The sequence below is a fragment of the Kitasatospora sp. NPDC056651 genome (assembly GCF_042792155.1).
Taxonomy (GTDB): Bacteria; Actinomycetota; Actinomycetes; order Streptomycetales; family Streptomycetaceae; genus Kitasatospora.
Window position 1 is genome coordinate 1 of record NZ_JBHTWX010000046.1, and the last position, 57,005, is coordinate 57,005.

The following is a 57,005-nucleotide window of genomic DNA, read 5'->3' on the forward strand; positions in this document are numbered from 1 at the left end:
GGCCCCCCGCGGGGGTGTGGCGGGCGGGGCCCACGGCGGGTTCGTCAGGAGCGGCGCGTCACATGTTGATCATGTGACCGGCGAGGCCGTGGATGGCCTCCTTGACCGCCTCGCCGAGGGTCGGGTGGGCGTGCACGTTGCGGGCGACCTCGTGGACCGTCAGGTCCCACTGCTGGGCCAGCGTCAGCTCCGGCAGCAGCTCGGTGACCTCCGGGCCGATCAGGTGGGCGCCGAGCAGCTCGCCGTGCGCGTTGTCGCTGATGACCTTGACGAAACCGATCGGGTGGCCGAGGCCGTGTGCCTTGCCGTTCGCGGTGAACGGGAACTTGGCGACCTTGACGTCGTACCCCAGCTCGCGGGCCTGCGCCTCGGTGTAGCCGAAGGACGCGACCTGCGGCTGACAGTAGGTGGCGCGCGGGATCATGACGAAGTCGACCTCCATCGTCTCCGCCCCGCCGATGGTCTCGGCGGCGATCACGGCCATCGTCTCGGCGGCGTGCGCGAGCATCAGCTTGGCCGTCACGTCGCCGATCGCGAAGATGTGCTCGACGCTGGTGCGGCCGCGGCCGTCCACCGCGATGGCGTTGCGGTCGGTGAGCTTGACCCCGGTGTTCTCCAGGCCGTAGCCGTTGACGCGCGGCGCGAAGCCGATCGCCTGGAGCACCTTGTCGGCCTCCAGCACCTGCTGCTGCCCGTCCTTGGTGACGGTGACCCGGACCTTGGCGTTCGGGTCGCTGTCGTCGATCGACTCGACCCGGGTGGAGGTCAGCACCTCGATGCCCAGCTTGCGGTACTGCTTGGCCAGTTCGGTGGAGACCTCGACGTCCTCCAGCGGCACCACGCGGTCCAGGAACTCGACGATGGTGACCTTCACGCCGTAGTTGTGCAGCACGTACGCGAACTCGACGCCGATCGCGCCGGCGCCCGCGATGACGATGCTCTCCGGCAGCTGCTCGGTGAGGATCTGCTCCTCGTAGGTGACCACGCGCTCGCTCAGGCTGGTGCCGGGCAGCAGGCGGGTGGTGGCACCGGCGGCGATGACGCAGTGGTCGAAGGTCACGACGTCGAAGCCGCCGCCGCTGAGCGCGACCTGGAGGGTGTGGTCGTCGACGAAGGTGCCCCAGCCGTCGTACTCGGTGATGCCGTTCTTCTTCATCAGGTAGTGGACGCCCTTGACCCGGCCGTCGGCCACCGTGCGGCTGCGCCGGAACGCCTCGCCGAAGTCGAAGGTCACCTGGCCGTCGACCTTGATGCCGAAGGTCTTGGCCTCCTTGGTGAAGATGTGGGCGAGCTCGGCGTTGCGCAGCAGGGCCTTGGAGGGGATGCAGCCGACGTTGAGGCAGACGCCGCCCCAGTACTTGGCCTCGATGACCGCGACCTTCAGGCCCAGCTGTGCCGAGCGGACGGCGGCGGTGTAGCCGCCGGGGCCCGCGCCGAGGACGACGACGTCGTAGTGCGTGCTCATGTTGCTGACTCCTCCGAGGGTGTCACGGTGTCGTGATCTCGGTCCCATGGTGTCAGGACCGGGCTCGGCGCACCCGCCGGGTCTCGGCGGACGCGCTCGCGGCACCGTACCGGCCCCCGGGCCGGATTGTCAGTCCCCTCCGCTACGTTGGCGGCCACCCGCACCCACCAGGGGCGATGACGGAGGGAGGTCCCGGATGGAGGCTTCGCGTACGGCGGTCGGGTGGGCCCGCAACCCGGGAGCGGCGGGCCCACCCCGGTCTCAGGCCGCCACCCCGTGGGAGGGGCTGCCGTTGATACCCGCCGCGGCGCCGGTGGCCGCCTTCGCGGCCGGGCGCTGCGCGGGGACGGGCTTGTGCAGCGAGGAGAGGTCCCAGGCGTAGGTGCCGACGGCGTTCGCGATCACGTCGATGTTGACGTCGAAGGCGCGCATGTCGATGTTGCCCAGGTCGTCGCAGGCCTTGTGGTAGCAGGCGTCGTAGGCGGCGCCCGCCTTGCCGCCGTAACGGGCCGCCTGCTCCGGGGACTTGAACTTCTCGGCGCCGGTGTCGGTACCGCCGGCCGGGATGCCCGCGTCGATGAACGGACCGTAGTCGGAGCGGCCGTCGAAGGCGGTCGGGTCGTGCGGCAGGCGGCGGCCGTCCAGGTAGCCGTTGAGGTCCCGCTCGATCTGCGCCGAGCCCTCGGGGCCCGCGTCGCCGCCGGCGCTGCCCGAGCCGTTGTAGACGAACTGCGCGTAGTTGGGGGATGCGATCATGTCGAAGTTGAGGTACAGGCCGATCTTCTTCCGATCCGCCTCGGAGAGGGAGTTCACGTACGCCTCGGCGCCCTTGAGGCCGAACTCCTCGGCGGACCACCAGGCGAACCTGACCTTGTTCTTCACCGGGTGCACGCCGAGGTTCTTCGCGACCTCCAGGATGCCGGCCGAGCCGGAGCCGTTGTCGTTGATGCCCGGCCCCTCGGGGACGGAGTCCAGGTGCGCGCCGACCATCACGGTGTTCCTCGGGTCGCCGCCGCGGGTCTCGGCGATGACGTTCCAGGTCTTGCGCGGCTCCATGTAGGTGCGGATGTCCAGCGTCACCCGGACGGGACCGGCGGCGGCCTCGGCGGCCAGGGCCTCACCGGCCGCCTTGGTGATCCCGCCGGTCGGGATCCTCCCGGCCGTCGGGTCGGTGAGCGTCCCGTTGAGGCTGCCCTCGATGTTGTTGTAGACGATCGCCCCGGCCGCCCCCGCGGCCGCCGCGGCGGCCTGCTTCTCCGCGAACGGGCAGCCGCCGCGGCGGATCAGCGCGATCTTTCCGGTGAACGCGCCGGCCGGGTAGTCGGCGGGCGCGCAGCCGGTGGCGGCGCTGACCGGAACGACGGCCAGGTCCGCGGTCAGGCCCTCCGCCGGGCCGCTCACCGAGTACGTCATGGCGATCACCGGCACCGACTCGGCCTTCGGGGACACCACGTCGAGGTGCTCCGAGCGGGCCTCGAAGAAGGTGTACGTGAACTCCTGCCTGGACACCTGGAGTCCGGCCCGCCGCGCCTGCTCGTAGACGTACCGGGCGGACTGGTCGTGCCCCTTCGAGCCGGCCACCCGGGTGCCGCCGTTGCGGTCCGCGATCTTCTGGAGCGCGGCCAGGGTGGCCCGGGCGTCCCGGGCGTCGCTGGCCTCGACCAGCCGGGCGGCGAGCTTGGCACCCTTGCGCGCCGGGTCCGGGTCCGCCGAGGCGCTGCCCGCGCCGGCCAGCAGCAGCGGGGCGACCAGGGCGGCGACGGTCAGCGCGGCGCCCGCGCCGCGCCGGGCGAGGGCGGGTCGCGGGCGTCCCGGGGAGACGACGGGGTCGTACGGGGTGGAACGGTCGAGCGGGGAGGTGGAGCGACGGGTGCGCAGCATCAGGGCAACTCCTTCCGACGGGCCGTGAGGACATGATTTGACCTGACCGGAATCCCGTTGCCAAGCCTTTACGCACACCTTGCGAGATGCGGTCCGCGACGCACGCGGTGATATTGGAGGGGTGGGGGCGTCTCATCCGGGAGTGTGACCAGATGTCCGTGTTGGATAAGCTCAAGAGCCTGCTGAAGGGCCACGAGGACCAGGCCGAGAAGGCCGTCGACAAGGCCGGCGACACGTTCGACCAGCGCACTCAGGGCAAGTACAGCAGCCAGACCGACGTCGCCCAGGAGAAGCTGAAGGAACAGTTCCGCGACCAGCCCCCGCAGTAGCGGACCGCACGGGACTCCATCGGGGCTCCGGGCCGGCGTCGTCCGGTCGGCTCACCAGCCCCGGCCCGGCCGGACGGCCGGACCGGGGCTCAGTCCTGGTCCGCCGCCTCGGGCGGCCCGCCCCCGGGCTCGCCCTCGCCGACCGCGCCGCAGTTCTCGCAGGGCCCCGGTCCGGGTCGCTCGCGCAGCCTTCCGCACTCCGGGCACACCCGGTCCAGCCAGCAGGCCGGCTCGCCGCCTTCGTCCATTCCGTCGATTCTGCCCGCCGTGCCCTCGCGGGCGCGATTAGACACTGTCTACGACTCCCTGGTAGACAGTGTCTTCATGACCGAACAGGAACGGGACCTCCGGGCCCGACTGGTGACCGCGGGCGTCGAGTTGGTGGCCGAGGGCGGTGTCCAGGCGCTCGGCCTGCGCGAGATCGCCCGCCGCGCCGGGGTCTCGCACGGCGCGCCCCGCCGCTACTTCCCCACCCACCGCGAGCTGCTCGCCGCCATCGCCCAGCAGGGCTTCGGCCGGCTCACCGACACCCTCGCGGGCGCCGACGCCGTCGCCGCCACCACCGGCGCCGACGCGCGCATCCGCCTCGACGCCCTCGCCCGTGCCTACCTCGGCTTCGCGGTCGCCAACCCCGGCATGTTCGAGCTGATGTTCCGCCACGACCTGCTGGAAGACAGCGGTGTCGAACTGCGCCACACCACCCTGCCGTTGTTCCGGACCTTCGTCGGGCTGGTCTCCGAGGTGCACCCGGGCTCCGACGACCCGGCCGCCGTCACCGCCGCCCTCTGGTCCAACCTGCACGGTCTCGCCCAGCTGCGCACCTGGGGCAGCCTGCGGCTGATCACCGGCAGCGACTCCGTCGAGCCGCTGCTGCGCACCGTGCTGGACGCCCACCTCGGCCCGGCCCCCCGGTGACGCCGACGCACCGCCGGGGGCTCGGCGCTCTCTTCCGGATCCTGCCCGGCGTCGCGCGCCCGGCAGGATCCGGAGGAGGGGGCGCAGTCCTCGCCGCGAGCATCACCGGCGCCGTCCTGGTCGCCGTCGACGGCACCGCGCTGGCCGTCGCCCGTCCCGTCCTCCAGCACGACCTGCACGCCTCCGTCGCCGCCGTCCAGTGGGCCGGAACCGGCTACCTCGTCGCCGTCGCCTCCCTGCTGGTCTTCGCGGGCCGGCTGGGCGACCGGTACGGGCACCGGCGGCTCTTCGCGCTCGGTGTGGCGGGCTTCGGCGCCGCCTCGCTCGGGATCGCGCTCGCCCCCGGCATCGGCTGGGTCATCGCGCTGCGAGTGGTCCAGGGCGTGGCGGGCGCCCTACTGCAACCGGCCACCCTGGGCATGCTGCGGGCCGCCTTGCCCACCGACCGGCTGGCCGCCCCGATCGCGATCCGCACCGCCGCCATCGGACTCGCCGCGGCGGCCGGGCCGCTGGTCGGCGGGGCGCTGACCGCGCACTTCGGCTGGCGGTCGATCTTCCTGCTGGGATTGTTGCCCGCCGCGGCCGCCCTGCTGTCGGTGCGCGCGGTGCCCGCCGCCGCGGCCCCGGCCGGGAGCGGCGCGAGCGGCTCCCGCCCTTCGGGCGCCGGGCGCGGCGCCGGGCTCGACCTGCCCGGCGCGGCCCTGCTCGCACTCGCGCTGGCCTGCCTGGTGCAGGCCCTGGTCGCGCTGCCGGAGGCCGGCTGGTCCGTCGGCCCGGTGCTCGGACTCGCCGCGGCCGCGGTCCTCGCGCTGCTGCTGGTCCGGCACGAACGCCGCGCCGCCCACCCCCTGCTGCCGCCCGCGCTGCTCGGCTCGGCGCTGGTCGCCCCGCCGCTCGGCGTCCTGCTCGCGGCCTCGGCGGCGCTCCAGGGCGCGCTCTTCCCGGCCACCTACTTCCTCCAGGACGTGCTCGGGCTCGACCCCCTGCAGAGCGCCCTGCGGGCGGCGCCGCTCGCCGTGGCGATGATCCTCGCGGCGCCCGGTTCCGCCCGGTTGACGAAGCGCCACGGCGAACGGGCGGTGGTCCTCACCGGGATGGCGATGATCACCGCGGGGGCGTTGCTGACCGCGCGGCTCGGACCGGGCTCCGGGACGGTCGCGATCGGCGGCTGCTTCGCCCTGCTCGGCGCCGGCTTCGGCGCGGTGATGGCCACCGCCACCGTGCTGCTGGTCCGGGGCGCTTCCACCACCCGGGCCGGTGTCGCGGGCGGCCTGCAGCAGACCGTGCTGAACATCGGCCCGGCACTGGGCATCGCCCTCGCCGCCACCGCCTCCGGCCGCACCGACCCCGGCGCGGCGCTCACACCCGCCGCGCTGACCATGGCGGCGGTGGCCGGTGCGGGGACACCGCTCGCCGTGCGGCTGCCCGGCCGGGCGGCGGGACCGGAGTCCGGCCGGCTGCCCGGTCGGGCCGCACCCGGTCGGACCGCGCCCGCGCCACCCGGGTCGGCAGCGGAGTCGGATCCGGTCACCGGCCGCTGACCGCCTCCCGCGCCGTCACACGCCGTCACACGCCGGTGACGCCGTCGACGCACTCCCGGATCAGGTCGGCGTGGCCGTTGTGGCGGGCGTACTCCTCGATCAGGTGCACCAGGATCCAGCGCAGCGAGACGCTGTCCGCGCCGATCACGGCCGCGTGCCGCGGGTCGAGCGGGCCGGCCGCGTCGAGCGGCTTGTCCGCGGTCAGGACCCGGCCGAGTTCGACCTCCGCCGTCCAGTCCGCCAGTGCCTCGGGCATCCCTCGCGCCGGGTCCAGTCCGTAGCCGTCGGCGTTGTCCGCGCCGTACACCGGCGGAACATCCCGGCCGGCGAACACCCGCTGGTACCAGTTGCGTTCGACCTCGGCCAGGTGCTGGACCAGGCCGAGCAGGGTCATCGGGGACGGCGGGACGGACGCCAGCCGTACCTGCCGGTCGTCGAGCCCGTCGGCCTTCCGCGCGAGCGTGGCCCGCTGGAAGTCCAACCAGCTCTCCAGCATGAGGCGCTCATCGGCGCGCGGGGGCGGGATCGGCCGCCCGTCCGGTGTGGTTGCCATGGTCCCCACCCTGGCACACGCCCCCGCTCGGGCCGGCGGAACGCCGACGCCCGCAGGAAGCCGACGGATTGGGCGGCCACCGCCCGGTCCTCGGTGGAGAGCGCGGTCAGCGGGCCGGCCGGCGCCGCGGAGGGCGCCGCCGCCATGCCGCGGCAGACCCTGGAGCCGACGCTGGTCCGAACGCTAGGCCGAACAGGCGAATCGAGAGTGGAAACGAAGGCGCACGCCCCTGCCGAACGACAGAGCGAAGACTCGGAATTGGGTCCTTCCGCATCTGGTTCCACCCGGCCCCGGCGTCGCTATGATGATCCGCCTCACGTCCTCGACGTCCCCTCCAGGGCGTGATCCGCCACCGCGCCCCGCCGTCCCCCTGGAGGCCGCCGTGCCCACTTCCGAGACCGCGGTCGAGGCCGCCGTCCACTCCACTCCGCTGCGGCGGGACGACATCCCCGGCTGGTTCTTCAGCCTCGACCGGGCGGCCTTCAGTCACCTGCTGTCCGCCCAGACCACGGCCGGCGTCACCGGCGACATCCTGGAGCTCGGCAGCTACCTCGGCCGCAGCGCCGTCCTGCTCGGTGACCACCTCCAACCGGGCGAGCGGCTGACGGTCTGCGACCTGTTCGACTCCGAGGCCGGCGACGCCGAGAACGCCGCCGAGATGGACATGTCCTACCGCAAGACCCTCACCCGAAGCGCCTTCGAGGCCAACTACCTCGCCTTCCACGGCGAGCTGCCCGAGATAGTGCAGGCCCCCACCTCGGTGCTGGCCGACGGCCGCGTCCGGGCCGACAGCTGCCGCTTCGTCCACATCGACGCCTCCCACCTCTACGAACACGTCGCCGGGGACATCACCGTGGCCCGCGCCGCGCTCGCCGAGAACGGCCTGGTCGCCCTGGACGACTACCGCTCCGAGCACACTCCGGGCGTCTCCGCCGCGGTCTGGGAGGCGGTGTTCACGCGAGGGCTGCGACCGGTGCTGCTCACCCCGATGAAGTTCTACGGCACCTGGGGCGACGCCGCGGCCGCCCGGGCGGTGCTGCGGGAGCGCGACTGGCAGGCCGAGGGGTACACCGCCGACGAGGACACCATCGCCGGTGCCCGGGTGCTGCGCCTCAACTACCGGGTGAAGGCCCCGGCCCACCGCTCCACCCCGCGCCGGCTCGCGCTGGAGCTGCTGCCCCCGGTCGCCACCAAGGCCACCCGCCGGATGCTCCGGACCCTGCGCGAGCGCCGCGCCGTCCCCCCGGTGCCGAGCAGCTGACCCCCCGGAAGGGGCCCGCCCCGCCCCCTCACCGGGCAGGGCGGGCCCCTTCGCCGTTCCACGTGAGCGCGGATTCAATCCAGCATATGAACGCGTTTTTGGTATTTCATATTTTCGACAATTCCTCACTCTCGCGAGTGAATCTCACTTAAAGATTTGCCCACGGAACGTTAAAGGCCGCATAGTGATGACACCTCAGTTCGGTCTAGTGAGGACCAAGTCCAGGCAAAGTCATCCCCAGCGAGGAGAAGGCCTTGTTCCACGGAAACACGGCATCGGACAACCCCGGGCGGCGCCTGCGCGCGCAGATCGCGAGCCAGGGGACGACGCCGCTGATCGGCGTCCACGACATGTACTCGGCCTCCATCGCGGCCGAGCACTACGACGGCATGTTCGTCTCCGGCTTCGGCTTCGCGGCCTCGTACTACGGGCTGCCCGACATCGGCTTCATCGCCTGGCCCGACATGGTGGGCTTCGTCGAGCGGCTGCGCGGGGCGTTCCCCCGGCACCATCTGCTGGTCGACATCGACGACGGCTACGTCGATCCGGAGGTGGCCTGCCACGTCGTGCGCAGGCTCGAACGGATCGGAGCGTCGGGCGTGATCCTGGAGGACCAGAAGCGGCCGCGCCGCTGCGGGCACGCGGACGGCAAGCTGGTGCTGCCGCTGGCGGAGTACCTGGAGAAGCTGGAGCTCGTCCTCGCCAACCGGACGGACTTGGTGGTGGTCGCGCGCACCGACGCCACCGAGGAGGAGGAGATCCTGCGCCGGGCCCGGGCGCTCGCCGCCACGGACGCCGACGTGGTGCTGGTGGACGGCGTGCGCGACGAGGAGTGGATCCGCCGGATCCGCCGGGCGGTCGGCGACAAGCCGCTGCTGTTCAACCAGATCGCGGGCGGCAAGTCGCCCCGGTTGTCCCTCTCCGAGCTGTCCGCGCTGGGGGTCGACGTGGCCATCTACAGCACGCCGTGCCTGTTCGCGGCGCACCGGGCGATGGACGAGGCGATGACGGAGCTGAAGAGCTCCGACGGGCGATTGCCCGCCCCGGCCGCGGGTCGGGAGCAGGTCGGCGTGCGGGAGTCCACCGAGCTGCTGGAGCGGAACATCTCGCGCTCCCGTGGGTTGATGGCGGTGTCGGCGTGAGCGCCGGGCTGCGCGGGCCCGCCCCGCCCTCGCCGGCCGCCGGGCTGCGGGCCACCGTGCTCGGGCTGGCCGGCGCCTGCGCCCTGCTCGCGGGCGCCGCGGCGCCCGCGGCGGCCGGTGGCTCTCTGGTCACCGTCGTGGACAACTCGAACGCCGACTCCTGGCTGGAGATCGACCGGACGGCCAACCTCCAGAACGGCAGCGGCTCCGCGGGCAGTGACCATGACGGCTCCGGCTCGCTGGTGGGCGGTCTGCTGGGGCCTGATTCCTCGTCCGGGCCCTCGCTCCGCCCGGCATCGGGAGGCGGCCCGTGACCGATCGCCTGGCGCGCCCGGAGTCCCCGTCCGGGCTCCGGGCGCGTGGGAGCCTGGAACGCAAACGGCGGGCACACCGGGACCAAGCGGCGACGGGGCGCCATCTCGGGCCCCGCTGCCGCGGGCTGCTGCGCCGCCGACCGGACTGGTACCTGGTGGCGCTGGCCGGGACGGTCGGGCTGGCGGCACTCCTCCCGGCCTCGGGCCCCTCCGCGCGGATCGCCGAGGTCGCCTGCGACCTCGCGGTGGCACTGCTGTTCTTCCTGTACGGCGCCCGGCTCTCCACCCGCGAGACGCTGGCCGGGCTGCGCCACCTGCGGTTGCACGCGCTGGTGTCGGCCGCCACCTTCGTCCTCTTCCCACTGCTCGGGCTGGCCACCGCGCTGCTCACACCCGTCCCGCTGACCGGGCAGCTGCAGACCGGAGTGCTGTTCCTCTGCCTGGTGCCCTCGACCGTGCAGTCCTCGGTGGCACTCACCGGCGTCGCCGGGGGCGACGTCCCGGCGGCGATCTGCGCGGGCACCTACTCCAGCCTGGCGGGGCTGGTGCTGACCCCGCTGTTGTCCGCCTGGCTGCTGGGTTCGCACACCCGGCTGTCCGCCGACGGACTGGTGCGGATCGGGCTCCAGTTGCTCGCGCCCTTCCTGCTGGGGCAGTTGCTGCGGCCCTGGCTCGGCGGCCTGCTGTCCCGGCACAGACGGGTGCTGACCCCGGTGGATCGCGGGTCGATCCTGCTGGTCGTCTACACGGCGTTCAGCGCGGCGGTGTCCCAGGGCATCTGGCACCTGGTCACACCACCGGCGCTGCTCGGGCTGCTCGCGGTGCTGCTGGCCCTGCTCGCCGCCGCCCTGGCGGTGACCGGGCTCTGCGCACGGCTGCTGGGGCTCGACCGGCCGGCCACCATCGCGGCGGTGCTGTGCGGTTCGCAGAAGAGCCTGGCCAACGGCCTGCCGATGGCCACCGTCCTGTTCGGCCCGGCAGCGGGGCTGATGGTGCTTCCGCTGATGCTCTACCACCAGCTCCAGTTGGTGGTCGGCTCGCTGCTCGCCGGCCGCTGGTCGCGGGCACCGGCCGCGATCACCGGCCCGGACGCTCCGCCGGCGCCCGGGTGACCTTCAACGTGACCCGGGCGGGCACCTGGCACCTGGCACCTGGGCGTGAACGCCGCGCCAGCACGGATCGGCGTTCACGCCCGGCCTGGCCGTAACCCGGGTGCGCCGGTGCACCACGCTTCGACAGGATGTGCCGGGTCAACGACCCGAAGGGGAGAGTCCGATGTCGACGTACGACGTGCTCGTCGTGCTGCCGCCGATGCCACCCGAGCAGTACCGCGAGGCCTTGGTCGCCGCCCTCATGCCGTACCACAGCGAACTCGAAGTGGCCCCCTACCGGGAGTACGAACCGGCGGACCCGAACAGCGTGTACTGGGTGCGGATGAACAGGGAGAGCGGTCTCCTCCCGAACCGGGAGGGCATGGGCTGGGCCGAGATCGCCGACCTGAAGAACTCCGCGGCCGGGAGAGCCCCCGGTGACCCCGGCCACCTCTACGTCGACGAGGCCGGACGTTGGAGCGACCTGCGCGACGACGGCTGTCTGCGGGACGCCAACGCCTACGTGGACACCCTGGATCCGGAGGCCGTGGTCCTGGACGTGTGCTGCCACTGCTGACGGAACGACGGACCGACGGATCCGGCCAGGGACCGCGGGGAAGGCGACGGTGACGAGGAACGAACCGGGGGCGCGGCCCGGCCCTCATCCCCCTTCGGCGGGCGTGCTGAGGGCAGTGGCCGGAAGGACGGGCAGCGGTCCCTCGGGCGGCAGCCTCCAGGCGTCCGGCTCGGGGGCGAACGGACCGCTGCGGTCCCGGAGCTGGGCGAGGGCGAGGTCGCGGGCCCGGTCCACCTGCCGGTGGGTGGCCTCGTCGACGACACCGAGGCGCCGGGCCTGGGCGTACTCGTCCTCGTCCTTCCAGCTGTACGTCGACAGGTCGGGGTCGATCACCAGGTCCAGGAAGAGGTCGAAGGTGTCGACGCCGATGGCCGTCCGCCGGTACGGGCGCTCGAAGTTGACGTACCAGCGCAGTGGCCGCCCCTCCGGCGTCAGGAAGCGGTGCACGCTGAACGGCGCTCCGGCGGTGAACCGGCCGACCACGACGGTGTCTCGCCAGGTCCAGTGGTCGAGCTCCCACTGGCCGGCGGCGAGGTCGTCGATGCAGCCCGATCGGGTGCCCCCGGCCCGGGCGGCGGCGGCCCAACGGGCCGGAACCAGGCTGTCGGTCCCCGGGCGGGCGGCGATGGTCAGGGTGGCGCCGTCATCGGCGAGCACCGTGTAGGGCATGGCCGACCAGACCCGGCCGTGCACGACGTCCCGTCGGACGGCGGTAGCGCCCGGGGCGAACACCGGGGCCGTCACCGGACGTAGTAGGCGCGGTTGTGGGCGGCGACCGGCGGGGACTGGTAGGTCCAGACCCCGGCCGCCGGGGCGTCGGCGATGAGGTGGGCGAGGTCGCGGGCCGACTCCTCGGCGGGGTTTCCGAGGTCGAGCCGGACGCGCTCGGCGCTCCGGTCGTCCAGGGTGTAGTAGCGATAGGGCTGGTACACGCCGAGTGGTCCGGCCAGCAGCTTGCCCTCGTCGTCGGTGCCGTAGCCGGTGATCGGGGTGTTGTTGACGGACTCGGGGGTGAGGCCGATCAGGTTCACGTCCAGGGCGAGGAGTTCCTCGTCGTGGCGGCGCAGCCCGTCGGACCCGAGGGTGGCCCGGCGGCAGGACACGGACCAGCGTTCGCGCACGGCGGCCGCGTTGAGGGAGGGCAGGGTGGTGTCGAACCAGCCCGGGTGCTTGGGCTCGGCGTAGAGCCGGCGCCCGGCGTCGATGGCGAGCGGGTTGTCGCAGAGCACGTGCAACCGGGCGATGCCGAGCAGCTTGGTCTGGTCGTAACCCCGGGCGTACTGACCGTAGTTGACCACCGGGATCCGCTCCTCGGCGAAGAGCGGATGGGCGACCAGGTTGATCTCCAGCTCCTGGGTGATGCCGCCGCCGTTCGGATACTGGGCGAAGTAGAGCTGGTAGTTGAGCGAGACGCAGGCTCCGCCGTCGAACCTGGCGGCGTTCAGCCCCGGGTGGCGCTTGGCGAGCAGCTCCCGGGCCCGCCCAAGGTCGACCAGGTAGTCGACGCCGATGTTGTGCAGCGCGCCGTAGTGGAAGGGCAGGTGGTACGGCTCCGGTACGGGCGGCAGCGGCAAGCCGGTCATGAGGGCTCCGGGGGCGTGGGAGAGGGCGAGGAGGACGGAAGCGCGGGGGAAGCGGCCGGTGGCAGCACGGCCGCCGGGCGGTGCAGCTCCAGCAGGTCGCGGTGCATCCGTTCGACGCTGCGCAGGGCGAGGGCGGCCATGGTGAGCGACGGGTTGGAGGTGCCCAGGGACGGCATCGAGCCGCAGCCGACGGCGTACAGGTTGGGGTGGTCCCAGCAGCGCTGCCACTGGTCCACCACCGAGGTCGCGGGCGAGTCGCCCATGATGTGGGTCCCTCCGGCGTGGCCGGCGCCCCGGTAGCCGTGGACGGCCCCCCGGTGTTCGAGCCGCCCCGGCCACCCGGCCGCCGGGTAGGCGGTGTGGTCCTCGGCGCCGAGCAGCGCGAACAGCTGGTCGGAGACGGCCCGGGCCGAGGCCATGCCCTCGCGGACGTACTCCGAGAGGTCGTAGTGGAGGGCCGGGCTCGGCAGTCCGAGCGGGTCGCGCCGGTCCGGGTCCAGGGTGACCCGGTTGGCCGGGTCGGCCGGCTGCTCCAGCTCGAACTGGAGGGAGAACTGACGGCCCAGCCGGTCGCCGAGCCGCTCGCGCAGTTCCTTGCCGCGCAGGCCCGCCGCGGCCATCGCCGCCGCCTCGGTCTCCGGCGCGCCGCCCGCCCAGGACCAGCCCCAGTTGCCGATCTCGATCCGGAACGGCGCCCGGCGGCGGCGGCCCACGCCGAAGCGGAACGACTCCAGGCCACTGGTGGAACCGGGCCCGCGATGGGGACCGACGGGTCTGGGCATCAGCCCCCAGGTGAGCAGGGCCGGGTGGTCCATCAGGTTCCGGCCGACCTGGTCGCTGCGGTTGGCCAGGCCGGAGAGGAGCAGCAGCCGGGCGTTCTCGATCGCGTGCGCGGCGAGGACCACCAGGTCTGCGGGCACCCGGTGGACCCTGCCGCCCGCGAGGTACTCGACTCCGTCGGCCCGCCCGGTCTCCGGGTCGGCCAGCACCCGGCTGACGACGGCCTCCGTGCGCAGTTCGACGCCGGCCGCCCAGCGTGCCTGGGTGCGCAGCGGGGTGTACTTGGCTCCGCTCGGGCAGGCCGGGACGCAACTGGCACTGCCCGCGCAGAGCGGCCCGTCGGCGGAGCCGGGCCGGGTCGGCACGCCGTTGCGGGCGTGCGGGGTGGCGGTGACGGCGAGCCGGGCCGGGCCCGGCTCGGCGGGGTCGCGGACGGTCCGGCCGTCGAGGACACGGGCCAGCTGCCGGTCGAGGTAACTGGCCGGGATGGCGCGCATCGGGAAGTCGTAGCCGTCCGGGATGGGCAGTCCGACGGCGCGGCGCTGCTCCTCGGCGTCGGCGGCGACGCCGAGTTCCCGCTCGGCCTCGCGGTAGTGGGGCTCCAGGTCGTGGTAGCCGATCGGCCAGCTGCGGCCGTGGCCGAGGTCGCCGGTGTGGAAGTCCTCGGGGTGCATGCGCGGGGTGAGGCCGGTCCAGAGCAGACCGGTGCCGCCGTTGGCGCGCAGGTAGCCGCTGGCGTAGGGCAGCGGCCCGTACTGGCGGAGGTGGCCGGTGGCGGTGAAGCCCCCGTCCGGGCGGCCGGTGAGGTCACCGACGTCCGGTGACGGGGCGTCGGGGTTGTGCGGGTAGGGCGAGGTGGGCGGTCCGCCACCGGCCGCCCGGTGGGCGGTGGAGACCTCGGCTCCGGTGGGCGCGGCCGGCCCGGCCTCCAGCACGAGGACCCGCCAGCCCTGCGCCCCGAGCCGGTGGGCGACCAGCGTCCCGGCGAAGCCCGCGCCGACCACGACGGCGTCCCAGCGCGCGCTCATCGGCCCTCACCCCGGGGTGTCGCACTCCCCGGCGCCGGCTCGGCTCCGCTCGGAGGATCGGCCGCCGCCGAAGCCCCGTGCGGAGCCGCTGCCGACGCGCTCTCCGAAGCCCCTGCCGAGACCGCTGCCGACGTGCCCGCCGGGGCTCCTGTGGTGGGTCCTCCCGGCACCTCCGCTCCGCGCGGCGCCTCGGCCCAGCTGCCGTGGCCGGGGGCGGCGGCACCGGGCGGGCCGGCGTGGAAGGTCCGCCAGACCAGCCCCTGGTCGCGGGCGCGGGCGGAGGAGGGCGCCTCTCCGGGCCAGGTGCCGACGTACCAGAGGTGGACCAGGGCGTGCTCGTCGCGGACCCGGTGGGCCAGCGTGGTGCGGTGGTGCTCGTCCGCCATGCCGGTGGCGCGCAGCTCGGGGACGTCGAAGCCGGTCAGCTCGGCGCAGACGCGCAGGAACTCGTCGAGGTCGGCCAGGGCGTCGACGTACTGGTTCGCGACGGGGTCCCAGCACTCCACCAGGTCGTAGTCGGCCGGGCGGTCGTCGGACACGGACACGCGGGCACCCCCAGGATCGGCAACGGGTGGCCGAGGCATGACACGCCGTACGGCACGACCGTTCGGCGTGACAGGCCCCACAACACGGCAGGTCCGGAGCGCCGGGCCTCACCGCACGGCCGGGCCTGCCACCGCGATCCTGCCGCCCGTCCTCGCCGCCGGAAACGCGTTGCACGAATCTGCCCGGACTTCGTCGCCCCTTGCCCGATCAGCCGCCCCTCACGGCCGCTCGGTGCCCGCTTCCGGTCGGTCCGGCGAGCGCACCGCCGCCAGGACGTCGAGACCCAGCCCCGGGTCGGCGTCCTCGGGCAGGCTGACGGACAGCCGGGTGACCAGACCCGTGTACCGGCGCCGGATCTCCCGGGCGACCTCCTCGACCGGGCCGCAGACCGCGAAGGTGTCGAACACCTCGTCGTCGATCAGTGCGGCCATCTCCGCCCAGCGCCCGCGCACCGAGTGGATGTGCAACTCCTCCTGGAGGCCCTCCCAGCCGTGCTGTGCCAGGACCGGACGGTAGGCCGGCGTGGAGGCGTAGAAGGCGAGCCGCTCGCGGGTGGCCGCCCGGTTGGCCGCCAGTTCCTCCTCGGTGCGGCCGGTGGCGGTGAGCACGTTGCCGACGATCTCGAACGGCCGCTCCGTCCAGGCGGCGCCCTCCGCCTCGGCCCGGGCCCGCTCCTCGGTCAGGCCGGGCAGCACCTGTTCGGCCAGGTAGGCGGTGGAGGAGAACGGGTGGCTCAGGAAGCCGTCGGCCACCGCTCCGGCGGTCCGGGTCATCAGCGGCCCGACGCCCGCCAGCAGGATCCGGGGCACCCCGGACGGGACCGGGTCCGGCGAGAACACCGGCGTCATCACGGTGTGGGTGTAGAACTCGCCCCGGAAACGCAGCCGTTCACCGGTCTGCCAGCTGTGCCAGATCGCCCGCACCGCGTGGACGTACTCGCGCATCCGGGCGGCCGGGCGGTCCCAGGGCATCCCGAAGCGCTTCTCGATGTGCGGTTTGACCTGCGATCCCAGCCCGATGACGGCCCGTCCGCCCGAGGCCGCGTGCAGCCCCCAGGCCTGGTAGGCCAGCGTCATGGGGGTGCGGGCGAAGGCCACCGCGATGCCGGTGGCCAGTTCGATCGATTCGGTCCGGTCGGCGGCGCGGGCGAGCTGGAGGAACGGGTCGTACGCGGTCTCGGCGACCACCAGCCGGTCCATGCCCCGGCGTTCGGCCTGCTCGGCGGCGTCCAGGATGCCCGCCGGGTGTCCGGAGGCGGTGGCGTCGAGGCGGAAGGCGGCGGGTCGGTCCATGGCGGTGCTCCTGGTCGCGGGCGGCGGTCCTACCCGGGTAGCCTGCCACGCCCCGGCCGGCCCTCCGGACGGTCCGTCGCCGGCTCCCCCTCCGCTGCCTCGCCCTCCGCTGCCTCACCCGCCGGCCCCCGCATCCGCATCCGCATCCGCATCCGCGCCGAGGTTCCCGGTGGCGGCACCGGTCGCCGCGAACAGCCGGTCCAGGTGTCGGTCGACGGCCGTACGGGCGGCGGCGGGCCCGACCACGTCCAGCTCCAGCAGGGTGGCGAACCCGGTGAGCGCGAGCAGCAGGTCCGTCTCCACCGCCGGGTCCCGGTCGGCCGCGAGGTACCCGTCGGCGATCGCCCGCCGGACCACCTCCTCGACCAGCGCCCGCCCCTGGAGCAACGCGCCGCGCGCCCGCGCGTGGACCTCCTCGTCGTGCAGCGCCTCCAGCACGTAGGCGGCGCTCATCCGGCTGGTCGCCCGGGCGTCGGCGTGCAGGGGGAGCATCTCCAGCAGCATCGCCCGCAGCACGTCCCGCGGGTGCGGCCGTTCCCCGAGCGCTCCCAGCGCCCGGCCGACCCGCAGCCCGCTCTGCTCACCGGCGAAGTCCATCGCGAAGGAGAGCATCTGCGACCGGGAGCCGAAGTAGTGCTGGAGCTGCCCGAGCGAGATGCCGGCCTCCTGGGCGACCTCGCGCATCGTCAGGTGCGTGGCGCCGCGCCGCTCCACGACCCGCCACAGTGCCCGGGCGATCGTCTCGCGGCGCTCCTGGTGGTCGACCTGTTTGGGCATGGGCGGCGGCTCCTCGAACTCTGTCCGGACGAACCCCGTCCGTATGTGCCGGACTCTACGGGCTCCGCGGGTTCTTTTCCATACACTTGACATAATACAGCTGACCGATAACGTGGGAGGCCTTCCGAGGGAGGACACATGCCAGAACAGCCCGTTGTCCGCACCACCGAGGGACTCGTCCGCGGCCGCTGGGAGCAGCGGCGCGCACAGGAGCCGCAGGAGCCGCAGGAGGACCGGGGCCTCGCGGTCTTCCGCGGCCTCCACTACGCCCGGCCACCGGTCGGCGCCCTCCGCTTCGCCGCCCCCGTCGAGCCCGAGCCCTGGGACGGCGTCCGCGAGGCCGCCGTCTTCGGCCCCGTCGTCCCGCAGTCCGGTCCGATGCCCGCCGGCTCCACCGAGCCGTCCGAGGACACCGACTGGCTGACGCTCAACGTCTGCACGCCCGATCCGGGGTCGGCCGGGCTGCCGGTCCTGGTCTGGATCCACGGCGGCGGGTTCATCTCGGGGACCGCCGGCGACCCGCTGTACGACCCGACCGCCCTGGCCTCCGACGGGCTGGTCGTGGTGAGCGTCAACTACCGGGTCGGCGCCGAGGGCTTCCTGCTACTGGAGGGCGCCCCGGCCAACCGCGCCTTCCTCGACCAGTTAGCCGCCCTGCGCTGGGTACGGCGCAACATCGCCCGGTTCGGTGGCGACCCCGCCCGGGTGACCGTCGCCGGGCAGTCCGCGGGCGCCGGCTCGGTCGCCGCCCTGCTGACGATGGACGCGGCCCGCGGACTGTTCCGGCGGGCCGTCGCCCACACCGTCCCGGGCAACCACTGCACCCCCGCCCTGGCCGCCGAGGTCACCGCCGAGACGGCGAAGCTGCTCGGCACGGCCCCGACCGCCGCCGCCCTGGCCGAGGTGCCCCCCTGGCGGCTGGCCGCGGCGGTCACCGAACTCGGCGCCGCGCTGCCGCGGTACCTCGCGCGCTGGGGGCGGCTGGCCCAGACCGGCATCGCCACCGTGCCGGTGGTCGACGGCGTGGTCCTGCCCGACTCGCCGTGGTCGGCGGTCACCGACGGCGTCGACCTGCTGGTCGGCCACACCCGGGACGAGTTCCGGCTGTTCAGCGTCCTGAGCGGCCGGCACGGCGGCTTCACCGAGGAGGAGGCCCGGCTCGCCCTGGAGCTGCTCGCCCCGCCGCCCACCGGCCCGGACGCCTACCGGACCGCCCTCCCGGAGGCGACGCCCTCCGAACTCCTCGAAGCGGTCAGCTCGGACGCGCTGTTCCGGGTGCCGTCGCTGCGCCTGGCCGAGGTCAACGCGGCGGCCGGCGGCACCTCCCACCTCTTCGAACTCGCCCTGCCCGCGCCCGCCCTGGACGGCGCGCTCGGCGCCTGCCACGGTCTGGACGTGTCCCTCGCCTTCGGCACCCTGGGCAGCCCGATGGGCCGGTACTTCCTCGGCGACCCGCCCACCGCGGCGGCGGTGCGGGTCTCGGCGGAGCTGCGGCAGGCCTGGGTCCGGTTCGCCGCCACCGGAGACCCGGGGTGGCCCTCCTTCGAACCGGACGCCCAGCTCACCCGGGTCCTGGACGCCCGCTCGGAGACCGTCCGCTACCCGGAGCAGACCGCCCGCCGGATCTGGTCCGGGCACCCGCTCACCGCCTACGACCTGCGCTGACGTCCGGCCTCGCCCAGCCGGGTGAGAGGCGGGCCCGCACGGTGCGGTGCGGCGCGCCCGCACGGCCCCTCGCTCACCCGTCGTCCGGGTGACCCGCCGTTCGCCCACTACCCCCGCCGCCAGGCCGCCCCTATGCCACCGCCAGGCCGTCCCTGTGCCACCGCCAGGCCACTGCTACGCCGCCGGAACCCGCAGCAGCTTCAGCAGTTCGGCGGCCACCGGGCCCGAGGAGGCGGGGTTCTGGCCGGTCACCAGGTTGCGGTCGACCACCACGTGCGGCGCCCAGGGCTCGCCCTCCTCGAACTCCACGCCGAGCTCGACCAGCTGGTCCTGGAGCAACCACGGCGCCCGGTCGGCCAAGCCTGCCTGGGCCTCCTCCGCGTTGGTGAAGCCCGTCACCCGGTACCCGGCGAACGGCGAGCCGCTCTTCTCGCCCCGCGCGGCGAGCAGCGCGGCCGGGCCGTGGCAGACCACCCCGAGCGGGCGCCCGGAGGCGAGCGCCCGGGTCAGCAGCCGGCCGGAGTCGGGGTCCACCGCCAGGTCCTCCATCGGGCCGTGGCCGCCGGGGTAGTACACGACGTCGTAGTCCCCCGGGTCGACCTCGGCCAGCACCAACGGGTGCCGGAACTCGGTGATCTTCGGCAGTTCCTCGGCCATCGCCGGGTCGGTCAGGCTGGCGCCGTCCGCCACCGGGACCACCCCGGCCGGAGTGGCGACCGTGACCCGGTGGCCGGCCTCGGTGAAGGCCCGGTACGGGACGACCGCCTCCTCCGCCCAGAAACCGGTCGGGTGGGCGGTGCCGTCGTTCAGCGTCCAGACCTTCGAACCGGTCAGGACGAACAGGATGTCGGCCATCGGGTGCGCCTCCAGGGTGTGGTGCTCTCCGCCACGACGGCCCCGCCGCGGCACTCACTCCGTCAACGCTAGACGCGCCCGGCCCACCGTGCCGGATCTGCGGACGGCGCCCCGGCGGTCACCGCGCGGCCGGGCCGGAGTGCGCGGCCTGGCCGTGCCCGGCGCCGGCGGCCCGCGGCCGCCACCCGAACGGCCGATCGAGGCCCCGCGCCCGCGTCCGGACACCCGCACACCGACACGCCACGCACCGACGCACCGCCCACGCCCGGTCTCAGACCGCCAGATCCCGCCGTTCCAGCACCCGGAAGGCCGCCAGCAACCCGATCAGCCCCACCCCGAGCAGCACCCCGAACGCCGCCCACGGCACCCCGCCGTGGCCGAGCACGTCGCCCGGGGCGTAGTAGTGGAACGGGCTCAGGTAGCGCAGCGGGCGGGCCGGGGACCAGGCCAGCGCGACGAAGTTGAGCGCGAAGCCGACCGCGCCGAAGGCGACGGCCGCACCGATCACATGGGCCCGGCGCCGGCTGAACGCGGAGACCGCCAGCACCGGCCCGGTCAGGCAGAAGGCGAGGGCACAGCCGAGCAGTCCGGCGGTGAACACCGCGCTCTCCGGGACGGCCTCGCGCAGCTTCGCGGAGGACGCCACCCCGATCGCGAGGGTCAGTGTGGCGGCGGCGTTGAGCAGCACCGTGGCGGTGACCAGGGCGCCGGCCCGTTCGGCGAGCAGTCGGCGCCGGGAGACGGGCCTGGTCATCAGGAGCTCGATGGTGCCCGACTCGACGTCGGCCGCGACGGCGGCGGCACCGAGCGAACCGATCACGGTGAGCTGGAGGGCGATCCAGAACGGGTGGGTGAGCCCGGCGCCGAGCAGGCCGGGGTAGCTGGCGATGGAGATGTCGCCGTTGGAGCCGCTGAAGGCCTTGAACGCGCCGGGCGGGGTGCGGCGTTCGCCGAACAGGTCGCCGCTCGGGACGGTCACGGCGATCACCACGATCAGGGTCTCGAAGACGACCATGCCGAACAGCAGGAAGAACAGCATCCGGCGGCGCCGGTGCAGGGCGAGCCAGACCAGCGGAAGGCGGCGGTTGACGGTGCCCGGGTTCATGGCCGCTCCTCCGGTGCCGGTCGGCCGCCTTCCCGCGCGCCGTCCTCTTCGAAACCTTCCAAGCCTTCGAAACCTGCGGGGTCCGCGGGGTCCGCGGCGCCGACGGAGCGGTAGAGGTCGAGGAAGGCCTCGTCCAGGCCCGCCTCCTCCACCGTCAGGTCGGCCACCGGCAGTTCCGCCAGCAGGGCCCGCACTGCGCCCACCACCTCGTCCGGTGGCACCAGCAGCTCGACCCGTGGACCGTCCCAGCGCGGGGACCACCGCTCGGCGGCGCCGAGCGGCCTGACGCCCCGCCCCTCGGCGAGGAGCAGCCGGACCCTGCGGGCCCGGGCCTGGCGCAGCTCGGCCACCGAGCGGACGGTGACCAGCCGGCCGTGGCGGACGATGGCGACCCGGCGGCAGGTCCGCTGCACCTCGGGCAGCACGTGGCTGGAGAGCAGCACGGTGCGTCCGGCCGCGGTCTCCTCGGCGAGCAGTTCGTAGAAGGTCTCCTGGACCAGCGGGTCCAGCCCCTCGGTGGGTTCGTCCAGCACCACGACCGGGGGCCGGTGCTGGAGCGACTGGACGAGCCCGAGCTTCTGTTTCATCCCGCGCGAGTACTGCCCCACCGGCCGTGCCAGGTCGGCCGGGGAGAGCCTCAGCCGCTCGCACAGCTCGCCCTGGCGCGGCACCCCGGCGCCCTGGAGGGCGGCGAGCAGGTCGAGGGTCTGCTGCCCGGTGAGTTCGGGGTAGAGGCGCAGTTCGCCGGGCAGGTAGCCGATCGAGGGAGCGAGCCGGCGGTGGTCGGCCACCGGGTCCAGGCCGAGCACCCGGACCTGCCCCTCGCTGGGGCCGAGCAGCCCGACCAGGCAGCGCAGCGTGGTGGTCTTGCCGGCGCCGTTGGGGCCGAGCAGGCCGAACACCTCGCCGGCCTCGACGGAGACGTCCAGCTGTTCGATGCCGACCGTGCTGCCGTAGCGCTTGGTGAGCGAGCGCAGTTCGATCACCGGGCCGCGTCCGCTGCCACGGTGGTCCGCGGTTCGGTCCGGTCGGTCCTGGTTCCCCGGCATGACCACCTCCTGTGACGGATGCCTCCGGGTGGCGGATCCGCTCCGCCGTCGGCTCCGCTCCGGCGCCGCCCGCACTCTTCCGGTGACGGGCGCACCCCGGTGACGGACGCGTCCGACATCCAAGCGCGCCCGGCCGGGCCGGTCGAGGGACGCGCCCGGGCCGGGCCGGCGACTCACCCCTTGCACACGCCCAACGGCACCAGTCGGGCGACCTGCCGGGCGAGCCCGGCGGCCTCGGTGACGGCGGCGACCGCGTCGACGTCCTTGTACGCCTCGGGCGTCTCCTCGGCGAGCGCCCGCCAGGAGGCCGGCCGCACCGCGATGCCCTGCGCCTCCAGTTCGCTCTTCAGCTGTTCGCCGCGCACGGTGCGCTGCGCCTGGTGGCGGCTGAGCACCCGCCCGGCGCCGTGGCAGGCGGAGCGGAAGGCCTCGTTGCCGGGCAGGCCGACCATGACGTACGAGGCGGTGCCCATGGTGCCAGGCACCAGCACCGGCTGCCCGGCCTCCGCCAGGTCGGCGGGCAGGTCGGGGTCGCCGGGCGGCAGCGCCCGGGTGGCGCCCTTGCGGTGCACGCACAGGGTGCGGGGCTCGCCGTCCACCTCGTGGGTCTCCAGCTTGGCGAGGTTGTGCGAGACGTCGTAGACCAGTTCCAGCCCGACGCCGAGCGCGGTGGCGAAGGCCCGGCGGGCGGCTTCGGAGAGCAGCTGCCGGTTGGCCCGACCGTAGTTGGCGGCGGCGGTCATGGCGCCCAGGTAGGCGCGGCCGCGCGGGGAGCCGACCGGGGTGCAGGCGAGCTGGCGGTCGGGGACCTCGATCCGGTAGCGGTGCAGCTCTCGGTCCATGGCGCGGACGTGGTCGGTGCAGATCTGGTGGCCGAGGCCGCGCGAGCCGCAGTGGATCATGACGCAGACCTGGCCGGGCCGCAGTCCGAAGGCGGCGGCGGTCCGCTCGTCCGGCACCCGGTCGACGGCCTGCACCTCCAGGAAGTGGTTGGCCGAACCGAGGCTGCCGACCTGCTGCAGTCCGCGCTCGACGGCCCGGGTGCTCACCTCGCCGGGGGCGGCGCCGGCCAGCACCCCGCGGTCCTCGCAGCGTTCCAGGTCGCGCGGCACGCCGTGACCGTGCTCGACAGCGTAGCGGGCGCCGCCGAGCAGCAGCTCGTCCAGCTCCCCCGGTCCGGACAGCTGCCACAGGCCGCCCCGGCCCAGGCCGCGCGGCACGGTGCGGTCCAGCAGGTCCATCAGGCGGCGGATCCGCTCCGGGTCGAGTTCGTCCCGGCTGACGTCCGCCGCCAGCAGCCGGACCCCGCAGGAGATGTCGAAGCCCACCCCGCCGGGCGAGACCACCCCGCCCCGCTCGACGTCGGTGGCGGCGACCCCGCCGATCGGGAAGCCGTAGCCCCAGTGCACGTCGGGCATCGCGTAGGAGGCGCGGACGATCCCGGGCAGCGTCGCCACGTTCGCCACCTGCTCCAGTGCCTTGTCCCCGGCGGCCTGCGGCAGCAGCGCGGCGCTCGCGAACACCACGCCGGGCACCCTCATGGGTGGGCGCGGCTCGATCCGCCAGCGGTGCCGACCCGCCTCGGCCAGTGCGATCTCCACCTCGGCCACCTCGCTCCCACAGGTCCGCCGTGCCCGGCGCCCGGATCAGACGTCCACCGTGACCCGGCAGGTCCAGCCGTCCGGCCCGGCGCTCAGGTCCAGGTCGTGCAGTGCGACGGCCTTCGGCACGGCGCCGACCAGCGCGGCGGTGGCGGCTTCGGCCATCCGGAAGCGGACCGTCACCCGGCGGGCCCCGTCCAGGCCCCCGATCGGGCCGATCGCCACCGCGACCGGCAGTTCGCCGTCGGCGTCCATCCGGTAGATGACCTCCTCCAGGACGCCGGCGAGCAGGTCCGGGTCGCTCACCGCGAGGACGGTGCAGCCGCGCTCTCCGGTGATCCGCGCACCGGCGAGGTCGGCGAAGCTCCCGACGACGGCGTGCACCGCCTCGCCGATGCAGCCCTCGGCCGTCGGCGCCCAGGCTTCGACCCGCAGGTCGGCCGTGTGCGGCACGCTCCGGTGGCCACGGCCGGACCGGCCCGCGGGCTCGCGTCCGTCCACGTGCGACGCCTCCCGCGCCCGTTGCCGTCTTCCCTCCAGCGTCGTCCCGCGCACCGCCCGGGGGCAAGTGCGGGCGGGTACGGCCGGGCCCGGCTTCTCAGGCCCTCAAACGCCTCGGGCCCCTCAAACGCCTCGGGCCCCTCAAACACCTCGGGCCCCTCAAACACCTCGGGCTTCTCGGGCTCCGACCGAGGCCAGGTAGGCGGCGGCCAGTTCGGGGGTGGCCAGCCAGGCGGCGTGCTCGCTCGGCTCGGCGTAGGTGTTGGCGAGCCGGCGGCCGACCTCCGGGTATTCGGCGGCGGCCGCGAACACCCACTGGAGGTGGTCCGGGACGGTCAGCATCGAGGCCGTGAAGTCCACGCTGTGACGCGCTTGTTGCTGCCAGAACCGCTCGGCGGTACGGCACATCCAGTCGGCCGTGAACGGGGCTTCGCCGTGCTCGACGACGGCCCGGCGGTAGGCCTCGGCCGCCCGGGCGGCGTTGTTGGCACCCTGCCCGGTGATCGGGTCGGTCACCACCACCGCGTCGCCGATGCCCAGCACGTGGACGGCGTCCACGCCCGAACCGAGTTCCACCACCGGGCGCCGGACCACCGGGGTGACCGCGCCGAACAGCCCGGCCCCGGCGTCGGTCGGCTCGGCCTCCGTCCAGAGCTCCGCCTCCCAAGGCAGGTACTCGCCCAGCAGCTCGCGGATCCGGGCCAGTTGGACGTCCGGCGACGGGGCGTCGCCGAAGGCGTCCAGCGGGCCGCCGGGCAGCGCCTCCCAGAGCAGGATGTCGCACGGGCCGGACAGGGTGAGCGCCGGCTGCAGGTACAGCTCGCCGAGGCCCGGCAGGGCGTTCATCCGGGCCCTCGGCTCGCCCGCCGGGTCGGGCGAGCCGACGCCGTGCGCGTACAGGCAGGACAGCGCCCGCTGCGGCCGGTCGAAGGGCGAGCGGGCGGCGTCGCGCTCGAAGATGCCGGCCAGCGCGCCGCGCCCGGCGGCGACCACGGTCAGCTCGTGCCGCCGGGCCAGCTCGTGCAGCCCGTCCGGGTCCAGTGTGCGGTACTCGATCCGGCCGCCGCGCTCGGCCAGCAGCTCCAGCCAGCCGGCCAGTTTGAGTCGCTGGTCCACCGACTGGGCGGGCTCGTCCAGCGTCATGGTGTACTCGAGCGCCCGCACCCCCGGGGGCACCGCGAGGACCGCCGCCACCGCCGGGACGGCCGGTGCCTCCTCCGCCCAGAGGTCCAGCCCGGCGGCTGCCTCGATCCGCAGCGCGGGGCCGAACATCGCCTGGGTGGACAGCACCCGGCCGGCGCGCAGCTGCTCCGGGGTGCGTTCGGCGACCAGCGTCACCTCGTATCCATCCGCCACCAGCCCGAGGGCGAGCTGGAGGCCGGCCTGGCCCGCTCCGACGACGGCGATCCGGCGCACGACTGCCTCCCGATGGTCTGCTGACGGCACGTCAGGCAGGCACAGTATCCGAACGGGCGCGCTCCGGTCACCGGGCGCGGACGGATCGCCCCCGGGGCCGGTGCGCCGGCCCGCACGGGCGCCCGCCCGGGGCGGCCCGGCCGCGGCTCAGCCGCCCAGGTGCGCGGTGATCACCTCCGCCACGGCCTCGACCCGGTCGGCCAGGTAGAAGTGGCCGCCCGGGAAGACCCGCAGGTCGAAGGAGCCGGTGGTGTGCCGCTCCCACTGGCCGACCTGGTCGACGGTGGCGTGCGTGTCGCCCTCCCCCGCCAGGGCGGTGATCGGCAGCGACACGGTCGCGTCCGCCGCGCAGCGGTAGGTCTCGATGGCCGTGTAGTCGGCGCGCAGGCTCGGCAGGATCAGCTCGCGCAGGGCGGGGATGGTGAAGACCCGTTCGTCCGTGCCGCCGAGCGCGGCGATCTCGGCGAGCAGTTCGTCGTCCGGCAGTTGGTGGACCTTGGCATCACGGCCCAGGGAGGGGGCGCGGCCGGCCGAGACGAACAGCCGGTCGGGCCCGCGCAGGCCGTCGCGCTCGAAGCGCCGGGCGGTCTCGAAGGCGACGGCCGAGCCCATGCTGTGCCCGAAGAAGACGAGCGGCCGGTCCGCCCAGTCCCTGAGCTCCCGGTAGAGCTCGTCGGCGAGCCCGGTCACCGAGCTGATCGTCGGCTCCGCGATGCGGTTCTGCCGGCCCGGGTACTGGACGGCGAGCACGTCGGCGTGCGGCGCCAACGCGTTGGAGTGATCCAGGTAGTAGCTGGCCGAGCCTCCGGCGTGGGGGAAGATCACGACCCGGGCGGGCGCGGAGTCGGACGGGTTGAACCGGCGGAACCACGGATTGTCGACGGCGGCGCTGCTGGGCATGCGGGGTGTGACCTCTCTCCGTGACGGACTGTGCCGGACCAGTCTGGCAGTGCCGGGGGCGGCCGCGGGGGCCTTGTGGCGATCATGGACCTCGGTCGGCCGTTTCCCGCCCGTGCTCCTCCGGTCCTGGGCCCCGTCCGTGCGATCGGCCCGCCCGCGGGGTCAGCCCGCCGGCCCGAACCGCACCGACCGCGCGCGGGAGCGGGAGACGGCGTCGAGCAGCAGGACGGACGAGGCCTCCGGCACCGGCACCGGCCCGCCGGAGCGCGCGTGGCGGGTGAACGCGGCCGACAGTCGCTCCAGGCCGCGGCGGTGGCGGGCGAAGACCCGGCCGGAGGCGTGCCGGCCGCGGGCCCGCTGCCCGTCCAGCGCGGCCGCGGCGCCGACGTCCAGCAGCACCAGGTGCAGTTCACGGCCCCGGCGGCCCGCCTCCCGGGCCAGCCAGCGCCGCATCCAGGCGCGGCTGCCGCAGTCGTGCACCAGCAGCGGGCCGCCGCCGCGCACCGAGGACCGCAGCAGTCGGAAGTGTTCCAGCCGGGCCCACGGCCGGTAGATCGCGTACGGCAGCGCGGCGGGCATCACCGCCGCGCAGGCCTCGTGCACCGTCCGCGGGTCCACCGCCCGCAGCGTCACCGAGGACCAGCGCCGCAGCAGGGTGCTCTTCCCTGCCCCCGGCAGCCCCGAGACCACCACGACGGCGTCGGCCGGGTAGGCGGTGACGAACCCCGCCCCGGCCTCGCCCCGCAGATCCACCACGCCGCGCGGCGTCACCACCGCCTCCGACCCGCCGCCCACCAGCCCGACCCCCCGTTCACGTCCGACCGGGAACCCTAGCAACAGCCTCGGACAACGGCTCGCCCGCCGGTCCGCGCCCCGTGCCCGCCGGTGCCGGTGGGGCCCGGTCGACCGCGGTGCACCCGTGGGCCCGCCATCCACTAGGCTGACGCACCGTCAGACAGGAGGGCGGGCCATGGCCGAGGCGGCTCCGACGTACACCGCGCGGGTGCTGGACGGACTCGCGCGCGATCCCGCGCGGGTGGCGATCCGGTACGGGCACGACGCGTGGACCGGGCAGCGGTGCCTGGACCTGGTCCACCGCGCCGCCCGGGCGCTGGAGCGGGCCGGACTCGGGCGCGGGGACGGGGTGACGGTGCTGGCCGGGAACCGGCCGGAGGCGCTGCTGGTGCGGCTGGCCGCGAACCTGCTGGGCTGCCGGGTGGCGATGCCGTTCCCGGACGGGCCGGTCGCCGAACAGGTGGCGCTCGCGGAGTTCGCCGGAACCTCCGCGCTGGTCTTCGACCCGCTCCGGTGCCCGGCCGCCGCCGAGGGGATCGCCCGGACCGTGCCCTCGGCCCTCCTGTTCTCCCTGGGCCCGGCACCGCACGGGCTCGGCACCGACCTGCTGGACCTCGCCGCGGCCCGCTCCCCCGCCCCGTTCGAACCCCGGTACCGGCCCGAGGACGTGATGGCGGTGCGGTTCACCGGCGGCACCACCGGCCTCCCGAAGGGGGTGCTGCGCCGCTTCGCCCGTCCGCCGCGCCCACCGCTGCTGTCCGGCGCGGTCTTCCTGCTGTGCACCCCGCTCTGCCACGGCGGCGGCACCACGGCGGACCTGGCGCTGGCGGCCGGCGGCACGGTGGTGATGCAGGACGGTTTCGACGCCGGGGCCGTGCTGGCTGCGGTCGAGCGGTACCGGGTGTCCCGGATCTTCCTACCGCCGCACCTGCTGTACCGGCTGCTGGACCACCCGCTGCTGCCCGCCACCGACACCGGCAGCCTGCGCCGGGTCGGCTACACCGGCTGCGCGCCCTCGCCGAGGCGCCTCGCCGAGGCGACCCGGCGGCTGGGCCGGGTGCTGCACCAGACCTACAGCCTGACGGAGTGCGGGCCGGTCGCCCGGCTGGGCCCGGACGAGCATCTGGCGCCGCGGCTGCTGACCACCGCCGGCCGCCCGTACCCCGACACGGAGCTGCGCGTCCTGGACGAGGACGGCGCCGAGCTGCCGCCGGGCCGGACCGGGGAGATCTGCGTCCGCACCCCGACCGTGATGGCCGGCTACTGGCGCGATCCGGAGCTGACCGAACGGGTGCTCCGGGACGGCTGGCTGCACACCGGGGACCTGGGCAGCCTGGACCCGGCCGGTTATCTGACGGTGGCCGGGCGGCGGGACCCGATGGCGATAGTCGAGGGGCACAATGTGTTCCCCCGCGAGATCGAGGAGCCGCTGCGCACCCACCCGGAGGTCCGCGAGGCGGTGATGTTCACGACCACCGACCCGGACCGCCTGGAACGGGTGCACGCCGCGGTCGCCCTCGCCCCCGGCTCCCGGCTGACGGCCGAGCAGCTGCACCGCTGGGTCAGGGCGCACGGGCTCGGCCGGCGCGCCCCGGACACGCTCCTGCTGTTGCCCGCGATCCCGCTGAACGGCCTCGGCAAACCGGACCTCGACGCGCTGCGGGCCCGGGCGGGCGACGGGACGGGACGGGCCTCCGCCACCGCGGGGGCGCGCGACGGGGTGTGACACGCCCGACGAGTGCTTCGAGCGCCCACACGGGCGACCTCTCGCGCGCCGCCCGGCGGGAAGAACCGTCCGTGGGCACTCGACCGTGCGGCACGACCTGCCGATACATCCCGGCGGCGTCGTGCACGTCAGTGCGGGCCGCACCGTCCCCCAGGAGGCACCCCTTTGACCTGGCTACGCGTCCTGACCGCACTGGGCATCCTGACCGTCGCGGCCAGCGCCCTGATCGTCTTCGCCCTCTGCACCGCCACCTCCCGCGGCGAGCGCGCCGCACAGGAGGCGCCGCCCGACCCGCGGACGGACGCCGAGGGCAGCGGCCTCTTCCAGCGGACGGGCGGCGACGGCTGACCGCGGTGCGGTGCCCGGCGGCACCGCACCGCGGCCCACTGCCGCGAGGCCCCTCAGTGCCCGGCGAGGTCGTCCGGCCGGACCTCGATGTGATCGGCCGCGAGGTCGACCGCCACCCGGTGCTCCATCCCGAGCGATTCCAGGAACTTGACCGGCAGCTGCACCCGCCCGCTGCGGTCCAGCATCACGTACTCGCGCTCGTTCACCGACTCCTCGCCGTGCTCGTCCGTCACGGTGCGGCGCAGCACCTCGCTGGCGGTCCGCCCGTCCCGGATGGCGACCGTGCGGCGGACCTCGCCCGCGACCATCGGGTCGTGGGTGACGATCACGACGGTGGCGCCCAGTTCGCGGTTGACGGTGCGGAAGGCCTCGAAGATGCTCCCCGCCGTCTCCGAGTCCAGCTCACCGGTGGGCTCGTCGGCGAGCAGCACCGGCGGGTTGTTGGCCATCGCCACGGCGATCGCCACCCGCTGCTGCTGGCCGCCGGAGAGCTCGTTGGGCTTGCGGTGGGCGAGCTCGCCGATCTCCAGCGCCTCCAGCAGTTCGGTCACCCGGGCCGTCTGCCGCTTGGCCCCGCCGGCGCCCGAGCGGCGGCCGCGCAGCTGCATCGGCAGCGCGACGTTCTCGGCGGCGGTGAGGAAGGGCAGCAGGTTGCGGGCGGTCTGCTGCCAGATGAAGCCGACCACCTCGCGCCGGTAGCGCAGCCGCTCCTTGACGGACATCTCCAGCAGGTCGCAGCCGGCCACGGTGGCGGTTCCGGCGGTCGGCACGTCCAGCCCGGCCAGGATGGTGAGCAGGGTGGACTTGCCGCTGCCGGAGGCACCGACCAGGGCCACCAGGTCGCCCTGCCGGATGGTCAGCTCCAGGCCCTGGAGGGCCTGGACCTCGACCCCCTCCGCGCTGAAGATCCGGACCAGCCGGTCGCACACGATGGCCGCTCCCTCGCCGAACGCCTTGGGCGACGCGGCGGCGAGGGCCCGCTGCCGGAGCTCCTGGAGGCTGGGTGCCTCGGTGACCGTCCGCCCCTGGGGAGTGCTCATCACCGCTCGTCTCCTGTCTCGACTGTCTGCGTCATCGCACCGCTCTCCACTGTCCCGACGGCCCGTGCCGCGGTCCCGGCCGGGGCGCCGCCGCCGACCTCCGACCGCGGCCTTCCCACGGCCGCGCCACCCGCTGTACCCGGCCTCATTGCTGCTCCCCCGCTCGTAGTTCGGTCGCGATCTGGCGTCGGCCGGCGACCAGCGTCTCCACCACCACGCCCAGGCAGACCACCAGGGCCAGGCCTGCCGTGGGCAGCAGCACCGGCATCACGGCAGGCGCCAGGGCCTCGCCGACCGGGGCGCCGACCAGCGCCGAGAGGTCGATGGCACCCCCGAGCAGGACCACCGCCGTCACCGCGGCCAGGCCGCCGCCGACGGCCGCCGCCAGGGTCTGCGGCAGCGCCTCGAAGATGACCAGCACCAGCCCCTGGCGGGGCCGCAGGCCCATGGTGCGCAGCCGGGCGAGCACGGCCGTGCGGTCGGGCGCGGCCCGCAGCAGTGTCAGCAGCACGGCGAGCAGGGCGAATCCGGCGGCGGCGAAGCCCGCGTACCAGAACAGCCGCCCGGCAGCGCGCTGCACCGGGTCGCCGGCGAGTTCGGCGAGCTTCTCCCGGCTGCTGTGCACCACGTAGCCGGGGGGCAGTCCGGAGCTGGCCTTGCCCGCCGCCGCGGCCTCGTCGTTGACCAGCTTGACGATGCCCGACAGCTGGCGGCCGCCGAGGCCGCGCTCCATCAGCAGGGCGCGCACCCGGTCCGGGTCGACGTCGCCGACCGCGAACCACTTGTTCACCTTGGTCGCCCGTTTGAGCTCCGGCAGGTGCTCCGCGGCCGGGCCGGCCGGCACCACCACGAAGGGCTTGCCGGGATCCGGCAGGGCGGGCGTGGCGGTGACGATCCCGGCGACGCTGGTGGTCATCCTGCTGCCGCTGGGCGTGCGCACCTGCGGCGCGCCCCCGACCAGGCGGTCGGCCAGGCCCCGGCTGAACAGCGCGGGCACCGCGGCGTCCTGGCCGCCCGGGGCGTCGGCCAGCTTGGCCGGGTCGTAGCCGCCGACCCCGGTGGCCCGGGAGATCTCCGCGTAGGCCTTGGGCTCGACCACCACCAGGATGGCGTCGGTGGTGGACCGGTCGGCGCCGATGAAGGTGGCCCGGTCCTCGACCCAGGCGCCGGTCGCGGCCCGGACTCCGGGCAGCTCGCCGGCCGCCTTGGTGAAGTCCTCCGGCAGGGTGGCGTAGACCGGGACGCCGATGGACACGTCGCCGCCGACGGCGATGCGCGCGGCCCGCGTCCGGGAGTGGTTCACGGTGTCGAGCACGGTGGCGCCGAAACCGGTGACCGTGACGGCGATGAGCAGGGCGAGCAGCGGCAGCGCGGAGGGCCGGCGCCGGCCCGAGTTGTCGCGGGCGGCCCGGACCAGGCCGAGGAAACCGACCAGGCCCCGGCCGCGCCCGGCGAGAGCGGCCAGCCAGCCGACCACCACCGGCTCGATCCTCGCCAGCAGCAGGCCACCGGAGACGGCGAGCAGCAGCGGGGCGGCCACCAGCAACGGGTCGACACCGCCGCCCGAGTGACCGACGCCGCGGCGGCGGACCTCGGCCACGGCCGCGGCGGTGACGGCCAGCACGGTGAGCTCGCCGATCGACCGGCGCCAGCCGCCCGCCGCCCGCGGGCGCGACCACAGCCGGGCGGCCCGGAGCGGGAACGCCAGCACGGCGAGCAGGGTCACGCTGAGAGCCAGCGACACCGAGCTGCCCCAGCGCGGGGTGGGCATCAGCACCAGCGCGAGGACGGTCCCGAGCACGGCGGCGGGCACGACCGTCACCGCGCCCTCCCCGAGCAGCCGCAGCAGCACTCCGCCGCGCGAGCCGCCGCGGGCCTGGAGCAGCCGGATCTCGGCGGTGCGCCGGTCCGTGCTGAGCGCCGCGGCCATGCAGAGCACCACGACCGCGATGCCGGCCACACCGGCCGGACCGACGGCGCCCAGCGGGGCGGCGGCCTGGTAGCGGGCGGTGGCCCGGCTCAGGACGTCCGGCATCAGCGAGGTGGCGTGCAGGTCGGCCCGGAGGGTCGTGTCGATCAGGCCGGACAGGCCGGGCCCGGCGGTGTACGAGCCGATGGTCGCGCGGATCCCGTCGAGCTGGTCGGCGCGCAGCGAACCGGGCTCGACGGGCAGCCGCCAGAAGTTCTGGCCGCTCGAACCCCAGGTGGCCAGCGCGGGCAGGCTCCCGCCGTCGACGAAGCCGCTGGTCCAGTACCACGCGTCGTCGCCCTTGAGGTTCAGGCAGGCCCTGGTCGGACAGCCGAGCGACTCCCAGATCGGGTCCTGGGGATCGTTGACCCGGTAGAAGCCGACCACGGTGCTGCGCAGCCGGTACGGCCCGTCGGTGCCGCTCTCGATGACGTCGCCGAGCTTGATGTTGATGGCGTCGGCGGCCTTCTGGCTCAGCACGATCGGCAGCGGACCGCTGTCCGGGGCGGCGGCGCCCGGCCAGGTGCCGGCGGTCAGCGTCACCCGGTCGGTCAGGCCGTGCAGGTAGAAGAGGTTGAGCGCCGGGGCTGCCTGTTCGGAGAACCGGGTGAAGCTCGGGTTGAACATCCGGCGCTCGGTCTTGATCCGGGTGCCGTAGTCCCGGCCGGACCGGGCCAGCGACAGCTTCTGTCCGATCTGCTCCCCGAGCTTCTGCTGGACGGTGTCCAGATTGGCGACGGTGTCGTCACGGGCCGTCTCGGAGGTCACCTCCAGGTTGGTCACGTTGGTGCCCAGGCCGCGGGCGAACTCCTGGAGCGCACTGTCCGCGCCCCGGTCCGCGAGGCGCGGGAAGGCCGCCGCCAGGAAGACGGTGACGAGGGCGAGGGCGGCCGTGAGCAGCGCGGTCAGCGGCGCCGCGCGCAGCCTGGTGCGGACCCAGGGCGCGGGGCGGTGGGCGGGCGGTGACGCGGGCGGGGGCGCCGGTGCGGGGGTGGGCACGGTGGTGCCGTCCTCGGTGGTCACATCTCCTCCACGTGGCGCAGCCGGGCTGCCAGGTCTCGGCGGCGGCGTCCGATGAGGAAGGCCGACAGCAGCGGGACGACGGCGATCGCGGCCGCGAACAGCAGCGCCTGACCGAACGGCAGCTCGACCAGTGCCTCGGGTACCGGCCGACGGGCGGCCGGGGTCAGCACCACGAAGGGCACGATCAGCCGGACGAGCAGGGCACCGAGGGCGAGTCCGACGATTCCGCCGAGCCCGACCAGCACCGCATTCTCGGCGGCGGCGGTGCGGGTGGCCTGCTTGCGCGGTGCGCCCAGGGCGAGCAGCAGCGCGGAGTCCCGGGAGCGTTCGTGGGCGGAGCCGGCCACGGCGGCGGCGAAGCCGATCGCGGCGAGCAGGGCGGTGACGATCGCGATGGCCATCAGCGCGCTCTGCGGGGCGGCGCCGACCGGGTCGCCGAGGAGCCCGTCGGCGACCTCGTCGTAGAGCGCGAGGTCCTGGCTCCCGGGGGCCGCGCGCAGGGCGGCGGCGGCCTCCGCCGGGGCCCGGTCGCCCGGCCCGGCGGCGGGCAGCCACCACTCGGTGCGGGTGGGCAGGTCGCGGTCCTGGGCGACCAGCACCCGGGCGACCGAGCCCAGGTCCATCACCAGCGCCCGTCGGCCGGCCACCGGGACCGCCTCCACCTCTCCGGTCACCTTGACCGGGACGACGACGCCGCTGAACGGCACCTGGAGGGTGTCACCGACCTTGGCTCCGACGGCCTTCAGGTAGTCGCGGGAGGCGACGGCGTTGACGGTGGCCGGGGCTGCCGGGGCGGCCGGGGCTGCCGGGGTGGCCGGGGCGGCCGCCGCGGCCGGGGTCAGCACCGCGCGCAGTGTGTTGCCGATACCCCTGGCGGACTGGTAGCGGAACGTGAAGAGCGCGTCGGCCGTTGCCGCCTCGGAGGCGAGCGAGACCGTCGGCGTGCTGTTCATGGCGCTGCTCGTCGGGGCCTTGAGGCTCCAGCGGGCCCCGTCCGGCACCGGGACGGTGGTGGCCGGGCCGTCGGCCGTCTCGGAGACGGCCAGGTTCCGGACGGTGACGTCGCCCGCGCTGCGGTCGCCGAACGAGACGGTCACACCGACCACGGTCAGCGGAGCGGCGACCGAGCCCACCGGGGCGTCGACCAGCGCACCGAGCGCGATCGAGGAGCGGACCTGGCCGTTCGACGGGAGGTCGCCGAACGGGACCTTGTGGACGAGGCCGAAGCGGTCGCGCAGCAGCAGCCGGACCTCCGGGTGGACCGGGCCGGTCCACGACGTCACGGCGTCCCGCTGGTTCACCACGATGTCGGCGTCGATCCGCAGCGGGTGGCCGGGCAGCGGGATGCCGGACGGGGCGCCGGCGGTCGTGGCGAGCGTGCCGAAGACCTCCGCCGCGGTGCGGCCGTCGAGCAGGTCGCGGCGGACCGGGACGCGGTCGGCGAAGGCGGCGCCGTCCACGGCCAGCAGCTGACCGCTGCCGCCGTCCTGGAGCGGCTGCTCGTCGCGGACCACCGGGACCAGCCGGTCACCGCCGGGCAGGCTGCCGTAGCGGCCGCCCTGGCCCATCGGCGCGTTGTGCGAGCCGAAGACGCGCAGGCCGCCCGCCGTGGTGAAGGCCGCCTGGTCGCGCTGGGAGGAGGTCCAGGTGGCGTGCTGACCGAGCGCCAGGACGCCGGTGGCCACGGCCATCACCAGCAGCAGCACCGGTCCGGTGGCCCGACCGGGCCGACGGGCCAGCTGCCAGCCGACCATGGCCGGGCCGAGGCCGCGGCCCCGGGCGGCGGCGCGGGCGCCGAGCCGGGCGACGAACGGCAGCAGGCGCAGGACCACCAGGGTGCCGGCGCACAGGGCGAGCGTCGGGGTGGCGACCAGCAGCAGGTCGACGTCGAGCCGACCGGAGGAGTCGGCGGACAGCCCGCCCCCGTACTGGTCGAGCTGCTGGTAGGCGAGCGCGGCCAGGGCGAGCACGGCGAGGTCGCCGCCGTTGCGGGCGACGCCGGAGACCACGGCCTGGCGTCGGCCGGCGCGGCGGCGCAGGGCGGCGCCGACGCCGCGCACCACGCTGGGCACGGTGGCCAGCAGGACGCAGGCGAAGGCGCAGGCCACGGCGACCGGCCAGAGCGACCAGCTGATGCCGGTGTCCAGGGTGACCGGGTGGGAGCCGCCGAGGCCGGCCAGCGCGCGGACCAGGACCGGGGTCAGCAGTGGCGCGCACAGTGCCGCGGGCAGGGCCAGCAGCAGCGATTCCAGGGCGGTGAAGGAGCCGAGCCTGACGGCGGAGGCGCCGCGCGCGGCGAGGATCTCGTTCTCGGACTCCTGCCGGGCGGCGATCAGGTGGATCACCAGTAGCAGGGCCGCCGCGGCGAGCACGGCCAGTTGGAGGGCGCCGATCAGCAGGGTGGACCGGGCGACCACCATGCTGTCGGACAACTCGTGCACGATGTCGGGGAGTTCGGTCTTCGCGGCGAGCGATCCGGCGGACCGCAGCTCCTCGCCGAGGCGCTGGGCGCGGTCGCCGATGGCCTGTGCGGCGGCCTGGTCGGCGCTGGAGAAGTCGGCGTCCAGCAGCCAGTTCCGACCGCTCTGGACCAGGCCGGCCGTGGTGAAGGCGCTCTGGTCCACCATCATCGGGCCGAAGGTGGTGAAGCCGCCGACCTCGATCTCGTGGCCGCCGACCGGGTCGATCCGCCAGTACGAGGCGGTCGGGTCGGTGGCCCGGTAGACGCCGGTGATCCGGACGGTCAGCGGCTTGCCGTCGACCCGGTCGGAGAGCCGGACCTCGGTGGGCAGGGCCTGCTCGGTCAGGCCGAGTCGGCGCAGCAGGCTCTGCGGGACGGCGGCTTCCGGCGCGGCGGACTGAACCGTCCCGGTGGCGGCTGCCGGCCAGGCGCCGGCGAGCAGTTGGACCCGGCGGCGGTCGAGGTCGGCGAGGACCGTCAGGTCGAGCTGGGCACCGGAGGCGGGGCCCGCCGTCGCGGCCGGGGCCGCCGTTCCGGCGGTGCCGGGGGTGCTGCCGCTCCCCGGGCTGCCGCTCGCCGCCGGACCGCCGGAGTCCGGCAGGCCGTAGGAGCGACTGCGCATCAGGCTGTCGGTGTGCACGGGCAGGTCGCCGAAGAGCTTCTGCCGGTAGCCGGCGAGCGCCTCCTCGTCCTTCGTCCGCTGGGCGAGTCCGTGCTCACCGGTCACCGCCACCGTGGTCCGCGCGTGACCGGGCCCTTGGAGTGCCTGCCGCAGGCCGGCCTCGCCGACACTGCTGTTGAAGGCCACCAAGGCGGTCAGCACGGACGTGGTGATCAGCACCGCAAACAGAACAGCGGCAGCCAGCGGCACTCGCCCGCGCAGTCGGCGCATGACGAAGCCGAGCATCAAGTTCCTCCCCCGGACCATGTCCCCGGTTGCATCCCGGTCCCGCTCGCCGATCCAGTCCGAGCACAAATCGGCCACAGACAGGCACATCGCGAGCACACCGGCGCATTGATCACCGGCTATCAGTCGCCGGATAGCGGACGATGCTGTCAGATTCGATCCAGGAACGGAAGGGACTTGCGCGAATCAAGTAAGCGGTGAACAAATTCCTTTCATTGGTAGCATCCCGGCCGGGGATGAGCCCATGCGAATGCCATGAACACTTCACAACCTCGGCTTCAGCGCGCTCCTTTGGCCGGGGGCACCGTCGTCACGGATTCCCTCCCGGGAACGTGAACCACCAGAGCAGTCATATCCGTAGAACCGGACGGGACCCGGAAGAAACCGGGTGACCACGCCCACAGGGGGACGTCACATGACGCAGCATCAGGCCGCCGCCACCACCGCCCCGCCGATGGTGGCCGTGACCGACCTCCGCCGGAGCTTCGGCACCGGCGAGCGGGCCGTGCACGCCCTGCGCGGCGTCTCGTTCACCGTGGGCCGTGGCGAGCTCGCCGCACTCAAGGGCCGCTCCGGCTCCGGCAAGACCACCCTGCTCAACCTCGTCGGCGGCCTGGACGCTCCGACCGGCGGCACCATCGCCCTGGACGGCGTCGACCTCGCCGGGCTGGACGAGGACGGTCGACTCGCCCTGCGGCGGGAGCGGATCGGCTTCGTCTTCCAGTCCTTCGGGCTGATCCCGATGCTCACCGCGGCGGAGAACGTCGGCGTACCCATGCGACTGCGCAAGGCCCCGGCCGCCGAACGCGAGGAGCGCGCCCACACCCTGCTCGCCCTCGTCGGCCTGGCCGACCACGCCAACCAGCGCCCCGGTGAACTCTCCGGCGGCCAGCAGCAGCGCGTCGCCATCGCCCGCGCGCTGGCCAACGAACCCAGCCTGATCATCGCCGACGAACCGACCGGTCAGCTGGACTCGGAGACCGGCCGCTCGATCATGGAGCTGCTCCGCGCGGTGGTGCGCAGCGAGGGCGTCACGGTGCTCGTCGCCACCCACGACCCGACGCTGATGGGGCTCGCCGACCGGGTGATCGAGGTCCGCGACGGCCGGATCATCGAGGAGGAGACGGAGCGCGCCGCGTAGCGGGGCGGGCCGTGGCACGGCCCTCGCGGTGGAGTGGGCCGCGCGTCCCGATGGTTCCGGAGCGCCGGAGCTTCACCTCGGGCCCCGGCCGGCCGCGTCTGCGCCACCGGACGCGTCGTCACCCCCCGCTCGACAGCTGCCACGAAGGTGGACGCCCGGTTCGACCCGGCGACCGCGTCCGCCTCGTCCCCCACCAGCCGGATGCGGGCGGGACTGCTGCGCCGGCGCTGGTCGAAGCCCTGGCTTTCTCGAGTTCGAGAGCAGCTGGCGACCGCAATCCAACACGGAATCCCGACCGTGGAAATCGATTAAGAATAGTGTGACAGTACGTCATTTCTTGGGATTCGTACGCGACTTGCCCTTCGCATTCGCGCCGGAAGTCGATTGTCAGTGCCCTGGGTTATGGTCGCCGACGACTCGCCGGAAACCGATCCCCGGAGGCCCGATGACGATCCGCTGCCGCATTTCCCGCGCCGTCCTGGCACTTGCCCGGAGAACGCGGTCGTGGGGGGGGGGGGGGGGGGGGGGCCCCCCCCCCCCCCCCCCCCCACGACCGTCACCTCATCCCCCGGACCGCCAGGGCCGTTCCGTCAGACCGCCGGGAAGATCTCCGCGTCCGGCTTCAGCAGCTGGCCGGGCGCCGGCGCGGTGCCGTCCACCAGGTAGCGGGTGACCAGCGCGTTCAGCGCCTTGCTGCGACCCACCGCGCAGTGCTCGATCGAGTCCACGCTGACCAGCACGGCGTTGCCCAGCTCCTGCTGCATCCGCTGGGCGAACTTGTACTGGGTGGCCGGGTCGTAGAGGTTGCCGATCACCATCACGGTGTTGGAGGTCTTCTTGTTCCACGGGCCGGAGAAGCGCTCGGCGTCCCGGGCCGGGGCCGGCCAGCTCGCGCACGCAGGCGCGTCGAAGGCCTGGTAGCGGCCGAAGGTCGGCGACTCCTTCTCCCAGACCTTGGCCGCGTTGGCGAACAGCCGGTCGTTGGAGGGGTACGGCTTGTCCTGGCAGTTGACGGCCATGTAGGAGTCGTCCGCGCCGTACTCGGAGTCGACCGGGGCCTCCCGCAGGGCCGCCCGCGGGACGTCCACCGAGAGCAGGTTGGCGTCCTCGTCCGAGACGTTCGCCTGCGGGGCCAGCAGGGTGGCCGCCTTCGGCTTCTGGAAGACCTGGTAGGTCGCCTGGAGCGACTTGGCCAGCGGGGCCAGCTTGGCCTGCGAGTACAGGGCGCTGGCCACCTCGCCGGTGAAGCTGCTCAGGGTGACCTTGGCACCGTTCGGCAGCGTGATCGGGCTGGTCCGCAGGTGGTCGCGGAGCTGGTCGAACTTGGCCCGGGTGTCACCCTCGCCGAAGGCGCAGCGCGGGGCACCGGCGGCCTGGCAGCGCTTCAGGAACTCGTCCAGGGCCAGCTCGAAGCCGCCCGCCCGCTGGCGGTCGTACTCCATGCCGTTGTGCAGGCGCAGGTTCGGGTCGACGTTGCCGTCGACGATGATCGCGCGGACCTTGTTCGGGTACATGTTGGCGTACGTCGAACCGATCAGGGTGCCGTAGGAGAACCCGGCGAAGGAGAGCTGGGAGTCACCGACGGCGCGGCGCATCCGGTCGAGGTCGCGGACCACGTTGATGGTCGACATGTGCTCGATCAGCGGGCCGGCGTTCTTGCTGCAAGCGTCGGTGTAGTCCTGGTCCGCGTCCAGCGTCCCGTTGATCTCGGCCTTGGTGACCGGGACTCCGACCATGCGGTCGTTGACCGCGTCGGCCTCCTCCTGGGTCTTGAAGCACTTGATCGGGTTGCTCCGGGCCACGCCGCGCGGGTCGAAGCCGATCAGGTCGAACTTGGACTGCACCTCCGTACCGAAGCGGTTGGTCGTCGCCCACAGGTAGCCACTGCCGCCCGGACCACCGGGGTTGAGGAACAGCGAGCCGATCCGCTTCGACGGGTCGCTCGCCCGTCGCCGCATCATGGCGATGCCGATCGTGTCACCCGACGGGTTGTCGTAGTCCAGCGGCACGGGGTAGACGGCGCAGTCATAGATGCCGGGGTCCGGCTTGGTCGGGTCGGGGTTGCAGGGCGTCCAGGCAACAGGGGCGACCTTCGCCTCGGCCAGGCCCGGCGCCTGGTCGAAGGGCGCCGCCGACGCGGCGACGGCGGTGCCGGTGACAAGGGCGAGCGCGCAGGTGACCGCTCCGGCCAACGTGGATATGCGGGACAAGGAACCTCCTCCGTACTGAAAGGGCGGCCCCAGCCTGTCAGTCTGAGATCTCCCTGTGAAGACCTGGGAGCGGCGCAATTCATTCTCCGGAGAGGCAAGGAGTCATGAAATATTCTGTGAATGAACCAACTTGACGGTTGATTGACCTGACATCAAATCATCGGGATCCGTCGACCGCCCCACCTCCGCCCGGATCGGCGATGCCGCGCCGCGCCGCGAATTTCCGTACGACCCGCGCCCCGGAATCACCCCTCATCGCCGAACGGGCCGGGCCCACCGCGACACGCGACGGCCGGCTATCCCGCGACCCGCGCAGGGCGGCCGCCACCAACCCCTGGACCTCGGCGACCCCGGGCCCGCCCCCGCCCACGAGCCGGTCGAGGACCAGGCCGTCGACACAGGCCAGCAGTGTGGCGGTCCGCCCGTCCGGGTCCGGTGCGCCCTGCGCGGCGAGGAACACCCGGACGGCGGCCCGACTCGCGTTCTCACGCGGCGCGAGGATCTCGCGCAGCTCGGGATCGCGCACGCTCTCTACCGCGCAGGAGTACCGGGCGAGCCCAGCCGTTCCGGGTCCGGGCGGGCTTCGACGACTCCGCCCTGGAGGCCGACCTCCCGGCGGCCGCCGACGGGATCAACAGCCGCGTCCGACGCCGCCTCTTCCCCGCCCACCCCGGGCCGGTCTACAGCGGCTCGACGGTGCTGCGGGCGATCACCGAACGCCCGATCGACGGGCTGAAGGCCGACTTCGAGCCGACCTGGGGCCACGGCGCCGAGTTCGGCCACATCGCCTTCCCGGACGGCACCGCCGAGTGGCACGCGGTCCTCAACGCCCCGGCCGGGGTCCGCTACCGGGACCCGCTGACCGAGGTCCGTCGCCGCTTCGCCCGCTGGCACGAACCGATCCCCTCACTGCCGGCCGCGACCCGGCCGGAGGCGGTGCTGCACCACGACGTCAACGAGCTGGTCACCCCGCTGCCGTCCTACGTCTCGGGCCGGGTCGCGCTGCTCGGCGACGCGGCGCACGCCATGACGCCCCACCTCGGCCAGGGCGCCTGCCAGGCCCTGGAGGACGCGGTGACCCTGGCGGCGGCGCTCGCCGAGGCCCGGACGGTCGAGGGCGCGCTCGCCCACTACGACTCGGCCCGCCGCCCGCGCAGCCAGGCCGTGGCCCGGGACGCCCGCCGGGCCGGCCGGATGGGCCGGCAGCTCGCCCACCCGCCGGCGGTCGGCCTGCGCAACGCCGCGATCCGGCTCACCCCGCCCGGCACGATGGTCCGCACCGTCCTCCGCCTCGCCGACTGGACGCCGCCCGCGATCACTCCCCGTGCCGCCTGGGCAAAACCTCACGTGGCACTTGACCGGCAATCAGGTTAGGCACCATATTACTTCTCGTGACCCAGCACTCCGAGAACGGCCCCACCGCCCCCAGTCTCGATCAGGCGCGCCGCCAGATCGCCCGCTACGGCCTCACGGCCGACCCGCAGGCGATCCTGGTCGCGGCCCGACTGATGGCGGCGGCCGCCCGGCTCGGTCAGGCCGGCGAGGTGCACTTCGGCCGCTTCGGCCTCTCCACCGGCCGCTACCGCCTGCTGGCGGACCTGGAGGACCACGGCGGGGAGAAGTCGCCCTCCCAGCTCGCGGCGAGTCTCGGCGTCTCCCGGGCGACCGTGACCGGGCTGGTCGACGGGCTGGAGCGGGAGGGCTTCGTGGCCCGTCGACGGTCCACCGAGGACGGCCGCGGCAACGTGGTGATCCTCACGGCCCGCGGCGCCGACCGGCTGCGCGAGCTGGCACCCGAACACTTCGCCCGGATGCAGGCGCTGGCCGGAGGCCTCTCCATCGAGGAGCGCGCCACCTTCCTCGACCTGCTGGCCCGACTGGTCGCCGGCGTCGACGCGCTCACCGAGGACTGACTCACACCCCGAGGGGCGACACCTGCCCGGGGACCCGACCTCACGCCCAGGCGGGCCGCCATCCGGCGACCCGCCTCCCCTCAGCCCCAATAGTTAGGCACCTAAGCACAAGCACTTGGGTGCCTCCCCACATACACCGGAGGAGATCCACCGATGAGCAAGAAGGCCCCCGGCGCTCCGCCGCCCTTCGTCCTGTGGCGCGAGGTCCTGGTCGCCTACGCCATGCCCGCCGCCATGGCCGGGACCGGCGGAGCCGTCACCGGCCAACCGCATCTGACGGCCGCCGCGTTCACCACCATCGGCGGCACCTCCGCCCTGGTGGCGGCGGCACTCGGCGCCACCCTGCGCCGCCGTCCCGTCCGCTCCCGCCCCGCCCGGACGCCGCGCGGGATCGCGTCCGCCGCCCTCGGCCTGGCGGCAGCCGCTCTCGGACTGGCCGTCGGCCTCGCCGCCGCCCGCTGGCTCCCGCAGGTCCCGGCACTCGCCGACAGCCCATGGCCGCACCGACTGCCGGTCGACCTGCCGGTCTCCTCGGCGATCGCCGCCACCATCACCACCTGGCACTGGCGCGGCAGCCGCGCGGCCCGTACGGGGCACCACCGACTCTCCACCGCACCCCGACCCACGCCCCAGCCCCAGCCCCAACCCGAAAGGCAGACGTCATGATCGTCATCATGGGCGCCACCGGCGCCACCGGCGGCGCCGCCCTGCGCAGCCTCGCCGCCCTCGGCGCACCGAGCCGTGCGCTCAGCCGCGACCCGGCCCGGCTGGCCGCCTCGCTCGACGAGCGCACCCTCGCCCGGACCGCCGTCCTGCCGGTCGAGGCCGCCGACCCGGCCTCCCTGCGCGCGGCCTTCCGCGGCGCGCGCCGGCTCTTCCTCACCATGGCCAACGGCCCTCGGCAGGTCCAGCACGAGCTGAACGCGATCGAGGCGGCGGTCGACTGCGGCGTGGAGCACGTCGTCAAGGTCTCCGCGCCCGCCGCCGAGCCGGACTCCCCCGTCGGCGTCTCCCGCGGCCACCATCTGATCGAGGAGCGGCTGCGCTCCTCCGGCATCACCACCACCGTCCTGCGGCCGTACGCGTTCATGCAGAAGCTGCTGCTCCTGGCGCCCGGCATCGCCGCCGCCGGAGTGGTGCACGGCGCCCTCGGGCAGGCGCGGTGCAACTACGTCGACGCCCGGGACATCGGGGACGCCGCCGCCGAGGTGCTCACCCGCCCCGAACCGGCCTCCGGCAGCATTCCGCTCACCGGCGGACGGGCCTACAGCCACCCGGAGCTCACCGCACTGCTGGGAGAGCTGCTCGGCCGGCCGGTCCGCTACCTCGACCTGAGCCCGTCCGAGCTGCACACCCATCTGGTCGACCGGGCAGGGATGCCGCACTGGCTGGCCACCCACGTGGTGGAGATCCAGCAGCTCGCGGTGGTCCGCGAGGAGACGCCGGACGACGCCTTCCAGCGCCTCACCGGACGCGCCCCACGCACCCTGGAGGCCTTCCTCGCCGAGAACCTGCACCGGTTCCGCTGACCGCCGCGCGGGGGTGGCGGGCCGGGACCGGACCGGAAACATCCGGCCCGGAGAGCCCGGCCCGCCGCCCCGCCACCCAAAGAGAGCAGCATTCACTGTGGCGTGGATCACGGTCGGAAAGTGAATCTGATGCTCCGTCAATTCGACTGACAGCTCATCACATCGATTTCAACGAGCCTCAGTTGTTGCCTGATGATCCGTCAGATTTGGCCGTTCCTGCGCCAGTTGGGCCGAGTTCCCGGTCCTGCCTGGTCGCCGCCCCGGGGCTACCATCAGTCGGGTTGTCCGCTCCGGCCCCGGAGTGGGGTCACCCGATCAGGCGGTGCTCCCACCGCCCCAGGGGCCGGGCATCGGTCGGAACGGGGCGAGGACGAGGAGCGCACGGCTGCCATGACAGCTGAACCGAGCCACCCGCAGCAGGACGCCACGCCACCGCAGGAGCCGACACCGCGGATGCAGGCGTCACAGGAGCCGGCGCCACACGAGCCGACGGCGCAGGCCGAACCCGCGCCCGGAGAGCCCGCCCAGCCCGCCCAGGCGCAACCGGAGCAGCCGGAGCAGCCGCTCGCCCTGTTCCCCGGCCGCCCGGCCGCCGCCCCGCGCACCCTGATCGACGTGCTGGACGCCACCGTGCGCGCCCACCCCGACGAAGCCGCCCTGGACGACGGCCACGCCGTGCTCAGCTACCGCGCGCTGGCCGCCGAGGTCGAGCAGCTGCGTCGCCGCCTCGCCGCCGTCGGCATCGGCCCGGGCGACCGGGTCGGCGTCCGCGTGCCCTCCGGCACCAACGACCTGTACGTCTCGATCCTCGCCGTGCTCGCCGCCGGGGCCGCCTACGTCCCGGTGGACGCCGAGGACCCGGACGAACGCGCCGAGCTGGTCTTCGGCGAAGCCGTCGTCGCCGCCGTGCTCGGCGCCGACCGCAGCCTCGCCGTCCCCGTGGAGCGCGCACCCGCCCTGGAGCGCCGCCCCACCCCGGCCGACGACGCCTGGATCATCTTCACCTCCGGGTCGACCGGCAAGCCCAAGGGCGTCGCCGTCACCCACCACAACGCCGCCGCCTTCGTGGATGCCGAGGCCGCGCTCTTCCTCCAGGAGGAGCCGATCGGCCCCGGCGACCGGGTGATGGCCGGCCTCTCGGTGGCCTTCGACGCCTCCTGCGAGGAGATGTGGCTGGCCTGGCGGCACGGTGCCTGCCTGGTGCCGGTCCCCCGCTCCCAGGTCCGCAGCGGCGCCGACCTGGGCCCCTGGCTGGCCGAGCAGGAGATCACCGTGGTCTCCACCGTCCCGACCCTGGCCGCGCTCTGGCCGGCCGAGGCGCTCAACGAGGTCCGGCTGCTGATCTTCGGCGGCGAGGCCTGCCCGCCCGAGCTGGTGCAGCGACTGGTCACCGAGGGCCGCGAGGTGTGGAACACCTACGGCCCCACCGAGGCCACCGTGGTCGCCTGCGCCGCCCTGCTGACCGGCGAGGGCCCGGTGCGGATCGGCCTGCCGCTGGACGGCTGGGACCTCGCCGTGGTGGACGAGGCCGGACTGCCGGTGGCCGCCGGCGGCACCGGACAGCTGGTGATCGGCGGCGTGGGCCTGGCCCGCTACCTCGACCCGGAGAAGGACGCCGAGAAGTACGCGCCACTGCCCTCGCTGGGCTGGGAGCGCGCCTACCGCAGCGGCGACCTGGTCCAGGCCGACCCGGCCGGCCTGCTGTTCCTCGGCCGCACCGACGAGCAGATCAAGCTGGGCGGCCGCCGGATCGAGCTCGGCGAGGTCGACGCGGCCCTCCAGTCGCTGCCCGGCGTGGCGGGCGCGGCGGCGGCCGTCCGGACCGCGCGCGGCGGCAACCAGCTGCTGGTCGGCTACCTGGTGGTCCAGGACGGCTTCGACCGCGAGCAGGCGGTCGAACGGCTGCGCGCCGAGCTGCCCGCCGCCCTCGTCCCGCTGCTGGCCACGGTCGACACCCTGCCCACCCGGACCTCCGGCAAGGTCGACCGGGCCGCCCTGCCCTGGCCGCTGCCCGAGCTGGAGACCGCCGGGCCGGCCGAGCAGCTGTACGGCACCGAGGCCTGGCTGGCCGAGCAGTGGTCGGAGATCCTCGGCGTCCGGGTCACCGGCCCGCGCGACGACTTCTTCGCGATCGGCGGCGGCAGTCTGGCCGCCGCCCGGTTGACCACCCTGCTGCGCACCCGCTACCCGAGCGCGGCCGTGCTGGACGTCTACCAGCACCCGACGCTGCGCAAGCTCGCCCGGCACCTGGAGCGCAGCGCCGGCGAGAGCGGCGAGGCCCGGACCATCACCCTGGTGCCGACCAGGGCCAAGCTGCTCCAGCTGCTCCTGCTGATCCCGCTGTTCACCGTGGTCGGCCTGCGCTGGACGGTCGCCCTGCTGGCCGCCGGGAACCTGCTCGGCCACCTCGGCGACTACCCGTGGGCGCCCACCGCCTCCTGGTGGTGGGTCGGCGCGGGCGCGCTCGCGCTGTACACCCCGCCCGGCCGGCTGGCGATCGCGGCGGGCGGCACCCGGCTGCTGCTGCGCGGCCTGCGCCCGGGCAGCCACCCGCGCGGCGGCTCCGTCCACCTGCGGCTGTGGACCGCCGAGCGGCTCACCGAGCTGAGCGGCGCGGACTCGCTGTCCGGCGCCTGGCTGGTGCGCTACGCCCGGGCGCTGGGCGCCAAGGTCGGGCCCGAGGTGGACCTCCACTCGCTGCCGCCGGTCACCGGGATGCTGAAACTGGGCCGCGGCTGCGCGGTCGAGGCCGAGGTGGACCTGTGCGGCTACTGGCTGGACGGTGACCGGCTGCTGGTCGGCTCGGTCAAGATCGGCTCCGGTGCCGTGGTCGGCACCCGTTCGACGCTGCTGCCCGGCGCCCGGGTCGGCAAGCGCGCCCAGGTGGCGGCTGGCTCCAGCGTCACCGGCCAGGTGCCGACCGGCCAGCGCTGGGGCGGCGCACCGGCCGTGAAGCTGGGCCGCGCCGAGCGCAGCTGGCCCAAGGAGCGCCCGGCGCGCCGGGCCCGCTGGGCCTCGCTGTACGGCGCCAGCGGTGCCGTGCTCGGTCTGCTCCCGGCCCTGCCCGCGCTCGCCGCGCTGGCCGTGCTCTCCCGGTTCGTCGAGCAGGGCCAGAGCCTCGGCCCGGCCCTCGGCGGCGCGCTGCTCGGTCTGCTCCCCGCGACGCCGGCGTTCGGCGCGGTGTACGCGGCGCAGCTGGTGGTGCTGGTCCGGCTGCTGAGCATCGGCCTGGTGCCCGGGACGCACCCGCTGCACGGCCGGGTCGGCTGGCAGGCGTGGACCGTCACCCAGCTGATGGACCGGGCCCGCGAGGTGCTGTTCCCGCTCTACGCCGGGCTGGTCACCCCGGTGTGGCTGCGCGCCCTCGGGATGCGGGTCGGCCGGCACGCGGAGGTGTCCACGGTGCTGGCCCTGCCCAGCCTGACCACGGTCGGCGATGGCGCGTTCCTGGCCGACGACACCCTGATGGCCCCGTACGAACTGGGCGGCGGCTGGGTGCGGCTCGGTGAGGCGAAGGTCGGCGAGCGGGCGTTCCTCGGCAACTCGGGGATGACCGCGCCGGGCCGCTCGGTGCCCAAGCGCGGCCTGGTGGGCGTGCTGTCGGAGACGCCCGCGAAGGCGAAGAAGGGCGGCTCGTACCTGGGCATGCCCCCGATGCGGCTGCCGCGCTCGGCGGACCAGGCCGACCAGAGCCTGACCTACGAGCCGCCGGCCCGGCTGCTGTGGGCGCGCGGGCTGGTGGAGATCACCCGGCTGGTGCCGGTGCTGGCCTCGGCGGCGCTGGGCCTGCTGACCGTGGCGGCGCTGTCCTGGCTGGCGGCCGGATCGCCGCTGACCGCCGCGTTGCTGTCGGGCCTGGTGCTGCTCGCCGCCGGCGCGGTGGCCTGCGTGGTCTCGGCGGCGGCGAAGTGGCTGCTGGTCGGGCGGTTCCGGGCGGTGGAGCACCCCCTGTGGAGCGGCTTCGTGTGGCGCAACGAGCTGGCGGACACCTTCGTGGAGATGCTGGCGGTGCCGTGGCTGGTCGGCGCGGTGCCCGGCACCCCGGTGCTGAACCTGTGGCTGCGCTCGCTGGGCGCACACGTCGGCCACGGCGTCTGGTGCGAGAGCTACTGGCTGCCGGAGGCGGACTTGGTCACCCTCGGTGACGGGGTCACCATCAACCGGGGCTGCGTGGTGCAGACGCACCTCTTCCACGACCGGATCATGCGGATGGATACTGTGGTCCTCCGCGAGGGCGCCACCCTGGGCCCGGGCGGCATCGTGCTGCCCGGCAGCACGGTGGGCGCGCGCAGCACGCTGGGCCCGGCCTCGCTGGTGATGCGCGCCGAGTCCGTCCCCGCCGACACGCGGTGGCTGGGCAACCCGATCGAGGCGTGGCAGACCACGTCGTGACCATCTCTCCGACCCCCCGTCCCGGCCCGCAGGAAGCGCACGCCCCCGTGAAGTCCAAGCACGCCCCCGAGGCCGCCGGTGCCCCGGACCCGTACTTCCCGAACAGCGGCGACCACCGCTACCGGGTGCACCGCTACGAGCTGGCGCTGGACTACCGGCCCGGTCCCAACCGGCTGGCCGGCTCGGCCCGGCTGAGCGCGGTGGCGGACGCGCCGCTGGCGGAGTTCGCGCTCGACCTGGCCGAGTTCCGGATCGGCCGGGTGCTGGTCGACGGCCGGACCGCCCGCTACACCCACCGCGCCGGCAAGCTGCGGATCCGTCCGGCCAGGGCGCTGGCGCCGGGCGCGGCGTTCACCGTCGAGGTGCACTACACCGGCAACCCGCGCCCGGTGCGCAGCCCGTGGGGCGGCCTGGGCTGGGAGGAACTGACCGAGGGCGCGCTGGTGGCGAGCCAGCCGGTCGGCGCGCCGTCCTGGTTCCCCTGCAACGACCGGCCCGCCGACAAGGCGACCTACCAACTGGCCGTCACCACGCCCTCCCCGTTCACCGTGGTCGCGAGCGGCCGGCTGCTGACCCGCACCACCAAGGCGTCCAGCACCACCTGGGTGTACGAGCAGAGCGCGCCGACCCCGACGTACCTGGTGACGGTGTCGATCGGGCACTACCGGCCGGTGCCGCTGGCGGTGCGTCCGGCCGTGCCGCAGTCCGGGTACGTGCCGGAGCGCCTGGCCGACGCGTTCGCCCGGGACTTCGCCCGGCAGCCGGAGATGGCGGCGTACTTCGGCGAGGTCTTCGGGCCGTACCCGTTCGGCGAGTACGCGGTGGTGGTCGCGGACGAGGAGCTGGACGTCCCGGTGGAGGCGCAGGGCGTCGCCACCTTCGGCACCAACCACCTCGGCGGCGGCTGGGAGCGCGAGCGGCTGATCGCCCACGAGCTGGCCCACCAGTGGTTCGGCAACAGCGTCACGATCGCCGACTGGCGGCACATCTGGCTCAACGAGGGCTTCGCGAAGTACGCGGAGTGGCTCTGGTCCGAGCACTCCGGCGGTCCGGGCGCGGCGGTGCACGCCGCGGCCGCCCACCGGCTGCTGGCCGGGCTGCCGCAGGACCTGCGGCTCGGCGATCCGGGCCGGAGGCTGATGTTCGACGACCGGCTGTACCAGCGCGGCGGGCTGGTGGTGCACGCGCTGCGGCGGACGCTCGGCGAGGACGCGTTCTTCGCGATGCTGCGGGACTGGACCGGTGCCTACCGGCACGGCGTGGTCTCCACCGCCGACCTGCGCGCGCACGCCGCCCGGTACACCACCCTCCCGCTCGGCCCGCTCTTCGAGGCCTGGCTGGAACTGCCGGAGCTGCCGCCGCTGCCGGACTGAGCGGGCGGCGCGGCCCGGGGCCCCGCCGTTCCCGCAGGTCCGGGGCCGGCTCTCCGCCGGTTCTCCGCCGGTTCTCCGTCGGCTCTCGGTCGATCGTCCGCCGAGTCGTCCGCGGGCTTGTTCGATCGGTCTTATTCGGTCGGCCCCGGACCGGGGCTGGGCTACTGTGCGTACCCATGCCGATGAGTCCAGAAGCCCACATGACCGACCTGCCCAACGAGCTGCTGCCCGCCACCCGCCGGGCCCTGCTGCACCGGCTCGCCGTCGCCCAGGCCGAGGGGCGCACGCCCTCGATGGTCGCCGGGGTGGTTCGCGACGGGCAGCCGGTGTGGAGCGGCGCCCGCAGCATGGCCGACGGGCACGCGCCGACCCCGGACGTCCAGTACCGGATCGGCTCGCTCACCAAGACCTTCGTCGCCGTGCTGGTGCTCCGGCTGCGCGACGAGGGCCTGCTCGACCTCGCCGACCCCCTCTCCCGCCACCTGCCCGGCACCCCGGCCGACGACGCGACGGTCGCCCAGCTGCTCTCGCACTCCGCCGGTCTGGCCGCCGAGACCCCGGCCCCGTGGTGGGAGCGGACCGAGGGCTCGTTGCGGCCCGACCTCGGCGACCTCCTGGAGGCCGAGCGGCCGCTGGTGCACCCGGCGGGCCGGGTGCACCACTACTCCAACCCCGGCTACGCGCTGCTCGGCGCGCTGGTGGCGCGGCTGCGCGGTGAGCCGTGGAGCGAGGTCCTGCGCCGCGAGGTGCTGGCCCCGCTCGGCATGGACCGCACCACCCTGCTGCCCGAGCAGCCGCACGCCGGGGGCTTCGCCGTCCACCCGTGGGCCGACGTCATGCTGCCCGAACCGCTCACCGACACCGGCCTGATGGGCCCGGCCGGCCAGCTCTGGTCCACCGGAGCCGACCTGGCCCGATGGGCGGCCTTCCTCGCGGCCGGCGACGACAAGGTGCTGTCCGCCGCCACGCTCGCCGAGATGCGCCGCCCGGCCGTGGCCCCGGACGACGGCGAATGGACGAGCGGCTACGGCCTCGGCCTCCAACTGCGCCGCCACGAGGGCCGGCTGCTGTTCGGGCACACCGGCTCGATGCCCGGTTTCACCGCGGGGCTGTGGATCAGCGAGGCCGACGGTCTCGCCGCGTACGCCCTCTCCAACGCCACCAGCGGCGGCAATGCCCCGTCGCTGGCCGCCCAGTTGATCGCCCTCACCGCCGAGCTCGAACCCCGGCTGCCCGAACCGTGGCGCCCGCTGGCCGAGGCGGTGGACCCGGAGCTGCTGGAGATCACCGGCCCCTGGTACTGGGGCGCCGCGCCGGCCGCCCTGCGGCTGCGGCCCGGGCGGGTCCTGGAGCTCACCCCGCTCACCGGCGCCGGCCGGGGCTCTCGCTTCCGGCCCGAACCGGACGGCACCTGGACCGGCGTGGAGAACTACTACGCGGGCGAGACCCTGCGGGTGGTCCGCCACCCGGACGGCACGGTCAGCCACCTCGACGTCGGCTCCTTCGTCTACACCCGCGAGCCGTACGGCCCGACCGGCGCCGTTCCGGGCGGGGTCGACGCGGAGGGCTGGCGGGCGTTCTGAGCACGCGTCGAGGGGCGTGACGGCGCCGCCGCGCGCGACGGCGTCCGAGGGGGCGACGACGTCCCGGGGCGCGACGGCAGGAACGCGCGGATCGCGACGACAGGGGCGTACGCCGCGGGAACGGGCGGGCGCCCCCGAAGGCCAGGGGCGTACGGTGCTGCCGTACGCCCCTGCGGTCCGTGTTGTCCACCCCCGGCAGACGAGCGGCGGGTGCCGGGCACGTGACCGGCGCGCCACGGGTGGTCCCATTCAACAGGTGCACATCTGCGCTCCCCCGGGCCGCAACATGAATGCCAACCGGCTCGGAGAGACATACGGGGACCGGTTCGCGTCCTTGCCCTACCGCCTGCGGACCGGGACGGTGCCCTGGTGATCCACGGCACCGCCGATCGTGCTGCCCTGGAGGGTCTGCCATGACCACCGTCCCCACGTACGCTCCGTCCGCAGTCGCCCCCACCCACAACGCCCCGGCGGTCCCCGCGCCCCGCCCCCGGCCCGCCGCCCCCGCCGCCTACACCGTGTCCCTCGCCCGTGACGAGGACGACGTGCGGGCCGCCCAGCGGCTGCGCCACCAGGTCTTCGGCGCCGAGCTCGGCGCCGTCCTGCGCAGCCCGGTCGCGAACCTGGACGTCGACCCCTTCGACGAGTACTGCGACCACCTGCTGGTCCGCGAGGGCGAGGACGGCGCCGTCGTCGGCACCTACCGGCTGCTGCGCCCCGAGGCCGCCCGCCGGGCCGGCCGGCTGTACTCCGACGGCGAGTTCGACCTCTCCGCACTGGCGCCGGTCCGCCCCGGCCTGGTCGAACTCGGGCGCTCCTGCATCCACCCGGACCACCGAGGCAACGGCGCCGTCATCAACCTGATGTGGGGCGGCATCGCGCGCTACCTGGCGGACACCGGCAACACCTGGGTCGGCGGCTGCTGCTCGATCGAGCTGACGGACGGCGGCGCCACCGCGGCCCGGGTCTGGGACGCCGTCAGCGCCAAGCACCTGGCCCCCGCGGAGTACCGGGTCACCCCGCACCGCCGCTGGGAGGCCACCGGGGTGCCGCGCGCCGAGCGCGGCCCGCTGCCGGCCCTGCTCCGCGGCTACCTGCGGCTGGGCGCCTGGGTCTGTGGCGAGCCCGCGTACGACCCTGACTTCGACTGCGCCGACCTGTACGTGCTGCTGTCGCTGGAGCGCACCGACCCGCGTTACCTGCGGCACTTCCTGTCCGGGGTACCCGCCTCGGGTACCCCGGGCGCCTCGTCGTGAGCGTCTGGCTGCCCACCGCGACCTGCCGGCCCGAGACCTGTCTGGCCGAACCCGCGCCGGAGGTCTCCCACCCCCGGCGGGCGCTGCGGCTGACCGGCTGCCTGGCGGCGATGCTGGCCGGGGTGGTGCTGGGCGTGCCCGCCCGGCTGCTCCCGTACGACGCCCGGATCCGGCTGGTCCGGCTCTGGGCACGGGTGGTGCTGCACACCCTCGGGGTGACCGTCCACCTCACCGGGCCGGACCGGCCGGGCCTCGGAGTGGACGGCGGGACGGGCGGCGGAGCGGGCGGCAAAGCGACCGGCGGAGCGGGCGGGCGGGGGTACGGCGGGGTGCTCGTGGTGGCCAACCACGTGTCCTGGCTGGACATACCGCTGGTCGCCGCCGGGTGCCCGGGCCGCTCGTTGGCCAAGACCGAGGTCCGGCAGTGGCCGGTGCTCGGCCCGCTGGCCGCCTGGTACGGCGCCGTCTTCCTGGACCGCGACCGGCTGCTCACCCTGCCGGACACCGTGGCGGCCGTGGCCGAGGTGCTGCGCTCCGGGCAGCCGGTGATCGTGTTCCCGGAGGGATCCACCTGGTGCGGGCGGGAGAGCGGCCGGTTCCGGCCCGCACTGTTCCAGGCGGCGGTGGACGCGGGCGCCGACGTCCAGCCGGTGACCATCCGTTACCGGCTGGCGGACGGGCGGCCGACCAGCGTGCCCGCCTTCATCGGGGACGACGGACTGCTCACCTCGCTCGCCCGGGTGGTCGCGGCCCGCGGGCTGGTCGCCGACGTGACCTTCCTGCCGCCGATCCCCCCGCCCGGCCCGCAGCCCCACCGGGCGGGGGCCCGGCGCGAGCTGGCCCGCAGGGCGCAGGCGGCGATCGAAGGCGTCCGCTGACGGGGCGGCCGCCGAGGCGACAGACGTGGCTGCCGGCCGGACGGGCGAGCCCCGGGCCGAGCGGTCGGCCCGGCGAGCGGTCAGGCAAGCGGTCAGGCGGAGCGGGCCCCGGCCGGCTCCGCCGGGCGCGGAGGAGCGGCCTCCGGCGGGGCGATCGGGCGCGCCCGGTTGAGCAGGACGGCGACCAGGACGGCGGTGACCGCGAGCGCCAGCGCCCCGCAGCGCACGGCGAGGTGGATGCCGTCGACGAAGGCGCCGTCCACCGCCTCCTGGAGCGGAGCGGGCAGTGCCGCGGCCCCGCCACCACCGCCGTGCCCCGCGCCGGTGGGCGCGTCCGCGATCGGGCCGACGGCGTCCGACGGGACGCCGAGCCGGTGCAGGGCCGAGGTCAGCTCACCGGTCATCCGGTTGGTCAGCACGGCACCGAGCACCGCGATTCCGAGCACACCGCCGAGCTCCCGCAGGGTGTTGACGGTCGCCGACGCCATGCCGGTCTGTGCCGGGGCCACCCTCTGGAGCACCGCGACCGAGACCGGGGTGAAGGTCAGTCCCATCCCGAAGCCCATCGCGACCAGCGTCCACAGGTACTCCGGGTAGTGGGCGTGGTCGCCGTAGAGCGACAAGCCGCCGAGGCCGAGCGCGCACAGCGCGAGGCCGAGCACCATCGGCGGCCGGGGACCGTACCGGGCGGCGAGCCGACCGGACAGCGGGCCGGCGATCACCAGCATCGCGGTCATCGGCAGCCCGCCGTACCCCGCGCCGGACGGGGACCAGCCGAGGACGCCCTGCATCATCAGCGGCAGGAAGAACAGCGCCCCGAACATCCCGAAGCTCACCATGAACCCGCTGAGCAGCGCGCCGCTCAACGCACCGTCACGGAACAGCCGCAGCTCCAGCATCGGCTCGGTCAGCCGCAGTTCGAGCAGCAGGAACCCGACCAGCAGGGCCAGGGCGACAACTCCGCAGCCGACCACCCGGGGGTCGGTCCAGCCCCGCGACGGGCCCTCGATCAGGGCGTAGACCAGGAGGCCTAGGCCTGCCGCCGAGAGCGCGAACCCGCCGAAGTCGATCCGTCGGGCGCGCGGCGGGATCTCCGGCAGGACCTTGGCGGCGAGCACCACTCCGGCCACGCCGATCGGCACGTTGATCCAGAACACGCTCGCCCAGCCGAGGTGCTCGACCATCGGGCCGCCGATCACCGGACCGATCGAGAGGCCGATGGCGGACACCCCGGACCACACGCCGATGGCCTTGGCCCGTTCGCGCTCGTCGGTGAAGACGTGCCCCAGCAGGGTCAGGCTGCCGGGGGTGAGCAGTGCGGCCCCGACCCCCTGGACCATCCGGGCCGCGACGAGAACCCCGATCGTTCCGGCGAACGCGGCCATTGCCGAGCCCGCCGTGAACAGGCCCAGGCCCAGCACGAACATCCGGGTGCGGCCGTAGCGGTCGCCCAGCGCGCCACCGGTCAGGACGAGTGCGGCGTAGACCAGGCTGTACCCTTCCGCGACCCACTGGAGGCCGCTGATCCCGGCGTCCAGCTCCTGCCCGATGCGCGGCAGCGCGACATTGACGACGACGTTGTCCAGCATGGCCATGAACATGGCAACACAGAGCGTCAACAGCGCCAGCCGTTTCCGGCGCATGCTCGACTCCCCCATGGAGATCCCTCCCGATCGCTCGCCCCTAACAGTGTTAGGGCTCGGTGTGACACGCACAGAGTGCCCCTAACACTGTTAGATTGCAAGTCGTATCCATGACCTGGGGGTTCGCCCCCGGAGCGGGTCGTGGCACTGTTGGTCCACCGGACTGTTGGTCCGCCACACTGTCGATCCGCGAACCGCACCGGTCCGCCCCACCGCTGGAGGCCTCCGCACAGCCATGCCGGAGAACGACGACGCGACCCCCGCCCTCACCCGGGAGGCCCTCACCCAGGCCGCACTGCGCGTACTGGAACGGGATGGCCTGGACGGGCTGTCGATGCGCAAGGTCGCCGCCGAGGTCGGCGTCAAGGCCGCCTCCCTGTACTGGCACGTCCGCAACAAGCAGGAGCTGCTCGACCTGCTCAGCGACGCGCTCCTGGCGTCGGCCGAACCCCCGCCTCGCCAGGACGACTGGCGGTCGGAACTGCACGAGTACTGCTCCCGCTACCGCCGGCTGCTGCTCGACAACCGCGACGCCGCCAAGGTCGTCGCCGGCCGCCTCGCCCCGGGACCGTGCCTGCTCAACCTGATGGAGGACCAGCTCGACCGGCTCCGCTCCGCCGGGTTCTCCGACGCCGACACGGCCATGGCCAGCTACCTGCTGGGCGCCTTCGTCCAGGGCTTCGTACTCCAGGAGCAGTCGCCGATCTCGGCCGCCGAGGTGCTCGGCACCAGCCGCCGGGAGATCGCCGACGCCGCCGGGGACGTCTTCCGCGGCCTGCCGACGGAGACCTACCCCAACCTCGTGGCCCTGGCCGACCACCTCACCGGGCCCGACATGGACGCCCGCTTCGAGTTCGGCCTGCACCGGATCCTCGACGGCCTCGCGGCCCTGCTGCCGCCGGAGCGGCGCTGACCCGCCCACCCCGAGCGCCCCCACAACCACCCGACCTGCGGCGATGCTCCGACAACCCGGTACGATCACCGCCGGGTCAAGGACGGGCGAAGCGCGAGGTGCGGGCATGGCCGGGGACCGGGCAACAGGCCGGGCGACAGGAGAGCCGACCGGCCATCAGCCCGGGGACCCGACACCGGTCCCCGGCGGACAGGTCGGTCTGATGGAGGGCGCCGCCCGGAAGACCATGGGCTGCCTCGGCGAGCTGGTCTTCGAATTCGTCGGCGGAATCGCGCTCCTCGCCCTGACCACGGCCTCACTCGCAGGGGCCTTCGTCCTCGCGCAGGTGCTGTACGCGGCCAGCCCCGTCGGTGCGTACGCCCTCGCCGTCCTCGGCCTGCTCGGGCTCGTCCACGGAATCCGCCACCGGCGCAAGCCGGAGGAGCAGCGCACCAGGATCGGGCGGATCACCGCCGCGGTGACCGGCACGATCGGCCTCTGGCTGGTCCTCTGTGTCGGATTCGCCTCCTTCGACACCGCCTTCGGGCTGGACCTCGGGATCTGACGCCGGGATCTGACGCCGGGATACGCTCACCGGAACCAGTCGGCGTGACCCAGGGGGAGTTCACCGGTGGCCGAGCTCCACCCCCTCCACGAGCCCTACGCCCAGGGACTGTTGGACGTCGGCCACAGCCCGGGCTCCCGGCGGTACTTCGACCCGCGGCGCCACCACGAGTCCGGCCACACCGGGAGCCCGTGGATGGGGGAGGCGGTCCTGGCCGCGATCGAGCGCTTCGCCTGAGCGTCCGCAGACCGCGGAGTCGGTTGGGCCGTTCCGATGAATGGTCCGGACCGAGGAGGGCCTTCCGAAAGCCCTACCATACGACGCATGATCGCCTACGTCCCAGCCGCCCTGTTCTTCGTGTTGTTCGGAATCGGGGTACTGCGCGACCGCCGTCAGTTCAGCAACGCCGTCCTGCTCGGCATCGCCGTCTCCCTCCTCACGCTCCCCGTGCTCGCCGAACTCGCCAAGGCGCCCAACCTGGTGGTGGAGATGGTGGCCGTGGCCATCATCCTGCTGCCCGCCCTCGGCACGGTGGCCCTGGTCTGGTTCCTGCTCGCCAACGGCATGACCATGATCCGCAAGGAGGGCCGCCGACCGGCCAACCTGCTCTCGCTGCTCGCCGGACTGGGCATCCTCGGGGTCATCGGGCTGCTGATCGCCGCCGTGATCGTCCACTCGCGGCAGCTGGCCGCCCTGGCCGGCACCGCCGTCCTGGTCGTCGGCTACATCTCCTTCCTGTTCACCTGCTTCGTCGGCTACGCCTTCCTGTACGGCCGCCACCGGCCGCGCGGGAACGTGGACTTCGTGGTCGTGCTCGGCTCCGGGCTGATCGGCGGCGAGCGCGTTCCGCCGCTGCTGGCCAGCCGGCTGAACCGCGGCCGCGAGGTGTACGAGGAGCAGGCCGCGCGCGGCAACCCGCCGGTGCTGATCACCTCCGGCGGCCAGGGACCGGACGAGAAGCTGCCGGAGTCCCATGCGATGGCCGACTACCTGGTCGAGCGCGGCTTCCCCGCGGAGCACATCGAGCGGGAGGACCGCTCGCGCACCACCGAGGAGAACCTCCTCTTCAGCAAGGCCATCATGGAGCAGGCCAAGCCCGACTACCGCTGCGTCGTGGTCACCAACAACTTCCACGCCTTCCGGGCCGCGCTGCTCGCCCGCCAGACCGGCGTCAACGGACACGTCTTCGGCTCG

Annotated in this window: 47 protein-coding genes and 2 pseudogenes (1 of these 49 running past the window's edge); 25 read left to right on the forward strand and 24 right to left on the reverse strand. The window is 74.4% G+C overall.

Annotated elements, in window-relative coordinates:
• Positions 1–58: 58 nt before the first annotated feature.
• Entirely contained in the window at positions 59–1,465 is a 1,407-nt protein-coding gene (lpdA, locus tag ACFRAR_RS19295) for a dihydrolipoyl dehydrogenase (RefSeq protein WP_380699309.1), read from the reverse strand.
• Between the two features lie 261 nt (positions 1,466–1,726).
• A complete protein-coding gene (locus tag ACFRAR_RS19300; RefSeq protein WP_380699310.1) occupies positions 1,727–3,346 on the reverse strand; it encodes a M28 family peptidase in 1,620 nt (539 codons plus the stop codon).
• 152 nt (positions 3,347–3,498) lie between these two features.
• On the opposite strand from ACFRAR_RS19300, the gene ACFRAR_RS19305 reads away from it, so the two are divergent.
• Positions 3,499–3,675 (forward strand): antitoxin, encoded by a 177-nt coding sequence (locus ACFRAR_RS19305; RefSeq protein ID WP_380699311.1) that lies wholly within the window; start codon positions 3,499–3,501, stop codon positions 3,673–3,675.
• An 89-nt stretch (positions 3,676–3,764) separates the two neighbouring features.
• Here the strand turns inward: ACFRAR_RS19305 and ACFRAR_RS19310 are convergent, their stop codons facing one another.
• The gene (locus ACFRAR_RS19310) at positions 3,765–3,923 is read right to left on the reverse strand and encodes a hypothetical protein (protein ID WP_380699312.1); all 159 of its coding nucleotides are present in this window, start codon (positions 3,921–3,923) and stop codon (positions 3,765–3,767) included.
• Between the two features lie 76 nt (positions 3,924–3,999).
• Here ACFRAR_RS19310 and ACFRAR_RS19315 point away from each other — a divergent pair, with 76 nt between their 5' ends.
• Together ACFRAR_RS19315 and ACFRAR_RS19320 are read left to right on the forward strand one after the other, a co-directional pair.
• Positions 4,000–4,590 carry a TetR/AcrR family transcriptional regulator gene (locus ACFRAR_RS19315; RefSeq protein WP_380699313.1) on the forward strand — a complete coding sequence of 197 codons (591 nt, stop codon included), beginning with the start codon at positions 4,000–4,002 and terminating at the stop codon, positions 4,588–4,590.
• Positions 4,587–6,131 (forward strand): MFS transporter, encoded by a 1,545-nt coding sequence (locus ACFRAR_RS19320; protein ID WP_380699314.1) that lies wholly within the window; start codon positions 4,587–4,589, stop codon positions 6,129–6,131. The genes ACFRAR_RS19315 and ACFRAR_RS19320 overlap by 4 nt, the downstream gene beginning before the upstream one ends.
• A 25-nt stretch (positions 6,132–6,156) precedes the next feature.
• On the opposite strand, the gene ACFRAR_RS19325 is transcribed toward ACFRAR_RS19320, so the two are convergent.
• Positions 6,157–6,684, reverse strand: coding sequence for a DinB family protein (locus ACFRAR_RS19325; protein ID WP_380699315.1), 528 nt, complete (start codon positions 6,682–6,684; stop codon positions 6,157–6,159).
• Positions 6,685–7,066: 382 nt separating this feature from the next.
• On the opposite strand from ACFRAR_RS19325, the gene ACFRAR_RS19330 reads away from it, so the two are divergent.
• The 5 genes from ACFRAR_RS19330 (at position 7,067) to ACFRAR_RS19350 (ending at position 11,069) form a co-directional block, all read left to right on the forward strand.
• A complete protein-coding gene (locus tag ACFRAR_RS19330) occupies positions 7,067–7,945 on the forward strand; it encodes a class I SAM-dependent methyltransferase (RefSeq protein ID WP_380699316.1) in 879 nt (292 codons plus the stop codon).
• A gap of 254 nt (positions 7,946–8,199) precedes the next feature.
• Complete coding sequence (locus tag ACFRAR_RS19335) at positions 8,200–9,087, forward strand: oxaloacetate decarboxylase (RefSeq protein WP_380699317.1); 888 nt, start codon at positions 8,200–8,202, stop codon at positions 9,085–9,087.
• Positions 9,084–9,401 (forward strand): hypothetical protein, encoded by a 318-nt coding sequence (locus tag ACFRAR_RS19340; protein ID WP_380699318.1) that lies wholly within the window; start codon positions 9,084–9,086, stop codon positions 9,399–9,401. Before ACFRAR_RS19335 ends, ACFRAR_RS19340 begins: the two co-directional genes overlap by 4 nt.
• A gap of 125 nt (positions 9,402–9,526) precedes the next feature.
• Positions 9,527–10,513 (forward strand): bile acid:sodium symporter family protein, encoded by a 987-nt coding sequence (locus ACFRAR_RS19345; protein WP_380699360.1) that lies wholly within the window; start codon positions 9,527–9,529, stop codon positions 10,511–10,513.
• 163 nt (positions 10,514–10,676) lie between these two features.
• Positions 10,677–11,069: a hypothetical protein gene (locus ACFRAR_RS19350; RefSeq protein WP_380699319.1), complete on the forward strand. Its 393-nt coding sequence runs from the start codon at positions 10,677–10,679 to the stop codon at positions 11,067–11,069.
• 84 nt (positions 11,070–11,153) lie between these two features.
• On the opposite strand, the gene ACFRAR_RS19355 is transcribed toward ACFRAR_RS19350, so the two are convergent.
• The 6 genes from ACFRAR_RS19355 to ACFRAR_RS19380 form a co-directional block, all read right to left on the reverse strand.
• Positions 11,154–11,813: a DUF402 domain-containing protein gene (locus ACFRAR_RS19355; protein WP_380699320.1), complete on the reverse strand. Its 660-nt coding sequence runs from the start codon at positions 11,811–11,813 to the stop codon at positions 11,154–11,156.
• Positions 11,810–12,652, reverse strand: a complete 843-nt coding sequence (locus tag ACFRAR_RS19360) for a hypothetical protein (RefSeq protein ID WP_380699321.1) — start codon at positions 12,650–12,652, stop codon at positions 11,810–11,812. The genes ACFRAR_RS19355 and ACFRAR_RS19360 overlap by 4 nt, the downstream gene beginning before the upstream one ends.
• The gene (locus tag ACFRAR_RS19365) at positions 12,649–14,460 is read right to left on the reverse strand and encodes a GMC family oxidoreductase (RefSeq protein WP_380699322.1); all 1,812 of its coding nucleotides are present in this window, start codon (positions 14,458–14,460) and stop codon (positions 12,649–12,651) included. Before ACFRAR_RS19365 ends, ACFRAR_RS19360 begins: the two co-directional genes overlap by 4 nt.
• The gene (locus ACFRAR_RS19370) at positions 14,457–15,005 is read right to left on the reverse strand and encodes a hypothetical protein (RefSeq protein ID WP_380699323.1); all 549 of its coding nucleotides are present in this window, start codon (positions 15,003–15,005) and stop codon (positions 14,457–14,459) included. The genes ACFRAR_RS19365 and ACFRAR_RS19370 overlap by 4 nt, the downstream gene beginning before the upstream one ends.
• A 219-nt stretch (positions 15,006–15,224) precedes the next feature.
• Positions 15,225–16,298, reverse strand: coding sequence for a TIGR03617 family F420-dependent LLM class oxidoreductase (locus ACFRAR_RS19375; protein WP_380699324.1), 1,074 nt, complete (start codon positions 16,296–16,298; stop codon positions 15,225–15,227).
• A 114-nt stretch (positions 16,299–16,412) separates the two neighbouring features.
• Positions 16,413–17,075: a TetR/AcrR family transcriptional regulator gene (locus ACFRAR_RS19380; protein WP_380699325.1), complete on the reverse strand. Its 663-nt coding sequence runs from the start codon at positions 17,073–17,075 to the stop codon at positions 16,413–16,415.
• Positions 17,076–17,213: 138 nt separating this feature from the next.
• Between ACFRAR_RS19380 and ACFRAR_RS19385 the strand changes: the two genes are divergently transcribed.
• The gene (locus ACFRAR_RS19385) at positions 17,214–18,740 is read left to right on the forward strand and encodes a carboxylesterase/lipase family protein (RefSeq protein ID WP_380699326.1); all 1,527 of its coding nucleotides are present in this window, start codon (positions 17,214–17,216) and stop codon (positions 18,738–18,740) included.
• Between the two features lie 174 nt (positions 18,741–18,914).
• On the opposite strand, the gene ACFRAR_RS19390 is transcribed toward ACFRAR_RS19385, so the two are convergent.
• The 8 genes from ACFRAR_RS19390 to ACFRAR_RS19425 all read right to left on the reverse strand — a co-directional run bounded on the left by ACFRAR_RS19390 (position 18,915) and on the right by ACFRAR_RS19425 (position 26,962).
• Positions 18,915–19,595, reverse strand: a complete 681-nt coding sequence (locus ACFRAR_RS19390) for a type 1 glutamine amidotransferase domain-containing protein (protein WP_380699327.1) — start codon at positions 19,593–19,595, stop codon at positions 18,915–18,917.
• Positions 19,596–19,866: 271 nt separating this feature from the next.
• Positions 19,867–20,700 (reverse strand): ABC transporter permease subunit, encoded by an 834-nt coding sequence (locus ACFRAR_RS19395; RefSeq protein WP_380699328.1) that lies wholly within the window; start codon positions 20,698–20,700, stop codon positions 19,867–19,869.
• Positions 20,697–21,749, reverse strand: coding sequence for an ABC transporter ATP-binding protein (locus tag ACFRAR_RS19400; protein ID WP_380699329.1), 1,053 nt, complete (start codon positions 21,747–21,749; stop codon positions 20,697–20,699). The genes ACFRAR_RS19395 and ACFRAR_RS19400 overlap by 4 nt, the downstream gene beginning before the upstream one ends.
• A 173-nt stretch (positions 21,750–21,922) precedes the next feature.
• The gene (locus ACFRAR_RS19405; protein WP_380699330.1) at positions 21,923–23,350 is read right to left on the reverse strand and encodes an RtcB family protein; all 1,428 of its coding nucleotides are present in this window, start codon (positions 23,348–23,350) and stop codon (positions 21,923–21,925) included.
• A 45-nt stretch (positions 23,351–23,395) separates the two neighbouring features.
• Complete coding sequence (locus ACFRAR_RS19410) at positions 23,396–23,803, reverse strand: archease (RefSeq protein ID WP_380699331.1); 408 nt, start codon at positions 23,801–23,803, stop codon at positions 23,396–23,398.
• A 207-nt stretch (positions 23,804–24,010) separates the two neighbouring features.
• On the reverse strand, positions 24,011–25,267 hold the full coding sequence (locus ACFRAR_RS19415; RefSeq protein WP_380699333.1) for a styrene monooxygenase/indole monooxygenase family protein: 1,257 nt from the start codon (positions 25,265–25,267) through the stop codon (positions 24,011–24,013).
• A gap of 147 nt (positions 25,268–25,414) precedes the next feature.
• On the reverse strand, positions 25,415–26,167 hold the full coding sequence (locus tag ACFRAR_RS19420) for a thioesterase II family protein (RefSeq protein ID WP_380699334.1): 753 nt from the start codon (positions 26,165–26,167) through the stop codon (positions 25,415–25,417).
• A gap of 162 nt (positions 26,168–26,329) precedes the next feature.
• Positions 26,330–26,962 carry an AAA family ATPase gene (locus tag ACFRAR_RS19425; protein ID WP_380699335.1) on the reverse strand — a complete coding sequence of 211 codons (633 nt, stop codon included), beginning with the start codon at positions 26,960–26,962 and terminating at the stop codon, positions 26,330–26,332.
• Between the two features lie 175 nt (positions 26,963–27,137).
• On the opposite strand from ACFRAR_RS19425, the gene ACFRAR_RS19430 reads away from it, so the two are divergent.
• A complete protein-coding gene (locus tag ACFRAR_RS19430) occupies positions 27,138–28,688 on the forward strand; it encodes an AMP-binding protein (RefSeq protein WP_380699336.1) in 1,551 nt (516 codons plus the stop codon).
• Between the two features lie 165 nt (positions 28,689–28,853).
• Positions 28,854–29,036 (forward strand): hypothetical protein, encoded by a 183-nt coding sequence (locus tag ACFRAR_RS19435; protein ID WP_380699337.1) that lies wholly within the window; start codon positions 28,854–28,856, stop codon positions 29,034–29,036.
• Positions 29,037–29,089: 53 nt separating this feature from the next.
• On the opposite strand, the gene ACFRAR_RS19440 is transcribed toward ACFRAR_RS19435, so the two are convergent.
• From ACFRAR_RS19440 to ACFRAR_RS19450, 3 genes are all read right to left on the reverse strand, one after another.
• Positions 29,090–30,076: an ABC transporter ATP-binding protein gene (locus tag ACFRAR_RS19440; protein WP_380699338.1), complete on the reverse strand. Its 987-nt coding sequence runs from the start codon at positions 30,074–30,076 to the stop codon at positions 29,090–29,092.
• Between the two features lie 145 nt (positions 30,077–30,221).
• Positions 30,222–33,068: a hypothetical protein gene (locus ACFRAR_RS19445; RefSeq protein ID WP_380699339.1), complete on the reverse strand. Its 2,847-nt coding sequence runs from the start codon at positions 33,066–33,068 to the stop codon at positions 30,222–30,224.
• Entirely contained in the window at positions 33,065–36,436 is a 3,372-nt protein-coding gene (locus tag ACFRAR_RS19450; RefSeq protein ID WP_380699340.1) for an FtsX-like permease family protein, read from the reverse strand. Before ACFRAR_RS19450 ends, ACFRAR_RS19445 begins: the two co-directional genes overlap by 4 nt.
• Before the next feature lie 415 nt (positions 36,437–36,851).
• On the opposite strand from ACFRAR_RS19450, the gene ACFRAR_RS19455 reads away from it, so the two are divergent.
• Complete coding sequence (locus ACFRAR_RS19455; protein ID WP_380699341.1) at positions 36,852–37,577, forward strand: ABC transporter ATP-binding protein; 726 nt, start codon at positions 36,852–36,854, stop codon at positions 37,575–37,577.
• 590 nt (positions 37,578–38,167) lie between these two features.
• Here ACFRAR_RS19455 and ACFRAR_RS19460 read toward each other — a convergent pair.
• Both ACFRAR_RS19460 and ACFRAR_RS19465 read right to left on the reverse strand, forming a co-directional pair.
• Positions 38,168–39,787 (reverse strand): alpha/beta hydrolase, encoded by a 1,620-nt coding sequence (locus ACFRAR_RS19460; protein ID WP_380699342.1) that lies wholly within the window; start codon positions 39,785–39,787, stop codon positions 38,168–38,170.
• 310 nt (positions 39,788–40,097) lie between these two features.
• Positions 40,098–40,379 (reverse strand): annotated as a pseudogene (locus tag ACFRAR_RS19465) (TetR family transcriptional regulator C-terminal domain-containing protein); the annotation flags it as partial.
• Here ACFRAR_RS19465 and ACFRAR_RS19470 point away from each other — a divergent pair.
• From ACFRAR_RS19470 to ACFRAR_RS19510, 9 genes and pseudogenes are all read left to right on the forward strand, one after another.
• A pseudogene (locus ACFRAR_RS19470) lies at positions 40,349–41,161 on the forward strand (FAD-dependent monooxygenase); the annotation flags it as partial. The pseudogenes ACFRAR_RS19465 and ACFRAR_RS19470 overlap by 31 nt on opposite strands.
• 17 nt (positions 41,162–41,178) lie before the next feature.
• Positions 41,179–41,700 carry a MarR family winged helix-turn-helix transcriptional regulator gene (locus ACFRAR_RS19475; RefSeq protein WP_380699343.1) on the forward strand — a complete coding sequence of 174 codons (522 nt, stop codon included), beginning with the start codon at positions 41,179–41,181 and terminating at the stop codon, positions 41,698–41,700.
• Between the two features lie 153 nt (positions 41,701–41,853).
• Positions 41,854–42,366 carry a hypothetical protein gene (locus ACFRAR_RS19480; protein ID WP_380699344.1) on the forward strand — a complete coding sequence of 171 codons (513 nt, stop codon included), beginning with the start codon at positions 41,854–41,856 and terminating at the stop codon, positions 42,364–42,366.
• Positions 42,363–43,229: an NmrA family NAD(P)-binding protein gene (locus ACFRAR_RS19485; protein ID WP_380699345.1), complete on the forward strand. Its 867-nt coding sequence runs from the start codon at positions 42,363–42,365 to the stop codon at positions 43,227–43,229. The genes ACFRAR_RS19480 and ACFRAR_RS19485 overlap by 4 nt, the downstream gene beginning before the upstream one ends.
• A 390-nt stretch (positions 43,230–43,619) precedes the next feature.
• Positions 43,620–47,621, forward strand: a complete 4,002-nt coding sequence (locus ACFRAR_RS19490) for a Pls/PosA family non-ribosomal peptide synthetase (RefSeq protein ID WP_380699346.1) — start codon at positions 43,620–43,622, stop codon at positions 47,619–47,621.
• A gap of 47 nt (positions 47,622–47,668) precedes the next feature.
• Complete coding sequence (locus ACFRAR_RS19495) at positions 47,669–48,994, forward strand: M1 family metallopeptidase (RefSeq protein ID WP_380699347.1); 1,326 nt, start codon at positions 47,669–47,671, stop codon at positions 48,992–48,994.
• A 200-nt stretch (positions 48,995–49,194) separates the two neighbouring features.
• Positions 49,195–50,577 carry a serine hydrolase domain-containing protein gene (locus ACFRAR_RS19500; protein ID WP_380699348.1) on the forward strand — a complete coding sequence of 461 codons (1,383 nt, stop codon included), beginning with the start codon at positions 49,195–49,197 and terminating at the stop codon, positions 50,575–50,577.
• A gap of 413 nt (positions 50,578–50,990) precedes the next feature.
• On the forward strand, positions 50,991–51,833 hold the full coding sequence (locus tag ACFRAR_RS19505; RefSeq protein ID WP_380699349.1) for a GNAT family N-acetyltransferase: 843 nt from the start codon (positions 50,991–50,993) through the stop codon (positions 51,831–51,833).
• Positions 51,830–52,711, forward strand: coding sequence for a lysophospholipid acyltransferase family protein (locus ACFRAR_RS19510; protein WP_380699350.1), 882 nt, complete (start codon positions 51,830–51,832; stop codon positions 52,709–52,711). The genes ACFRAR_RS19505 and ACFRAR_RS19510 overlap by 4 nt, the downstream gene beginning before the upstream one ends.
• Before the next feature lie 92 nt (positions 52,712–52,803).
• Here the strand turns inward: ACFRAR_RS19510 and ACFRAR_RS19515 are convergent, their stop codons facing one another.
• Positions 52,804–54,354 carry an MFS transporter gene (locus ACFRAR_RS19515; RefSeq protein ID WP_380699351.1) on the reverse strand — a complete coding sequence of 517 codons (1,551 nt, stop codon included), beginning with the start codon at positions 54,352–54,354 and terminating at the stop codon, positions 52,804–52,806.
• Positions 54,355–54,589: 235 nt separating this feature from the next.
• Here ACFRAR_RS19515 and ACFRAR_RS19520 point away from each other — a divergent pair, with 235 nt between their 5' ends.
• The 4 genes from ACFRAR_RS19520 to ACFRAR_RS19535 form a co-directional block, all read left to right on the forward strand.
• A complete protein-coding gene (locus tag ACFRAR_RS19520; RefSeq protein WP_380699352.1) occupies positions 54,590–55,267 on the forward strand; it encodes a TetR/AcrR family transcriptional regulator in 678 nt (225 codons plus the stop codon).
• A gap of 202 nt (positions 55,268–55,469) precedes the next feature.
• The gene (locus tag ACFRAR_RS19525) at positions 55,470–55,811 is read left to right on the forward strand and encodes a hypothetical protein (protein WP_380699353.1); all 342 of its coding nucleotides are present in this window, start codon (positions 55,470–55,472) and stop codon (positions 55,809–55,811) included.
• Between the two features lie 66 nt (positions 55,812–55,877).
• Positions 55,878–56,048 carry a hypothetical protein gene (locus tag ACFRAR_RS19530; protein WP_380699354.1) on the forward strand — a complete coding sequence of 57 codons (171 nt, stop codon included), beginning with the start codon at positions 55,878–55,880 and terminating at the stop codon, positions 56,046–56,048.
• Positions 56,049–56,135: 87 nt separating this feature from the next.
• Positions 56,136–57,005: the 5' portion of a YdcF family protein gene (locus tag ACFRAR_RS19535; protein ID WP_380699355.1), read on the forward strand. 129 nt of this gene lie beyond the right edge of the window; 870 of the gene's 999 nt are visible here — the first part of the coding sequence; it begins with the start codon at positions 56,136–56,138; its stop codon lies beyond the right edge, outside the window.

Excerpts from the sequence above, each read along its gene's own strand:
- ACFRAR_RS19375 (WP_380699324.1), bottom strand. The coding sequence starts at position 16,298 with ATGGACCGACCCGCCGCCTTCCGCCTCGACGCCACCGCCTCCGGACAC.
- lpdA (WP_380699309.1), bottom strand. The coding sequence starts at position 1,465 with ATGAGCACGCACTACGACGTCGTCGTCCTCGGCGCGGGCCCCGGCGGC.
- ACFRAR_RS19505 (WP_380699349.1), top strand. The coding sequence starts at position 50,991 with ATGACCACCGTCCCCACGTACGCTCCGTCCGCAGTCGCCCCCACCCAC.
- ACFRAR_RS19480 (WP_380699344.1), top strand. The coding sequence starts at position 41,854 with ATGAGCAAGAAGGCCCCCGGCGCTCCGCCGCCCTTCGTCCTGTGGCGC.
- ACFRAR_RS19360 (WP_380699321.1), bottom strand. The coding sequence starts at position 12,652 with ATGACCGGCTTGCCGCTGCCGCCCGTACCGGAGCCGTACCACCTGCCC.
- ACFRAR_RS19390 (WP_380699327.1), bottom strand. The coding sequence starts at position 19,595 with ATGGCCGACATCCTGTTCGTCCTGACCGGTTCGAAGGTCTGGACGCTG.
- ACFRAR_RS19395 (WP_380699328.1), bottom strand. The coding sequence starts at position 20,700 with ATGAACCCGGGCACCGTCAACCGCCGCCTTCCGCTGGTCTGGCTCGCC.
- ACFRAR_RS19440 (WP_380699338.1), bottom strand. The coding sequence starts at position 30,076 with ATGAGCACTCCCCAGGGGCGGACGGTCACCGAGGCACCCAGCCTCCAG.
- ACFRAR_RS19310 (WP_380699312.1), bottom strand. The coding sequence starts at position 3,923 with ATGGACGAAGGCGGCGAGCCGGCCTGCTGGCTGGACCGGGTGTGCCCG.
- ACFRAR_RS19365 (WP_380699322.1), bottom strand. The coding sequence starts at position 14,460 with ATGAGCGCGCGCTGGGACGCCGTCGTGGTCGGCGCGGGCTTCGCCGGG.
- ACFRAR_RS19325 (WP_380699315.1), bottom strand. The coding sequence starts at position 6,684 with ATGGCAACCACACCGGACGGGCGGCCGATCCCGCCCCCGCGCGCCGAT.
- ACFRAR_RS19305 (WP_380699311.1), top strand. The coding sequence starts at position 3,499 with ATGTCCGTGTTGGATAAGCTCAAGAGCCTGCTGAAGGGCCACGAGGAC.
- ACFRAR_RS19315 (WP_380699313.1), top strand. The coding sequence starts at position 4,000 with ATGACCGAACAGGAACGGGACCTCCGGGCCCGACTGGTGACCGCGGGC.
- ACFRAR_RS19385 (WP_380699326.1), top strand. The coding sequence starts at position 17,214 with ATGCCAGAACAGCCCGTTGTCCGCACCACCGAGGGACTCGTCCGCGGC.
- ACFRAR_RS19525 (WP_380699353.1), top strand. The coding sequence starts at position 55,470 with ATGGAGGGCGCCGCCCGGAAGACCATGGGCTGCCTCGGCGAGCTGGTC.
- ACFRAR_RS19350 (WP_380699319.1), top strand. The coding sequence starts at position 10,677 with ATGTCGACGTACGACGTGCTCGTCGTGCTGCCGCCGATGCCACCCGAG.
- ACFRAR_RS19300 (WP_380699310.1), bottom strand. The coding sequence starts at position 3,346 with ATGCTGCGCACCCGTCGCTCCACCTCCCCGCTCGACCGTTCCACCCCG.
- ACFRAR_RS19520 (WP_380699352.1), top strand. The coding sequence starts at position 54,590 with ATGCCGGAGAACGACGACGCGACCCCCGCCCTCACCCGGGAGGCCCTC.
- ACFRAR_RS19380 (WP_380699325.1), bottom strand. The coding sequence starts at position 17,075 with ATGCCCAAACAGGTCGACCACCAGGAGCGCCGCGAGACGATCGCCCGG.
- ACFRAR_RS19420 (WP_380699334.1), bottom strand. The coding sequence starts at position 26,167 with ATGCCCAGCAGCGCCGCCGTCGACAATCCGTGGTTCCGCCGGTTCAAC.
- ACFRAR_RS19450 (WP_380699340.1), bottom strand. The coding sequence starts at position 36,436 with ATGCTCGGCTTCGTCATGCGCCGACTGCGCGGGCGAGTGCCGCTGGCT.
- ACFRAR_RS19430 (WP_380699336.1), top strand. The coding sequence starts at position 27,138 with ATGGCCGAGGCGGCTCCGACGTACACCGCGCGGGTGCTGGACGGACTC.
- ACFRAR_RS19485 (WP_380699345.1), top strand. The coding sequence starts at position 42,363 with ATGATCGTCATCATGGGCGCCACCGGCGCCACCGGCGGCGCCGCCCTG.
- ACFRAR_RS19455 (WP_380699341.1), top strand. The coding sequence starts at position 36,852 with ATGACGCAGCATCAGGCCGCCGCCACCACCGCCCCGCCGATGGTGGCC.
- ACFRAR_RS19490 (WP_380699346.1), top strand. The coding sequence starts at position 43,620 with ATGACAGCTGAACCGAGCCACCCGCAGCAGGACGCCACGCCACCGCAG.
- ACFRAR_RS19400 (WP_380699329.1), bottom strand. The coding sequence starts at position 21,749 with ATGCCGGGGAACCAGGACCGACCGGACCGAACCGCGGACCACCGTGGC.
- ACFRAR_RS19515 (WP_380699351.1), bottom strand. The coding sequence starts at position 54,354 with ATGCGCCGGAAACGGCTGGCGCTGTTGACGCTCTGTGTTGCCATGTTC.
- ACFRAR_RS19500 (WP_380699348.1), top strand. The coding sequence starts at position 49,195 with ATGACCGACCTGCCCAACGAGCTGCTGCCCGCCACCCGCCGGGCCCTG.